50 protein-coding genes and 5 tRNA genes (2 of these 55 only partly in view) are annotated in these 57,671 nt (G+C 40.7%); 7 read left to right on the forward strand and 48 right to left on the reverse strand.

Annotated elements, in window-relative coordinates; translation table 11 throughout:
- From rplB to rpsU, 28 genes are all read right to left on the reverse strand, one after another.
- On the reverse strand, nt 1-542 hold the 5' portion of the coding sequence (gene rplB / locus HMPREF1534_RS06455) for a 50S ribosomal protein L2 (RefSeq protein WP_005941879.1). Its footprint begins 280 nt before the window's first position; only the first 542 of its 822 coding nucleotides appear in the window; the start codon lies at nt 540-542; its stop codon lies off the left edge, out of view.
- A 5-nt stretch (nt 543-547) separates the two neighbouring features.
- Entirely contained in the window at nt 548-838 is a 291-nt protein-coding gene (gene rplW / locus HMPREF1534_RS06450; RefSeq protein WP_005941881.1) for a 50S ribosomal protein L23, read from the reverse strand.
- A gap of 21 nt (nt 839-859) precedes the next feature.
- Entirely contained in the window at nt 860-1,486 is a 627-nt protein-coding gene (gene rplD / locus HMPREF1534_RS06445; protein WP_005941883.1) for a 50S ribosomal protein L4, read from the reverse strand.
- Nucleotides 1,486-2,103 (reverse strand): 50S ribosomal protein L3, encoded by a 618-nt coding sequence (rplC, locus tag HMPREF1534_RS06440; RefSeq protein WP_005941885.1) that lies wholly within the window; start codon nt 2,101-2,103, stop codon nt 1,486-1,488. The genes rplD and rplC overlap by 1 nt, the downstream gene beginning before the upstream one ends.
- 20 nt (nt 2,104-2,123) lie before the next feature.
- Entirely contained in the window at nt 2,124-2,429 is a 306-nt protein-coding gene (rpsJ, locus tag HMPREF1534_RS06435; RefSeq protein WP_005941888.1) for a 30S ribosomal protein S10, read from the reverse strand.
- 92 nt (nt 2,430-2,521) lie between these two features.
- Nucleotides 2,522-4,639 (reverse strand): elongation factor G, encoded by a 2,118-nt coding sequence (gene fusA / locus HMPREF1534_RS06430; RefSeq protein ID WP_005941891.1) that lies wholly within the window; start codon nt 4,637-4,639, stop codon nt 2,522-2,524.
- Between the two features lie 32 nt (nt 4,640-4,671).
- Complete coding sequence (gene rpsG / locus HMPREF1534_RS06425) at nt 4,672-5,148, reverse strand: 30S ribosomal protein S7 (protein WP_005941893.1); 477 nt, start codon at nt 5,146-5,148, stop codon at nt 4,672-4,674.
- A gap of 161 nt (nt 5,149-5,309) precedes the next feature.
- Nucleotides 5,310-5,723: a 30S ribosomal protein S12 gene (rpsL, locus tag HMPREF1534_RS06420; protein ID WP_005844840.1), complete on the reverse strand. Its 414-nt coding sequence runs from the start codon at nt 5,721-5,723 to the stop codon at nt 5,310-5,312.
- Between the two features lie 191 nt (nt 5,724-5,914).
- The gene (locus HMPREF1534_RS06415) at nt 5,915-6,256 is read right to left on the reverse strand and encodes a DUF3467 domain-containing protein (protein WP_005941895.1); all 342 of its coding nucleotides are present in this window, start codon (nt 6,254-6,256) and stop codon (nt 5,915-5,917) included.
- Nucleotides 6,257-6,355: 99 nt separating this feature from the next.
- Entirely contained in the window at nt 6,356-7,138 is a 783-nt protein-coding gene (locus HMPREF1534_RS06410) for a sensor histidine kinase (RefSeq protein ID WP_229032022.1), read from the reverse strand.
- A 1,411-nt stretch (nt 7,139-8,549) separates the two neighbouring features.
- Nucleotides 8,550-8,690, reverse strand: coding sequence for a hypothetical protein (locus tag HMPREF1534_RS20410; protein ID WP_018451964.1), 141 nt, complete (start codon nt 8,688-8,690; stop codon nt 8,550-8,552).
- A gap of 164 nt (nt 8,691-8,854) precedes the next feature.
- Nucleotides 8,855-13,144: a DNA-directed RNA polymerase subunit beta' gene (rpoC, locus tag HMPREF1534_RS06405; protein WP_005941903.1), complete on the reverse strand. Its 4,290-nt coding sequence runs from the start codon at nt 13,142-13,144 to the stop codon at nt 8,855-8,857.
- A 36-nt stretch (nt 13,145-13,180) separates the two neighbouring features.
- Nucleotides 13,181-16,993 carry a DNA-directed RNA polymerase subunit beta gene (gene rpoB, locus HMPREF1534_RS06400; RefSeq protein ID WP_005941906.1) on the reverse strand — a complete coding sequence of 1,271 codons (3,813 nt, stop codon included), beginning with the start codon at nt 16,991-16,993 and terminating at the stop codon, nt 13,181-13,183.
- Between the two features lie 104 nt (nt 16,994-17,097).
- Nucleotides 17,098-17,475, reverse strand: a complete 378-nt coding sequence (rplL, locus tag HMPREF1534_RS06395) for a 50S ribosomal protein L7/L12 (RefSeq protein ID WP_005941908.1) — start codon at nt 17,473-17,475, stop codon at nt 17,098-17,100.
- Between the two features lie 46 nt (nt 17,476-17,521).
- Complete coding sequence (rplJ, locus tag HMPREF1534_RS06390) at nt 17,522-18,040, reverse strand: 50S ribosomal protein L10 (protein ID WP_005941910.1); 519 nt, start codon at nt 18,038-18,040, stop codon at nt 17,522-17,524.
- Between the two features lie 15 nt (nt 18,041-18,055).
- A complete protein-coding gene (gene rplA / locus HMPREF1534_RS06385) occupies nt 18,056-18,754 on the reverse strand; it encodes a 50S ribosomal protein L1 (RefSeq protein WP_005941912.1) in 699 nt (232 codons plus the stop codon).
- 15 nt (nt 18,755-18,769) lie between these two features.
- Complete coding sequence (gene rplK / locus HMPREF1534_RS06380) at nt 18,770-19,213, reverse strand: 50S ribosomal protein L11 (RefSeq protein ID WP_005941913.1); 444 nt, start codon at nt 19,211-19,213, stop codon at nt 18,770-18,772.
- A 59-nt stretch (nt 19,214-19,272) separates the two neighbouring features.
- The gene (gene nusG / locus HMPREF1534_RS06375) at nt 19,273-19,815 is read right to left on the reverse strand and encodes a transcription termination/antitermination protein NusG (protein WP_005941915.1); all 543 of its coding nucleotides are present in this window, start codon (nt 19,813-19,815) and stop codon (nt 19,273-19,275) included.
- 15 nt (nt 19,816-19,830) lie between these two features.
- Entirely contained in the window at nt 19,831-20,025 is a 195-nt protein-coding gene (gene secE, locus HMPREF1534_RS19890; protein ID WP_005941917.1) for a preprotein translocase subunit SecE, read from the reverse strand.
- A 16-nt stretch (nt 20,026-20,041) separates the two neighbouring features.
- Nucleotides 20,042-20,114 (reverse strand) — tRNA-Trp (locus HMPREF1534_RS06370).
- A 59-nt stretch (nt 20,115-20,173) separates the two neighbouring features.
- Entirely contained in the window at nt 20,174-21,358 is a 1,185-nt protein-coding gene (gene tuf / locus HMPREF1534_RS06365; RefSeq protein WP_005941919.1) for an elongation factor Tu, read from the reverse strand.
- 51 nt (nt 21,359-21,409) lie between these two features.
- Nucleotides 21,410-21,481 (reverse strand) — tRNA-Thr (locus tag HMPREF1534_RS06360).
- Nucleotides 21,482-21,489: 8 nt separating this feature from the next.
- Nucleotides 21,490-21,562 (reverse strand) — tRNA-Gly (locus HMPREF1534_RS06355).
- Between the two features lie 31 nt (nt 21,563-21,593).
- Nucleotides 21,594-21,676, reverse strand: a tRNA-Tyr gene (locus HMPREF1534_RS06350).
- Nucleotides 21,677-21,722: 46 nt separating this feature from the next.
- Nucleotides 21,723-21,796: transfer RNA gene (locus tag HMPREF1534_RS06345), tRNA-Thr, on the reverse strand.
- A 96-nt stretch (nt 21,797-21,892) separates the two neighbouring features.
- On the reverse strand, nt 21,893-22,192 hold the full coding sequence (gene hpf / locus HMPREF1534_RS06340; RefSeq protein ID WP_005941921.1) for a ribosome hibernation-promoting factor, HPF/YfiA family: 300 nt from the start codon (nt 22,190-22,192) through the stop codon (nt 21,893-21,895).
- A gap of 14 nt (nt 22,193-22,206) precedes the next feature.
- Nucleotides 22,207-23,088, reverse strand: a complete 882-nt coding sequence (locus HMPREF1534_RS06335; protein WP_005941922.1) for a tyrosine-type recombinase/integrase — start codon at nt 23,086-23,088, stop codon at nt 22,207-22,209.
- A gap of 77 nt (nt 23,089-23,165) precedes the next feature.
- Nucleotides 23,166-23,357 (reverse strand): 30S ribosomal protein S21, encoded by a 192-nt coding sequence (rpsU, locus tag HMPREF1534_RS06330; protein WP_005941924.1) that lies wholly within the window; start codon nt 23,355-23,357, stop codon nt 23,166-23,168.
- A gap of 169 nt (nt 23,358-23,526) precedes the next feature.
- Between rpsU and HMPREF1534_RS06325 the strand changes: the two genes are divergently transcribed.
- The 3 genes from HMPREF1534_RS06325 to HMPREF1534_RS06315 are packed head-to-tail and all read left to right on the forward strand — an operon-like array spanning nt 23,527 to nt 26,416.
- Nucleotides 23,527-25,332, forward strand: coding sequence for an aminopeptidase P family protein (locus tag HMPREF1534_RS06325; protein WP_005941926.1), 1,806 nt, complete (start codon nt 23,527-23,529; stop codon nt 25,330-25,332).
- Nucleotides 25,333-25,341: 9 nt separating this feature from the next.
- The gene (locus HMPREF1534_RS06320) at nt 25,342-25,881 is read left to right on the forward strand and encodes a gamma carbonic anhydrase family protein (protein ID WP_005941929.1); all 540 of its coding nucleotides are present in this window, start codon (nt 25,342-25,344) and stop codon (nt 25,879-25,881) included.
- Nucleotides 25,882-25,924: 43 nt separating this feature from the next.
- Nucleotides 25,925-26,416, forward strand: a complete 492-nt coding sequence (locus tag HMPREF1534_RS06315) for a porin family protein (protein WP_005941932.1) — start codon at nt 25,925-25,927, stop codon at nt 26,414-26,416.
- Nucleotides 26,417-26,472: 56 nt separating this feature from the next.
- On the opposite strand, the gene HMPREF1534_RS06310 is transcribed toward HMPREF1534_RS06315, so the two are convergent.
- Both HMPREF1534_RS06310 and HMPREF1534_RS06305 read right to left on the reverse strand, forming a co-directional pair.
- Nucleotides 26,473-27,177, reverse strand: a complete 705-nt coding sequence (locus HMPREF1534_RS06310) for a response regulator transcription factor (RefSeq protein WP_005941934.1) — start codon at nt 27,175-27,177, stop codon at nt 26,473-26,475.
- A 43-nt stretch (nt 27,178-27,220) separates the two neighbouring features.
- Nucleotides 27,221-28,624 (reverse strand): sensor histidine kinase, encoded by a 1,404-nt coding sequence (locus HMPREF1534_RS06305; RefSeq protein WP_018451966.1) that lies wholly within the window; start codon nt 28,622-28,624, stop codon nt 27,221-27,223.
- 120 nt (nt 28,625-28,744) lie between these two features.
- On the opposite strand from HMPREF1534_RS06305, the gene HMPREF1534_RS06300 reads away from it, so the two are divergent.
- The gene (locus HMPREF1534_RS06300; protein WP_005941938.1) at nt 28,745-31,042 is read left to right on the forward strand and encodes an outer membrane beta-barrel family protein; all 2,298 of its coding nucleotides are present in this window, start codon (nt 28,745-28,747) and stop codon (nt 31,040-31,042) included.
- 241 nt (nt 31,043-31,283) lie between these two features.
- Here HMPREF1534_RS06300 and HMPREF1534_RS06295 read toward each other — a convergent pair whose 3' ends face one another.
- From HMPREF1534_RS06295 to gltX, 9 genes are all read right to left on the reverse strand, one after another.
- A complete protein-coding gene (locus HMPREF1534_RS06295; RefSeq protein ID WP_005941940.1) occupies nt 31,284-33,389 on the reverse strand; it encodes a glycoside hydrolase family 2 protein in 2,106 nt (701 codons plus the stop codon).
- A 37-nt stretch (nt 33,390-33,426) separates the two neighbouring features.
- Entirely contained in the window at nt 33,427-34,536 is a 1,110-nt protein-coding gene (locus tag HMPREF1534_RS06290; RefSeq protein ID WP_005941942.1) for a glycoside hydrolase family 88/105 protein, read from the reverse strand.
- 17 nt (nt 34,537-34,553) lie between these two features.
- Nucleotides 34,554-35,996, reverse strand: coding sequence for an alpha-L-fucosidase (locus HMPREF1534_RS06285; RefSeq protein WP_005941944.1), 1,443 nt, complete (start codon nt 35,994-35,996; stop codon nt 34,554-34,556).
- Between the two features lie 191 nt (nt 35,997-36,187).
- Nucleotides 36,188-38,122 carry a RagB/SusD family nutrient uptake outer membrane protein gene (locus HMPREF1534_RS06280; protein WP_005941946.1) on the reverse strand — a complete coding sequence of 645 codons (1,935 nt, stop codon included), beginning with the start codon at nt 38,120-38,122 and terminating at the stop codon, nt 36,188-36,190.
- A gap of 18 nt (nt 38,123-38,140) precedes the next feature.
- Nucleotides 38,141-41,590, reverse strand: coding sequence for a TonB-dependent receptor (locus HMPREF1534_RS06275; RefSeq protein ID WP_005941948.1), 3,450 nt, complete (start codon nt 41,588-41,590; stop codon nt 38,141-38,143).
- A 173-nt stretch (nt 41,591-41,763) separates the two neighbouring features.
- The gene (locus tag HMPREF1534_RS06270; RefSeq protein WP_005941951.1) at nt 41,764-42,777 is read right to left on the reverse strand and encodes a FecR family protein; all 1,014 of its coding nucleotides are present in this window, start codon (nt 42,775-42,777) and stop codon (nt 41,764-41,766) included.
- 77 nt (nt 42,778-42,854) lie between these two features.
- Nucleotides 42,855-43,400, reverse strand: coding sequence for an RNA polymerase sigma-70 factor (locus tag HMPREF1534_RS06265; RefSeq protein ID WP_005941954.1), 546 nt, complete (start codon nt 43,398-43,400; stop codon nt 42,855-42,857).
- A 103-nt stretch (nt 43,401-43,503) separates the two neighbouring features.
- A complete protein-coding gene (locus HMPREF1534_RS06260) occupies nt 43,504-44,724 on the reverse strand; it encodes a 3-deoxy-D-manno-octulosonic acid transferase (protein WP_005941957.1) in 1,221 nt (406 codons plus the stop codon).
- 11 nt (nt 44,725-44,735) lie between these two features.
- A complete protein-coding gene (gltX, locus tag HMPREF1534_RS06255; protein ID WP_005941959.1) occupies nt 44,736-46,253 on the reverse strand; it encodes a glutamate--tRNA ligase in 1,518 nt (505 codons plus the stop codon).
- An 81-nt stretch (nt 46,254-46,334) separates the two neighbouring features.
- On the opposite strand from gltX, the gene HMPREF1534_RS06250 reads away from it, so the two are divergent.
- Nucleotides 46,335-48,392: an HD family phosphohydrolase gene (locus tag HMPREF1534_RS06250; protein WP_005941961.1), complete on the forward strand. Its 2,058-nt coding sequence runs from the start codon at nt 46,335-46,337 to the stop codon at nt 48,390-48,392.
- Here the strand turns inward: HMPREF1534_RS06250 and HMPREF1534_RS06245 are convergent.
- From HMPREF1534_RS06245 to HMPREF1534_RS21400, 5 genes are all read right to left on the reverse strand, one after another.
- On the reverse strand, nt 48,367-48,852 hold the full coding sequence (locus tag HMPREF1534_RS06245) for a low molecular weight protein-tyrosine-phosphatase (RefSeq protein ID WP_005941963.1): 486 nt from the start codon (nt 48,850-48,852) through the stop codon (nt 48,367-48,369). The two genes, HMPREF1534_RS06250 and HMPREF1534_RS06245, sit on opposite strands and share 26 nt — an antisense overlap.
- Nucleotides 48,853-48,858: 6 nt before the next feature.
- Nucleotides 48,859-49,569, reverse strand: coding sequence for a phosphatase (locus HMPREF1534_RS06240; RefSeq protein WP_005941964.1), 711 nt, complete (start codon nt 49,567-49,569; stop codon nt 48,859-48,861).
- A 2-nt stretch (nt 49,570-49,571) separates the two neighbouring features.
- Entirely contained in the window at nt 49,572-52,034 is a 2,463-nt protein-coding gene (priA, locus tag HMPREF1534_RS06235; RefSeq protein WP_005941966.1) for a replication restart helicase PriA, read from the reverse strand.
- Nucleotides 52,035-52,106: 72 nt separating this feature from the next.
- A complete protein-coding gene (locus tag HMPREF1534_RS06230) occupies nt 52,107-52,688 on the reverse strand; it encodes a porin family protein (RefSeq protein WP_005941968.1) in 582 nt (193 codons plus the stop codon).
- Nucleotides 52,689-53,191: 503 nt separating this feature from the next.
- Complete coding sequence (locus tag HMPREF1534_RS21400) at nt 53,192-53,335, reverse strand: SPASM domain-containing protein (protein WP_128081318.1); 144 nt, start codon at nt 53,333-53,335, stop codon at nt 53,192-53,194.
- Between the two features lie 526 nt (nt 53,336-53,861).
- Here HMPREF1534_RS21400 and HMPREF1534_RS06225 point away from each other — a divergent pair.
- Nucleotides 53,862-54,074 carry a helix-turn-helix domain-containing protein gene (locus HMPREF1534_RS06225; protein WP_005941972.1) on the forward strand — a complete coding sequence of 71 codons (213 nt, stop codon included), beginning with the start codon at nt 53,862-53,864 and terminating at the stop codon, nt 54,072-54,074.
- Nucleotide 54,075: 1 nt separating this feature from the next.
- Nucleotides 54,076-54,609 (forward strand): hypothetical protein, encoded by a 534-nt coding sequence (locus HMPREF1534_RS06220; protein ID WP_005941974.1) that lies wholly within the window; start codon nt 54,076-54,078, stop codon nt 54,607-54,609.
- Between the two features lie 39 nt (nt 54,610-54,648).
- On the opposite strand, the gene HMPREF1534_RS06215 is transcribed toward HMPREF1534_RS06220, so the two are convergent.
- The 4 genes from HMPREF1534_RS06215 to HMPREF1534_RS06200 all read right to left on the reverse strand — a co-directional run.
- Nucleotides 54,649-55,530 carry a DNA-methyltransferase gene (locus HMPREF1534_RS06215; protein ID WP_005941976.1) on the reverse strand — a complete coding sequence of 294 codons (882 nt, stop codon included), beginning with the start codon at nt 55,528-55,530 and terminating at the stop codon, nt 54,649-54,651.
- The gene (locus tag HMPREF1534_RS06210) at nt 55,531-56,388 is read right to left on the reverse strand and encodes a type II restriction endonuclease (protein WP_005941977.1); all 858 of its coding nucleotides are present in this window, start codon (nt 56,386-56,388) and stop codon (nt 55,531-55,533) included.
- Between the two features lies 1 nt (nt 56,389).
- Nucleotides 56,390-57,301, reverse strand: a complete 912-nt coding sequence (locus HMPREF1534_RS06205; RefSeq protein WP_018451970.1) for a DNA adenine methylase — start codon at nt 57,299-57,301, stop codon at nt 56,390-56,392.
- 368 nt (nt 57,302-57,669) lie between these two features.
- A protein-coding gene (locus HMPREF1534_RS06200; RefSeq protein ID WP_002558131.1) for a DUF2795 domain-containing protein crosses the window boundary here: on the reverse strand, nt 57,670-57,671 show a 2-nt sliver of it. It continues 220 nt past the right edge of the window; just 2 of its 222 coding nucleotides fall inside the window; its start codon lies beyond the right edge, outside the window; only part of the stop codon is in view: it crosses the right edge, with 2 bases visible at nt 57,670-57,671.

Raw genomic sequence — 57,671 nt, forward strand, 5'->3', positions numbered from 1 at the left:
ACTTCACCTGAAGGCAATTTGATTACACAATACTTACCTTCTCTTGAAGTCAACTGAGCAAAATTACCAGCCGATCTTACCAAAGCTGCACCTTGCCCCGGACGCAATTCAATATTATGAATTACAGTACCGACAGGGATGTTTTCGAGTGGAAGTGCGTTACCAATCTCAGGCGCTGCATCAACTCCAGACATCAAAGTGCTACCAACTTGCAATCCATTAGGAGCAATAATATATCTTTTTTCACCATCAGCATAAAACAACAAAGCAATACGAGCCGAACGATTCGGATCGTATTCAATAGTTTTAACCACTGCTGGAACGCCGTCTTTATTTCTCTTGAAATCAATAAAACGGTATTTTTGCTTATGACCACCGCCGATATAGCGAACCGTCATTTTACCGACATTATTACGACCTCCTGATACGCGTTTTCCGCTTACAAGAGACTTTTCTGGTACTGACGCAGTAATTTCTTCAAAAGTACCAATAATCTTATGTCTTTGCCCCGGTGTTGTGGGCTTAAATTTACGTACTGCCATCTTTATTAAATATTGCTATAAAAATCAATAGTATCACCTTCCTTCAATGTAACAATTGCTTTTTTATAAGCATTTGTACGTCCACTGATAAGTCCAGTTTTAGTATAGCGGCTCTTATTCTTACCAGAATATCTTACCGTATTCACATCTACTACTGTAACATTATACAAAGCCTCAATCTCACTCTTAATTTCCAACTTGTTAGCCTCAGGACGTACAATAAAGCCGAAACGATTTAACTTTTCGGTAATCGCAGTCATTTTCTCTGTAACCAACGGTTTAATAATAATTCCCATTATCTAAGCCTCCTTTTTAAATTAAGATAAGATATTCTCGATAGCTTTGAGCGAACTTTCTGTAACAACAAGTGTTTCAGCATCCAATACTTTGTAAGTATTTAATGCAGAAGCTATTGCTACGTTAGCACGTTCGATGTTACGAGCTGACAAATATACGTTTTTATTAGCTTCCGGCAAAACCAAAAGCAACTTCTTGTCAGCAATTTTAAGATTATTTACCATTGCAACGAAATCTTTTGTCTTAGGAGCTTCAAAAGTGAAGTCTTCAACAATAACGATTGCATTTGCTTGTGCTTTATAAGACAAAGCTGACTTACGAGCCAATGTCTTAACTTTTTTATTCAATTTAAACCAGTAGTCACGAGGTTTAGGACCAAATACACGAGCACCACCTACCAACACCGGAGAGTTGATATCACCGCGACGTGCACCGCCACCACCTTTTTGACGACCTAATTTACGAGTAGAACCGCTGATTTCGCTTCTTTCCTTAGATTTGTGAGTTCCCTGACGTTGATTAGCCATAAACTGTTTAACATCCAGATAGATAGCGTGATCATTGGGTTCAATTCCGAAGATTGATTCGCTTAACGTAACCTTTCTTCCGGTGTCTTCACCTTTAATATTTAATACGTTAACTTCCATTATTTTTCAATTATTACGATTGAACCTTTGCAACCCGGTACAGAACCCTTAATCAACAGCAAGTTATGTTCCGGAATCACCTTTAATACCTGTAAGTTGTGTGTAGTCACGCGGTCACCACCCATCTGGCCACCCATACGCATTCCTTTGAATACTTTTGCAGGGTATGAACAAGCACCGATAGAACCCGGTTTACGAGCGCGATTGTGCTGACCGTGAGTAGTCTGACCTACACCACCAAATCCATGTCTTTTTACAACACCTTGGAAACCTTTACCCTTAGAAGTACCAACAACATCAACATAAGCAGTGTCATTGAACAATTCTACAGTAATTGCGTCTCCTAAATTCAATTCTGTTTCAAAATCTTTGAACTCGGCCAAGTGTCTCTTTGGAGTTACACCAGCTTTTTTAAAGTGTCCCATCAAAGGTTTGGTAGTATGTTTTTCCTTTTTGTCCTGGAAACCTACCTGAACAGCTGCATAGCCATCTTTTTCGACACTCTTAATCTGAGTAACTACACAAGGACCAGCTTCGATAACAGTGCATGGTACATTTTTACCATCAGCACTGAAAACGGATGTCATTCCGATTTTCTTTCCTAATAATCCTGGCATTTCAGTTAATTTTTAATGGATTAAACTTTAATTTCTACTTCTACACCACTCGGTAACTCCAACTTCATCAGAGCATCTACTGTCTTAGCTGTTGAGCTATAGATATCGATTAATCTCTTATAAGAAGAAAGTTCAAACTGTTCACGTGACTTCTTGTTAACGAAAGTCGAACGGTTTACAGTGAAAATACGTTTGTGAGTAGGCAATGGAATAGGACCGCTAACAATAGCGCCTGTAGCCTTCACTGTTTTCACGATCTTTTCAGCAGACTTATCCACCAAGTTGTGATCGTATGATTTCAGTTTAATTCTAATTTTTTGACTCATTAGATTGTTATTTATAAAATGATTAAAAAAACATATAAAGTGGGGCCGGATTAAGAGTCATTCGCTAACCCGTTGCCCCAAATTATTCTTTATTATACTAAGTCTACACGACCCTTCACTTCTTCAAGTACTGCCTTAGCAATTGAGCTAGACACCTGAGCATGATGGTCATAAGTCATAGATGAAGTTGCACGACCAGAAGTAATAGTACGCAAAGCCGTTACATAACCAAACATTTCAGCCAAAGGCACTTTTGCTTTAACAATACGAGCACCCGAACGGCTTGATTCCATACCTTCTACCTGACCGCGACGTTTGTTCAAGTCACCGATAACATCACCCATGTTTTCTTCGGGAGTTACAACTTCCAATTTCATGATAGGCTCAGTCAATACAGGACCCGCTTTAGCACAAGCGTTTTTGTAAGCCTGAATAGCACAGATTTCAAATGACAACTGGTCAGAGTCAACCGGGTGGAATGAACCATCTTTCAAGACTACCTTCAGTGAATCAAGCGGATAACCTGCCAATACACCATTCTTCATTGCAGTTTGGAAACCTTTCTGAACTGACGGGATAAATTCCTTAGGAATATTACCACCCTTCACTTCATCGATAAATTGCAATCCACCTTGAGTAAAGTCTTCATCAACCGGACCAATTGCTACGATAATATCAGCGAATTTACCGCGACCACCGGACTGTTTCTTATAAACTTCACGCAATTCAACAGTCTTTGTAATAGCTTCCTTGTAGTTAACCTGAGGTTTACCCTGATTACATTCTACTTTAAATTCACGTTTCAAGCGGTCGATAATAATATCCAAGTGGAGCTCACCCATACCAGAGATGATAGTCTGACCTGACTGCTCATCAGTTTTAACTGTAAATGTCGGGTCTTCTTCAGCCAACTTAGCCAAACCGTTAGACAGCTTATCCAAGTCTTTCTGTGTTTTGGGCTCAACTGCAATACCAATAACCGGATCAGGGAATTCCATAGATTCCAATACAATGGGTGCTTCTTCGTCACACAAAGTATCACCAGTACGAATATCCTTGAAACCAACACCTGCACCAATATCACCAGCACTAATTAGTTCAACAGGATTCTGTTTATTTGAGTGCATCTGGAACAGACGTGACACACGTTCTTTTTTACCGGAGCGAGTGTTATAAATATAAGAGCCGGCTTCTACTTTACCTGAGTAAACACGGAAGAAAGTCAAACGACCTACATAGGGGTCAGTTGCAATCTTAAATGCCAAAGCTGAAGTTTTTTCATCTTCACTGGGTTTACGATCTTCTTCCGCACCTGTGCTCGGGTTAGTACCCACGATAGCAGGAGTATCCAACGGAGAAGGCAAGAATGCACAAACATAATCAAGCAATGTCTGAACACCTTTATTCTTGAACGAAGAACCGCAGAACATAGGAACGATGTCCATCTTCAAAGTACCTGCACGCAATGCACGCAAGATTTCTTCTTCAGTGATAGTAGAAGGATCATCAAAGAATTTCTCCATCAAAGTATCATCGAAATCTGCTACTTTTTCAAGCAGTTTTTCTCTCCATTCATTAGCTTCGTCAACCAAGTTTGCCGGGATTTCTTCTACACTGTAGTCTGCTCCCATAGTCTCATCATGCCATAAGATGGCTTTCATCTTAATCAGGTCAACAACACCTTTGAAGCTTTCTTCCGCACCGATAGGAATTACAACAGGACAAGGATTTGCACCGAGCACAGTTTTCATCTGACGAACAACTTCAAAAAAGTCAGCACCAGAACGGTCCATTTTGTTAACATAACCGATACGAGGCACATTGTATTTATCAGCCTGACGCCACACTGTTTCCGACTGAGGTTCTACACCACCGACAGCACAATAAGCAGCAACAGCTCCATCCAAAACGCGTAATGAACGCTCTACTTCAGCAGTAAAGTCAACGTGTCCCGGAGTATCAATCAAGTTAATCTTATAAGTATTGCCTGCATATTTCCAACGAGTTGTTGTCGCTGCAGAGGTAATAGTAATACCACGTTCCTGCTCCTGAGCCATCCAGTCCATTGTAGCTGCACCATCATGAACCTCACCAATTTTGTGGGTCAGACCGGTGTAGAACAAAATGCGTTCCGAAGTGGTTGTCTTACCGGCATCGATATGAGCCATAATACCGATATTGCGGGTCAAATGCAAATCATTTTTAGCCATTTTCGTCCTTTACTTATTTAATTATTACTTGATTAGAATCTGAAGTGAGCGAATGCACGGTTAGCTTCTGCCATACGATGCATATCTTCTTTACGCTTGAAGGCACCACCCTGTTCGTTGAATGCGTCGATGATTTCAGCAGCCAATTTATCTGCCATTGACTTACCACCACGTTTACGAGCGAAAAGGATCAAGTTTTTCATTGAGATTGATTCCTTGCGTTCAGGACGGATTTCAGTAGGAACCTGGAATGTAGCGCCACCCACACGGCGAGACTTAACTTCCAGCTGAGGAGTTACGTTATCCAAAGCCTTCTTCCAAATTTCCAAAGCTGACTTTTCTTCGTTAGGAAGTTTTGTTTTTACTGTTTCCAATGCAGCATAGAAGATTTCGTAAGAGGTATTCTTCTTTCCATCATACATCAGATGGTTTACGAATTTAGAAACCTTCTGGTCATTAAATACCGGATCCGGAAGGATCACACGTTTTTTTGGTTTTGCTTTTCTCATTTTTCTTAAAAAAAATAATGTTTTTTGTTTGGGGCTGCGACTCTTGTTTACTTCAACGCTTCCACCGAAGCATTTACTCAACCTTTATAGCTTATTCCAACAAACCAAAAACTTAAATTAAAATACTTTTTTTCTTTTCGGAATTTCAGCTAGGCTTCAAATTACTTTTTACCTTTACCTTTTGCAGGAGCTGCTGCTTGTCCGGCTTTCGGGCGTTTAGCACCGTATTTAGAACGTCTTTGTGTACGACCAGCCACACCCGCTGTATCCAAAGTACCACGAACAATGTGATAACGTACACCCGGAAGGTCTTTCACACGACCACCACGAACCAATACGATTGAGTGTTCCTGCAAGTTGTGTCCTTCTCCCGGAATATAAGAGTTCACTTCCTTAGAGTTTGTCAGACGTACACGAGCAACCTTACGCATTGCTGAATTCGGTTTTTTCGGAGTAGTAGTATACACACGAACACAAACACCACGTCTTTGAGGACATGAATCCAGTGCCGGAGACTTACTTTTCTCAACCAAAACCTCTCTTCCTTTTCTTACTAGCTGTTGAATAGTAGGCATTTTGTTTGATTTTTAATTGTTATATATTGTTTATTAATTTACTATTTTAATCCAAAACTATACATTTTGGGCTGCAAAGTTACGAATAACATTTTAATAAACAATACTTTTAAGCAATAAAAATAGCCTGTCTCCAAAAAAAATCTTTTGAAAAACAGGCTAATATGCCATTTCCACGACAAAGCTATAACTTATGCCTCTCCTTTAAAGCCACTCATAGGAGGAATAAAAGTCTTGCCATCAGGACCGCCATTGGCACCATTCATTTCTTCAGGCATACGGATCGGTCCAAAGTTGCGCTCATACTTTGCCACATTTTCTTGTAAAGCATACATCAGACGCTTAGCGTGTTCAGGAGTCAATACAATACGAGATTGAACTCCTGCTTTCGGCAACCCAGGCATTACACGTACAAAATCTACTATGAATTCTGAACTAGAATGGGTAATTATGGCAAGATTGGCATATGTGCCTTGTGCTACTTCTTCTTTCAACTCTATTTGAAGCTGATTGTTGTTTTTTTCGTTTTCCATGATTATTTTCTTCTATAATTAAAGGTAAATATTATCTGCTTATTATTAGCAGGCGAACAAAAATAAGGAAAAGGAACCAATCAAGCAACAATAGACGCACTAAATATCATTTTTTTCTATACAGAGAGGAATATAAGGAATGGTAAACCAAAAGCAAGATCCTTTTCCTTCTTCTGATTCTACCCCGATACATCCCCCCATTTTTTCCACAATAGTACGACAAATTGCAAGCCCCAGCCCTGTTCCCGGTTTAGCTGAATCAAGTCTCACAAATCGTTCAAACACTTTCTGCTTTTGGGATTCAGGAAAACCACATCCGGTATCAGCCACATAAAAATAAAGCATTTTTCCATGAATTTCATAACCTAAACGAATACTGCCTTTGGTAGTAAACTTAATAGCATTTGTCAATAGATTAATAAGTACTTGAGAAAGCCGTTTTTTTTCCGCCACGACAAAACAAGGAGCAGAAAGTGTTACACAATTCAAAATAACCTCCTCGGCAACAATTCGTGTACGCATTGCGCTTGCCAATTCTTCCAATAATATATTCAGCTCCATTTCTTCCTCTGCAAAAGTCAATGTTCCCGACTCTATTTTTGACAGATCTAAAATATCATTAATAAGCTGAAGCAGCAAAGAACAATTATTTTCCAGAACTTCTGCATACATTCGCTTTTCTTCTTCGGTAGCAGCAGTAACAATCAAATTCGAAAACCCCATAATAACATTAAGCGGCGTTCGTATCTCGTGGCTCATATTGGCTAGAAACACTGATTTATTTTGATTAGCAGCTTCGGCTTGAGCCTGAGCGGCTCTAGCTTTCCTCAACTCGACTTGCAATTGATGGTTGAGTTCTTCCAATTCTTCTATTGTTTTCATAGCAGCCCAATGTACCCCTTCCCTGCTCCCTGAGGATGGCATAAATATATAAAAAAGCGTGGGAACTGTTTTAATGTCTTATCTGTGTTAGAGGTATCCCCATACCCACGGAACAAATAAAAACAACAGTCCCACGCCGTTATGCATATTTCCTTTTAGAAGGAAGTATAAACACACGACGTGAGCGTTCTGTTGTATCCACTTTGTTCCGCTTCGAAAATTGGGGATTTTCTAACACAAAGTAATATCAAAAACGCTCTATTTACATTAATATATCAAACACGAACTCTCTTTGTCGCTTTGAATGACTACAAATATAGATATATTATTCTGAAAAAGGGACTATTATTATCAAACTTTTAGAAAAACAATGATAGCCTGTTGAGAAATGGCTGAAATCTTTTTATCACAAAATATGATTTACGAATGATTCGGAATATCATTTCTATTTAGTGAAGACCGGCTTGCCAATGCCGTATGATTTCGCTTGACTTCCTTTGTGCAGTTGACTTATTGCTACTATCGCATAGAAGGCTTGTTGGTGTTAACTTACCATTAAGGAAAATTACGCAAACATATAAATGTGGAAAAGAAATCAGCTACAAAAGTCCGTGGCTAGTATCGGAGCAATGCCGGCTCTCGACTTTTCCTATACGTGGTTTGTCATACAATGACAAATCCACAAAACCAACTGTATTTTTCATCCACAAGCGGAAATATGTTTCCTCCTTTCATTAACTGCCAAAACGTCCTGTTAATGGGAGTTCCGGTGGTGAATGAACATGCCGTGTTGTCTTTTCAGCCTCCTTTCATTTTAAAACATCTTTCGGTGAAAAAAATGCTGAAGGCAGATTTGAAAACGGCTTGGGAAGTGTGACTGAAATGGGAGTGAAGGGATACCCTTTCATTATTAGCCGGCGGTTGTCCGCACGTTTTGATTAAAATGTAAGGATGAACGGAAAAAAAAGAATGACCAATTTGATGAAAGGTAATCTCATCTGCCCTTACATAAAAAACATACCGGGCTTTTTTTAAAAGGTGGTGAAGTTTGTAAGAAACTTCCCGATCTTTTTAAAAGACATCAAGGTCTTTTTGACACATACAGTGGCACAAGCCTGTACCTATATATGTGTAAGCCCACACGTATATATGCATCGGGCTACACGGACGTACGCATAAGCCTACACATATATATGTCATTGTGTCAGATTCCGTCATATCCTGTACCGGAATTTGATTTGTTTGCCTCCTCTTCTAGACAAACGCTTTTTTATGTTGTATATTTGTAATTCGCCCAATCTCAAAAAGTGCCTCATGAATGTATTCATCACTCTCAAAACAATCTTCCCCGGAAGCATATTGAAAGAAAGCCGGGAAGATATCTTCGAAAAACATTGAAGAGACAGTAGAATCAGAATCCTCGAAAGATGCTGTCAAGAAGACGACGCCATGCTCCCTGATACAGGAAGTAACCGCTTTTCTCACCTCCCGCTGCCGCTTCCGGCTCAATGTGCTGACCGAGGTAGCGAGTGTGAATACTGGTTCCTTTCATCCTGATTGAGACAAGAGCATACTTGCGTCACTCCATTTTTCCGCTATGTAATGGTAGGGAAAAGTGATGAAGTCAGGAGGGTATACCCATGCCGGGTGAACAATAAAAAGGTCGGTCTCCCATTAGGAAAACCGACCTTCTATTTAAAGTCTTAATGAATCGTATTATTCTACTTCACTATAGTCAAGTACATTTTTGCGATTTGCCAAGATGCGATCGTATTCTTCTTTCGAACCAACAACAATCTTTTCAAATTCACGCTGTCCGGTACCAGCAGGGATCAAGTGACCGCAAATCACATTTTCCTTCATACCTTCCAATCTATCTACTTTACCATTAATAGCAGCTTCATTCAGAACCTTGGTTGTTTCCTGGAATGATGCAGCAGACATGAAGCTTGAAGTTCCCAAAGCAGCGCGAGTAATACCTTGCAGAATCTGAGTAGATGTTGCAGGAATAGCATCACGCACTTCAACGGGTTTCAAGTCACGACGCTTCAACATACTGTTCTCATCACGCAACTTACGGGCTGTTACAATCTGACCCGGTTGCAAGTTCTGAGAATCTCCGGCATCAACAACCACCTTCTTACCCCAAATACGGTCATTTTCTTCCATGAAGTCTTGCTTATCTACCACTTGCTGTTCCAAGAAGCGGGTATCACCCGGTTCATCAATTTCAACTTTACGCATCATTTGACGAACAATAATCTCAAAGTGCTTATCATTAATCTTCACACCTTGCAGACGGTAAACATCCTGTACCTCGTTTACGATATATTCCTGTACAGCCGTAGGACCTTTAATGGCCAAGATGTCGGCAGGAGTAATCGCACCATCAGACAGCGGAGTTCCGGCGCGTACATAGTCGTTCTCCTGAACAAGAATCTGCTTAGAAAGATTAACCAAGTACTTCTTCACTTCACCAGTCTTAGATGTTACAATGATCTCACGGTTACCACGTTTAATCTTACCCATGGTAACTTCACCATCGATTTCAGAAACCACAGCAGGGTTGGACGGGTTACGTGCCTCAAACAATTCTGTAACACGAGGCAAACCACCGGTGATATCACCAGCTTTACCAACAGCGCGCGGAATCTTCACAAGGATGTCACCGGCCTTTACCGATTGATTGTTTTCAATAACAACGTGTCCACCCACAGGGAAGTTATAAGTACGTATCAAGTTACCATCTTCTGTCGTAATATGAGCAGAAGGAACTTTTGTCTTATCCTTAGATTCGATAATGATGATTTCACGCAAACCGGTAGCTTCATCCGATTCTACCTTATAAGTTACGTTCTCAACCATACTCTCGAACTCAATCTTACCGGTTGCTTCAGTAATAATAACAGCGTTGAACGGGTCCCATTTAGCAATCAGTTTACCCTTCTCAACCACATCACCGTCAGCAGCATACAATTTAGAACCGTAAGGAACATTATGAGTTGATAAAATGATACCGGTATTTACATCAATAAAGCGAACCTCGGCCAAACGACCTACTACCACTTTCACAGCTTCACCGGTAGTTTCATCTACTGTATCAACAGTACGAAGTTCCTCAAATTCCAGACGAGCATTGTTTTTGGCAACAATACTTGCATTGGCAGCCATGTTACCGGCAATACCACCGGCATGGAAAGTACGCAACGTCAACTGAGTACCCGGCTCACCGATAGACTGTGCAGCAATGACACCGACAGCTTCTCCCTTTTGAACCATACGGCTGGAAGCAAGGTTACGTCCGTAACACTTGGCACATACGCCTTTCTTCGATTCGCAAGTCAATACAGAACGGATTTCTACACTTTCAATCGGAGAATCTTCAATTTCCTGTGCGATATCCTCAGTAATTTCTTCACCTCCGGCAACAATCAACTTACCGGTGGTAGGATGAATAATATCATGTACTGAAACACGTCCGAGGATACGTTCATACAGAGTGGCAATAACTTCATCGTTATTTTTCAAAGCAGTACAAACCAAACCGCGCAGTGTTCCACAGTCTTCTTCATTAATAATCACATCATGCGATACGTCTACAAGACGACGAGTCAAGTATCCGGCATCGGCAGTCTTCAAAGCTGTATCCGCCAAACCTTTACGAGCACCGTGGGTAGAGATAAAGTACTCCAATACCGACAAACCTTCCTTAAAGTTTGAAAGAATCGGGTTTTCAATAATCTGAGCACCTTCAGCACCGGCCTTTTGCGGCTTAGCCATCAAACCACGCATACCTGACAACTGACGAATCTGTTCCTTAGAACCACGAGCACCGGAATCAAGCATCATAAATACTGAGTTGAAACCTTGGTCATCATTTTTAATAGTCTTATAAAGGATGTCAGACAAATCGCTGTTGACATGAGTCCATGTATCAATAACCTGGTTGTAACGTTCATTATCAGTGATGAAACCCATATTATAGTTCATCATGATTTGCTCAACTTCTTCGTTACCGCGTTTTACCAGTTCTTCTTTTTCCTTCGGAATAATAATATCACCCAAGTTGAATGACAAACCACCCTTGAACGCCATGTGGTAACCTAAGTTCTTAATACCGTCCAAGAATTCACAAGCACGAGCAACACCCACAGCCTTAATAACATCACTAATGATGTCGCGCAAAGACTTTTTAGAAATAATGGTATTCAGATAACCTACTTCAGCCGGAACGATTTCATTTACAATCACACGACCTACAGAAGTTTCTTTCATCATCACATCTACAATGTTGCCATCCTTATCCAGGTCTTTTACAACAACATTGATGATAGCATGAATATCTACCTTTCCTTCATTATAAGCAATCAAAGCTTCTTCCGGTCCATAGAATGTCAGTCCCTCACCCTTCGCACCTTTTCTCAGTTTTGTAATATAATACAAACCAAGTACCATATCCTGTGCGGGTACAGTAATAGGTGCGCCATTAGCCGGATTCAAAATATTATGTGCCTGAAGCATCAACATCTGAGCTTCCAATATAGCCTCATTACTCAAAGGCAAGTGAACAGCCATTTGGTCACCGTCAAAGTCGGCATTGAACGCAGTACATGCCAATGGGTGTAATTGGATAGCCTTACCTTCAATCATATGGGGTTGGAATGCCTGAATACCCAAACGGTGCAATGTCGGCGCACGGTTGAGTAATACCGGATGTCCTTTCATGACATGCTCCAAGATATCCCAAATAACAGGTTCTTTGCGGTCTACTATCTTCTTGGCAGACTTAACAGTCTTCACAATACCGCGTTCTATCAATTTACGGATAATAAACGGCTTGTAAAGTTCGGCAGCCATCAATTTAGGAATACCGCATTCTCCCATTTTCAATTCAGGACCAACGACAATTACCGAACGGGCTGAGTAGTCAACACGCTTACCCAACAGGTTCTGACGGAAACGTCCTTGCTTACCTTTCAAACTATCAGACAGTGATTTCAACGGACGGTTTGCATCTGTTTTTACAGCACTTGACTTACGTGAGTTATCGAACAATGAATCGACAGCTTCCTGCAACATACGTTTTTCGTTGCGTAAGATTACTTCAGGAGCCTTGATTTCAATCAGTCTCTTCAGACGGTTGTTACGAATAATCACACGACGATACAAATCATTCAAGTCAGAAGTTGCAAAACGACCACCATCCAACGGAACCAACGGACGAAGTTCGGGCGGAATCACCGGAACAATACGTACAATCATCCATTCAGGTTTATTGCGTCCGCGAGATGCACGGAACGATTCAACGACCTGCAAGCGTTTCAATGCTTCATTCTTGCGTTGTTGTGAAGAGTCGTTGCTTGCCTTGTGACGCAATTCATAAGAAAGTGCATCCAAGTCAAGTTTAGCCAACAAATCATAGATGGCTTCAGCTCCCATCTTAGCAATAAACTTGTTAGGGTCTGTATCTTCCAGATACTGATTTTCTCTCGGAAGTTTTTCCAGCAAATCCAGATATTCCTCTTCCGAAAGCAAATCATATTCATTTACGCCTTCTTCAGCGGCAGCACCCGGCTGAATTACGACATAACGTTCATAGTAAATAATAGAATCAAGTTTCTTGGTAGGCAATCCCAACAAGTAACCGATTTTGTTCGGCAATGAACGGAAATACCAAATGTGTGCCACAGGCACTACCAGCTGGATATGCCCCATACGTTCACGACGAACTTTCTTTTCTGTCACTTCAACACCGCAACGGTCACAAACGATTCCTTTATAACGAATACGTTTGTACTTACCGCAATGACATTCATAGTCTTTTACCGGACCGAAGATGCGTTCGCAGAACAAACCGTCACGTTCGGGTTTGTAGGTACGGTAGTTGATAGTTTCGGGCTTCAACACCTCACCACTCGAATTCTCAAGGATTTCTTCAGGTGAAGCCAAACCAATTGAGATTTTCGAGAAATTACTCTTTATCTTCGTTTCTTTTCTAAAAGCCATACTTTCTTGTTTATATTGTAAAGAGTTATATTTTTATTATTCAAGGTTGATACTCAATCCCAATCCTCTCAATTCATGTAACAATACATTCAGAGATTCAGGAATGCCCGGAGTAGGCATCGGTTCACCTTTTACAATAGCCTCGTAAGCCTTAGAACGTCCAACAACGTCATCAGACTTAATAGTCAGGATTTCCTGCAAGATATGCGCTGCGCCGAATGCTTCGAGCGCCCAAACTTCCATTTCTCCGAAACGCTGACCACCGAACTGAGCCTTACCACCAAGCGGTTGCTGAGTAATAAGAGAGTACGGACCGATAGAACGTGCGTGCATCTTGTCTTCAACCATGTGGCCTAACTTCAACATATAGGTCACACCTACCGTTGCCGGTTGGTCAAAGCGTTCACCGGTACCACCATCACAAAGATACGTCTTACAGTAACGAGGCAATCCGGCTTTATCCGTCCATTCATTTAAGTCATCCATAGATGCACCATCGAAAATAGGAGTAGCAAATTTCACGCCCAATTCTTTTCCGGCACGACCTAATACAGCTTCAAAAATCTGACCGATGTTCATACGAGAAGGCACACCCAACGGATTCAATACGATATCTACCGGAGTACCATCAGCCAAGAACGGCATATCCTCCTGACGGACAACACGAGATACAATACCCTTATTACCGTGACGACCTGCCATCTTATCACCCACACCAATCTTACGTTTCTTAGCAATATAAACTTTAGCCATCTGAATAATACCTGAAGGCAATTCATCACCTATTGTGATTGCAAACTTCTTACGTTTCAGTTCGGCGTCCAGTTCTTTATACTTCTTCAGGTAGTTCATTACCAAGTCACGAATCATATCGTTCTTGTGAGCATCCGCTGTCCACTTGCTCAACTGAATCACTGTATAATCCAATGACTCAAGGTCGCGTTTTGTAAACTTAGCGCCCTTAGCGATAACTTCGGTTCCCAAGTAATCTTTTACACCCTGAGAGACTTTACCATTAGTTAATACCAACAATTTATCAATTAAGATATCCTTCAGCTTAGCTGCCTTTTCTTCAAATTCATCATTCAGTTTCGGCAAAATAGCTTTGTCGGCATTCTTTTCACTTCTGGTTTTCACAACGCGAGAGAACAACTTCTTGTCAATAACGACACCACGCAATGAAGGAGAAGCTTTCAATGAAGCATCCTTTACATCACCGGCTTTGTCACCAAAGATAGCGCGAAGCAATTTTTCTTCAGGAGAAGGATCTGATTCACCTTTCGGAGTAATCTTACCAATCAAAATATCACCCGGTTCAATACGAGCACCGACACGTACAATACCGTTCTCATCCAAATCCTTAGTTGCTTCTTCACTCACGTTAGGAATATCAGAAGTCAATTCTTCCATACCGCGCTTCGTTTCGCGCACTTCCAATATATATTCATCCACGTGTACAGAAGTCAATAAGTCTTCACGTACAACGCGTTCATTCAATACAATAGCATCCTCATAGTTATATCCTTTCCAAGGCATATAAGCAACCAACAGGTTCTTACCCAATGCCAATTCACCACCTTGTGTTGAATAACCTTCCGTCAGAATATCACCTTTCTTTACACGCTGACCCTTATCACAAATAGGACGAAGGTCAATAGTCATGCTTTGGTTAGTCTTACGGAATTTAGGAATTCTATATTCTTTCAAAGCAGGTTCGAAGCTGACAAATTCCTCATCTTCCGTTCTGTCATACAAAATCCGGATAGTGGTTGCATCTACATATTCAATCACACCGTCACCTTCAGCAGCAATCTGAGTACGAGAATCTTCAACCAATTGCTTTTCGATACCTGTACCTACAATAGGAGCCTCTGTACGCAACAAAGGAACTGCCTGGCGCATCATGTTAGAACCCATCAATGCACGGTTAGCATCATCATGTTCCAAGAACGGAATCAAAGATGCCGCAATAGAAGCAATCTGTTGAGGAGATACATCCATCAACTCTACCTGATCAGGAGTAACAACCGGATAATCGGCATCGCGACGAGCCTTAACCTTGTCACGAACAAACTTACCTTCATCATCCAAAGGTGCATTACCCTGAGCAATAATCTTATCTTCTTCTTCTTCTGCAGTCAAGTATTCAATTCCTTCATCAGAAATATCCACCTTACTATCAGCTACCTTACGATAAGGAGTAGAAATGAAACCAAGTTCATTAATTTTAGCATAAACGCACAAAGAAGAAATCAAACCGATATTAGGACCTTCAGGGGTTTCAATCGGACACAAACGACCATAGTGAGTATAGTGTACGTCACGCACCTCGAAACCGGCACGTTCACGCGACAAACCACCGGGACCTAACGCAGACAAACGACGTTTGTGAGTAATTTCAGCCAACGGATTGGTTTGGTCCATGAATTGTGACAATGCATTTGTACCGAAGAATGAATTGATAACAGAAGAAATAGTCTTCGCATTAATCAAATCAATCGGAGTAAATACTTCATTGTCACGTACATTCATACGTTCACGAATAGTACGAGACATACGAGCCAATCCGATAGCAAACTGATTGGACAACTGTTCTCCCACTGTACGCACACGACGATTACTCAAGTGGTCAATATCATCAACATCAGCCTTAGAGTTAATCAGCTCAATCAGATACTTGATGATCTCGATAATATCTTGTTTTGTCAATACCTTCACATCCATATCCGTAGTCAGCCCCAACTTCTTGTTGATTCTGTAACGGCCTACTTCGCCAAGGTCATATCTTTTTTCAGAGAAGAACAGGTTATTGATAACCTCACGAGCACTGGCATCATCAGCAGGATCTGCATTACGCAACTGACGATAGATATAAAGCACAGCCTCTTTTTCTGAGTTACTCGGGTCTTTCTGAAGCGTATTAAATATAATAGAATAATCTGATGAATTAGCTTCTTCCTTATGAACAAGGATATTCTGAACGCCTGAGTCGATAATTTCATCTACATGCTCTGCTTCAAGCACAGTTTCACGGTCAATGATAACCTCATTACGTTCAATAGAAACAACTTCACCGGTGTCTTCATCTACAAAATCCTCTGTCCATGTCTTTAAGACACGCGCAGCAAGTTTTCTTCCTACAACCTTCTTTAAGTTGGCCTTATTGACTTTAACTTCTTCAGCCAAATTAAATATTTCGAGAATATCTTTATCATTTTCAAAGCCGACAGCTCTCAACAGAGTAGTAACAGGCAATTTTTTCTTACGGTCGATATAAGCATACATCACATTGTTAATGTCTGTAGCGAATTCAATCCATGAGCCCTTGAATGGGATAATACGTGCGGAATATAGTTTTGTACCGTTAGCATGTACACTCTGTCCAAAGAATACACCCGGAGAACGATGCAGCTGAGAAACAACAACACGTTCAGCACCGTTAATCACGAAGGTTCCCTTCGGCGTCATATAAGGAATAGGACCCAAATAAACATCTTGAATAACAGTATCAAAATCCTCATGATCGGGATCTGTACAATAAAGCTTCAATTTAGCTTTCAAAGGTACACTATAAGTGAGCCCACGCTCTAGACAATCATCTATTGTATAGTGAGGGGGATCAATGTAGTAGTCCAAAAACTCAAGGACAAAGTTGTTACGTGTATCAGCGATAGGGAAGTTTTCAGCAAATACTTTATACAGCCCGTCGTTCTTTCGTTTTTCGGGTGGGGTATCCAGTTGTAAAAAGTCTTGGAATGACTTCAATTGCACTTCCAGGAAATCCGGATACTTCATCGGATTCTTGATGGAAGCAAAATTTACTCTTTTGTTTTCTGTATTTGAAGACATCTGATAATTTATTTGTAGAACTTAATAATAATATAGACACAAAAAGGTTAAGAATCCTCGTCTAGAGGATTCCTAACCGAATTACCTGATAATCAGGCTTAATATTATTTAAGCTCAACTTCAGCTCCAGCTTCTTCCAAAGTTTTCTTCAGTGATTCAGCTTCGTCTTTAGCCAAGCCTTCTTTTACTGTGCTAGGAGCACCGTCTACCAAGTCTTTAGCTTCTTTCAAGCCAAGACCACATGCTTCTTTAACGGCTTTAACAACCTGCAATTTAGCAGCACCAGCGCTCTTCAAAACTACATCAAAAGATGTCTTTTCTTCAGCAGCAGCTGCACCACCTGCAGCAGGACCAGCAGCAACAGCTACAGCTGCAGCAGCAGGTTCAATACCGTATTCTTCTTTAAGGATAGTTGCAAGTTCATTAACTTCTTTTACTGTCAAGTTAACTAATTGTTCTGCAAAAGCTTTCAAATCTGCCATTTTTGTATGATTTTAATTGTTTGTTACTAATTGATTATAAAATTGATTATTCGGCACGTTCGCCCAGAGTTTTAAGAACTCCATGAATGGTGTTACCACCTGATTGAAGAGCAGAAATAACGTTCTTGGCCGGTGATTGCAGCAAAGCAACAATTTCAGCAATAACTTCATTTTTACTCTTAATATTAGCAAGAGCTTCAAGTTGATCAGCACCTACATATATTCCTTCTTCTGCATAAGCAGCTTTCAGTGTAGGAACTCCATCTTTGTATTCTTTCAGCAACTTAGCAGGAACGTTTGCAGTTTCGCAGAACATTACTGAAGTTGTACCTTTCAAAGAATCAAATAACGGAGAGAAATCAACTTCTTCGATACTCATCAAAGCTTTGTGAAGCAAAGAGTTCTTCACAACTACCAGCTTAACACCGGCTTTGAAACATTTTCTTCTCAACTCGCTTGTAGCAGCTGCATCCATAGCAGTTGTATCAACCAAGTAGAAATGTCCATATTCTTTTACGGTGTCAGCCAACTGACCAATAATAACGCCTTTATCTTCCTTTCTCATGATTCCTCCTTATTATTAGATTTCTTCTACAGTTTTGGGATCAATCTTGATACCCTTACTCATAGTACTTGAAAGATAAATACTCTTTATATAGGTACCTTTAGCTGAAGAAGGTTTCAATTTGATAATGGTAGCGATAAATTCTTTCGCATTATCACGGATTTGGTCAGCAGTAAAAGAAACCTTACCAATTGAAGTATGAACTATACCACTCTTATCAACCTTAAAGTCAATCTTACCTTGCTTAACTTCCTTAACAGCCTTAGCTACATCCATAGTTACAGTACCACTCTTTGGATTCGGCATCAATCCGCGAGGACCGAGAACACGACCGAGAGCACCGATCTTACCCATGATAGACGGCATTGTGATGATTACATCAATATCTGTCCATCCACCTTTGATCTTTTCAATATATTCATCAAGACCAACATAGTCAGCACCAGCTTCTTTTGCAGCAGCTTCAGCATCAGGTGTACACAAAACCAAAACACGTACTTGCTTACCAGTTCCATGAGGCAGTGAAACTACACCACGAACCATCTGATTAGCTTTACGAGGGTCTACACCTAAACGTACGTCAATATCTAATGAAGCATCAAATTTAGAAAAAGTGATATCTTTAACTAATTGTGCAGCTTCTTTCAGTGAGTATGCTTTCCCTGCTTCAATTTTTTCTGCAGCCAACTTTTGATTTTTTGTCAGTTTACCCATTATAATTGAAGTTTATTAGTTATTACCCGGGAATTCCCCTTTTACAGCGATACCCATACTTCTAGCTGTACCTGCCACCATAGTCATAGCAGACTCGATAGTAAAGCAGTTCAAGTCAACCATTTTGTCTTGAGCAATCGCACGTACTTGTTCCCAAGTAATTTCAGCAACTTTCTTGCGATTAGGCTCAGCAGAACCACTCTTAACCTTAGCCAACTCAAGCAATTGAATAGCTACGGGAGGAGTCTTAATAACAAAATCAAAAGACTTATCTGCGTAGTAGGTAATGATCACAGGTAAAATCTTACCTGCTTTGTCCTGGGTTCTGGCATTGAATTGCTTGCAAAACTCCATGATGTTAATACCCTTAGAACCCAAAGCAGGTCCAACGGGAGGTGATGGATTTGCAGCGCCTCCTTTAATCTGTAATTTGATTAGTCCAGCAACTTCTTTAGCCATTTTGTTTCTAATTTTTATATATTAATTATAACGAAAGACAATGCACGTAACAGAATGCATTATTCTTTCTCGACATCCATAAAGCCAAGTTCCAACGGAGTTTTACGTCCGAAGATCTTAACCATAACCTTTAGTTTCCGCTTTTCACTGTTCACTTCTTCAATGAGTCCACTGAATCCGCTGAACGGTCCAACGGTTACTTTCACTGTTTCTCCTACGGTATAAGGAACACTCAGTTCTTCACCACCTTCCTGGAGTTCATCCACCGTACCAAGTATACGATTCACTTCCGATTGTCTCAAAGGCACCGGATTTTCGGAACCTCCTAAAAAGCCAATCACATTGGGAGTATTTCTCAAATGATGAGCAACCTCACCGACGAGAGCGGCTTCGACCAAAACGTATCCGGGAAGATAACTTCTTTCCTTCACAATTTTTTTACCATTGCGAACCTGATACACTTTTTCGGTAGGAATCAATACCTGAGATACATACTCGCTAAGATCACTATTCCTGATGTCAGCATCAAGATATTCCTTAACCTTGCTTTCTTTTCCACTGACGGCACGTAATACGTACCATTTCTTTTCAATCTCAGACATTTTACTCACAATTAATTAGTGCGGATAGATAATATCTTCCATTACGAATTGGAAGACTGAATCCATAAGAAAAACAACTAGTGCAATGAATAGGGAAGCATATAAAACAACCACTGCACTATTTGAAAGTTCTTTACGAGTCGGCCATGATACTTTATGGACTAATTCGTCATAAGATTCTTTACAATAATTTGTTACTTTCTGAAACATATTCTTTCAAGTTTAGCACGGGAGGAGAGGCTCGAACTCCCGACACCCGGTTTTGGAGACCGGTGCTCTACCAACTGAGCTACTCCCGTAAAAATCAGTTCCCGACGTTTTACCACCGAGAACTGAATTTATTTATTATATCAATGTATTAGTCAAGAATTTCAGTAATCTGACCAGCACCTACTGTACGTCCACCTTCGCGGATAGCGAAACGCAAACCTACGTTCAATGCAACCGGATAAATCAATTCAACTGTAATAGTTACGTTATCACCCGGCATTACCATTTCTGTTCCTTCCGGCAAAGTGATTTCACCTGTACAGTCCATAGTACGCAAGTAGAACTGAGGACGGTATTTGTTATGGAACGGAGTGTGACGACCACCTTCTTCTTTCTTCAAGATATAAACCTCAGCTTTGAACTTAGAGTGAGCTTTAACCTGACCCGGCTTACACAAAATCATACCACGTTTGATTTCTGCTTTGTCGATACCACGAAGCAACAAACCTACGTTATCACCGGCTTCACCCTGATCCAACAGTTTGCGGAACATTTCAACACCAGTTACAACTGATTTCTTATCTTCACCCAAACCAAGGATTTCAACTTCATCACCTACATGAATAATACCTGATTCGATACGACCTGTAGCTACAGTACCACGACCTGTGATAGAGAACACGTCTTCAACCGGCATCAAGAAAGGTTTATCGATATCACGCGGAGGCAATGGAATCCAAGTATCAACAGCTTCCATCAATTCCATAATCTTATCTTCCCATTGAGCAACACCATTCAAAGCGCCAAGTGCAGAACCACGGATGATAGGAGTATTATCGCCATCGAAATCATAGAATGAAAGCAATTCACGCATTTCCATTTCTACCAATTCCAACATTTCTTCATCTTCAACCATATCACACTTGTTCAAGAAAACAACCAGTCTAGGTACGTTTACCTGACGAGCCAACAAGATGTGTTCACGAGTTTGAGGCATCGGACCGTCTGTTGCAGCACAAACGATAATAGCACCATCCATCTGAGCAGCACCAGTAACCATGTTCTTTACATAGTCGGCGTGACCCGGACAGTCAACGTGAGCATAGTGACGATTAGCTGTTTGATATTCTACGTGAGAAGTATTGATAGTAATACCTCTTTCTTTTTCTTCAGGAGCGTTGTCGATTGAATCGAAAGAACGCAATTCTGAAAGACCTTTTTTAGCCAACACAGTAGTGATAGCAGCAGTCAAAGTGGTTTTACCGTGGTCAACGTGACCGATAGTACCAATGTTAACGTGCGGTTTCGAACGTTCAAATTTCTCTTTAGCCATAGCTTTACTTGTTATTTATTTGATTAATAATCAGCAATTACGTTATCAAAGAGCTGTTAACGAGACTTGAACTCGTGACCTCTTCCTTACCAAGGAAGTGCTCTACCACTGAGCTATAACAGCAAAAAAAGAGCGGAAGACGGGGCTCAAACCCGCGACCCTCAGCTTGGAAGGCTAATGCTCTATCAACTGAGCTACTTCCGCAATTCCAAAGACTTTAGTCTTAACCAAAGCGTGGGCAAAGATGGATTCGAACCACCGAAGGCGTAAGCCAGCAGATTTACAGTCTGCCCCATTTGGCCACTCTGGTATTTGCCCAACATTTCTTCAAAGATCAACAGATGCTTTTATCATCTTTTTTTTGAGCCTCTTGTCGGATTCGAACCAACGACCCCGAGATTACAAATCACGTGCTCTGGCCAACTGAGCTAAAGAGGCTTATTTCTAAAACTTTGCAGCTCTTACCCTTCAAAGGGTTAAGCGGCTGCAAAGTTAGATATTTATTTTAATTCTCAAAAACTTTTAGCGATTTTTTTATTTACCGCGTAGTTTTTCTTTTGTTTTTGTCAATTGCTTAGACAGTGCATCCACACACACATCTATCGCTTCTTCGAATGTATCGCTCACCTTCTCCGCAAAAAATTCTCCATTCATGGCCAAAACTTTAATTCCAGCCTCTTTATTCATAGCGGTTTCCGGTTTTACTACTTTTAATGACACCTCCACTTTGTTTATATCGTCGCAATACTTTTCTAATTTAGCCGTCTTCTTCTGGATAAAGTCCTGAAGTTTTTCAGACGCATCGAAATGAATAGCTTGAATTCTTACTTCCATAATTACCTCCTTTTTTACGCTCTTGGATGAGCTTGTTCATACACTTTTTTAAGTTCTTCAAAAGTTGTATGCGTATAGATTTCCGTTGTTGTCAGGCTTTCATGTCCCAAAAGCTCTTTCACAGCCCCCAACTCCGCCTGATTATTCAGCATCGAAGTAGCGAAACTATGCCTCAACACATGCGGACTTCTTTTCTTAAGCGTTACAACTTTTGACAGGTTCCGTTTCACTAAATTATACACCTTCATAGGATACAGTCTCTTCCCGTCTTGCTTGACAAAAAAAGCTTTTTCCCTATCAGGTACAGTTTCATTCCTTACCTTAATATAATTAAGCAACGACAGCCTCAGTTCATCACCAAAAGGAATCAGTCTTTGCTTATTTCTCTTTCCTGTCACCTTAATGAGAGAAGCCGAGAAGTCAATATCCGCATCGTCCAATCCGATCAATTCCGAAAGTCTCATACCTGTAGCATAAAACATTTCGATTATCATTTTATCCAGGCAACCGGTAAACCCCTTTCCACAAGGAATTTCATCCAACAACCGATTCATATCTTCTTCCTTCACAAAGACCGGCAGAGGTTTCTTTTTCTTAGGTCCGACTACTTTAAATGTCGGATCCACCGCTACTATCTTCTTCCGCAAGAGATAACGATAAAATGAACGGAGAGAACTCAGTTTTCTATTTACCGAAGTAGAAGTATATCCACCATCCATCAGGCTTACCACCCACAAACGGATTACATCTGCATCCACCGTAGTAAAATCGATCTCCTCGTCAACACTCTTAAAGAACTCTTCAAATTTGGTCAAATCCGTTCCATAGCTAACAATCGTTTTCTCAGAACAGTTTTTCTCCAACCGAAGATAATCCAAAAAAGACTCTATTAACATAAGAAACGTCGCTTCATTAATTCAGCAACGAATATATGAAAAAGAATTCAATTATTCAAAGAAAGTGCAAGAATTAATTATTCTTCAACCTGCTGAAGCTTCTGCACGTATACAGCACGTTCTTTCTTAAGTCTGTTGATTACAGACGGTTTGTCAAACTGCTGTCTAGCTCTCAGTTCTTTTACAACACCTGTTTTTTCAAATTTTCTTTTGAATTTTTTCAGCGCTTTTTCAATGTTTTCGCCTTCTTTTACTGGTACTACAATCATTGTTTTTAATAATTAAATTATGTTGTTACTAAATTTTTCTATAGTCAAATTGCGGCGCAAAATTACACATACTTTCTTTATTTACAAAACTTTCCGCAAATATTTATCTTAAATAACATAGAAATTGTATCTTTGTCATTGAGTTTAAGTTATTATAAACCACAATACAATGAAATTGGAAATTAAACAAAGAGTAGCTGCTTTGCGTAAATTCATGCAAGGAAATGGTATACAAGCATTTATACTCCCCACCACCGATCCTCATAATAGTGAGTATGTTGCCTCGCATTGGGAAGCCCGCAAATGGCTGACCGGTTTCACCGGATCGGCAGGTACAGCGGTCATCACTATGAAAAAGGCAGGATTATGGACGGATTCCCGTTATTTTCTGCAAGCTGCCGAGCAACTGGAGGGTACAGACATAACTTTATTTAAAGAACGTATGCCAGAAACTCCTTCTATTGCCGAATGGCTTTTTAAAGAACTTAAAGAAGGAGACATCATCGGAATGGACGGATGGGTAAACGGAATCGATTTTAAAGAATCTCTTTATGAGGCTTGTTCTCCCAAAGGAATCCAAGTGAAAAGTGTTACCGACCCTTTTGACGAAATATGGGAGGATCGACCCGCGTTGCCATCCGAACCTGTATTCATATTAGAAGAAAAATATGCCGGACTTTCCTGTCGAAAGAAAATAGAACTCATCAGAGAGGAGATACACAAAAATAACTGCCAAAGTATCTTACTATCCGCCTTGGATGAGATTGCATGGACACTGAACCTGAGAGGAAGCGATGTGCATTGTAACCCCGTATTCATTAGTTATATGCATATAACTCAAAAGGAAGCTACCTTATATATAATAGAAGAAAAACTTTCTCCTGAAGTCAAAACCTATTTGGAAGAGAACGGAGTTACCATTAAATCCTATAATAAGATAGAGAGCGACATCAAAAATGTACGTCAGAACATTCAGGTATCTCCAACCCTCAATATGAAACTTTTTAATGCTGCCGGCTATCCGAGCAGCCACGGTATTGACACCGGACATAAGATAATGGAAATTCCTTCTCCCGTCAGCCTTCTGAAAGCCGTGAAAAACGAAACTGAAATAAACGGTTTTCGCCATGCCATGGAACGCGACGGCATAGCTATGGTTAAATTTCTGAAGTGGCTGAAAGAGGCAGTTCCTGCCGGAAATGAATCCGAGCTGAGTGTCGACCGGAAACTATATGAATTGCGTGCCGAACAAGCGAATTTTAAAGGAATCAGCTTTGATACGATTGCCGGATATAAAGAACATGCAGCTATCGTTCATTACGAAGCAACTCCCGAAACAGATATTCCTTTGAAACCCGAAGGTATGTTACTGCTGGACAGTGGCGCACAATATCCGGATGGAACAACCGATATTACGCGTACTATTGTGCTCGGTCCTCTCAGTGATGAAGAGAAAACAGATTATACATTGGTACTGAAAGGCTTCCTTCAATTGCAGAACGCTGTATTTCCTGAAGGAACCTGCGGAACACAGCTTGATGTTTTAGCGCGTCAAGCCATGTGGAAAGCGGGTATCAACTATTTTCACGGTACAGGGCATGGTGTCGGTCATTTCCTCTGTGTACACGAAGGGCCTCACCAAATCAGGATGAACCATATGCCCACTACTCTCCGTCCGGGTATGACGGTAACCAACGAACCGGGCATTTACAAAGCCGGCCGTCACGGTATCCGCACCGAAAACACGTTGCTGATAGTGCCTGCCATGGAGAGTGAATTCGGCTCTTTCATGAAATTCGAACCGCTTACTCTCTGTCCCATCGACAAAGAAGCCATTGTGACCGATATGTTGACCGACGAAGAAATCAACTGGTTCAATGAATACCATAAAATGGTATATAGCCGGCTAAGTCCTCTATTGAATAAAGAAGAGCAGGAGTGGTTAAAAGAAAAGACCTCACCTTTAAAACGTTAAGAAAGAATTATGGCACTTATAAAATCGGTAAGAGGATTTACACCTCAAATTGGAGAAAACTGCTATTTGGCCGATAACGCCACCATCATTGGCGATGTTATAATGGGACACGATTGCAGTATCTGGTTTAATGCTGTACTGCGTGGCGATGTTAATGCCATCCGTATCGGTAACCGTGTTAATATCCAAGACGGAAGCGTACTACATACTCTTTATCAGAAATCGGTAGTCGAAATCGGCAACAATGTATCTGTGGGACATAACGTTACCATTCACGGTGCAACCATCAAAGACGGTGCGCTGATAGGTATGGGAGCAACCGTACTTGACCACGCCATAGTAGGTGAAGGAGCTATTGTAGCTGCCGGAGCCCTAGTCTTGAGCAATACCATCATCGAACCGGGAAGTCTTTGGGCAGGTGTTCCCGCCAAGTTCATCAAAAAAATTCCGCCCGAACAAAGTCGGGAACTGAATGAAAAGATTGCAAACGGTTATCTGATGTATGCTTCTTGGTTTAAAGATGAAGAAATAAATGAGACAAATAAATAATAACCCAAAAACAAACTAATTATTAATTTCTAATTTATTGATTATGAAAAAATTATTTATTCTTGCCTGCATGCTGGTATTATTTGTATGCGGTGCTCATGCTCAACAAGGCAAACAAGCATTTGGCTTTCATTTAGGTTATGGGACTGAAATCGAAAGTGTAGGTATCGGCGTTAAATACCAATACAACATTCTTGATGCACTCAGGCTGGAACCTTCCGTAGATTATTTCTTCAAAAATGACGGGGTTGATATGTTCGACTTCAACGTTAATGCTCACTATCTCTTTCCTGTTGCAAGCGGTGCACGTCTTTACCCTCTCTTCGGATTGACCTACACTAATTGGCACTGGGATTTAGGTGAAATCGATGGAATGGACTTAAGTGGAAATAAAGGTAAGTTTGGAGCTAATTTAGGAGCCGGTGCAGAATTCGACCTTAACTCACAATGGATGATAAACTTCGAAATCAAATATCAAATTATCAGTGATTTTGACCAAGGCGTATTCAATATCGGGGTAGCCTACAAGTTCTAAAAATCCACCGATAATATTTTTATTCACCTATAGGGAGGGGGATTCCAATCCTCCCCCTACGGTAAACAAACCAAACTGATTCCTACTCCCTTTAAAGTCTTTATCTGCACTTTTTCATCTTCAATCAACAATTTACGAAGCCGTGTGACAAAAACATCCAAACTGCGTGATGCAAAATAATCATCCTCTTTCTCCCAAAAAGTAGAAAGAATAACCTCTCGCTTCACCACTTCTCCCATCTTGACGCAAAGCATTTTCAGCAGACCAGCTTCACGTTCTGTCAGCGTCTTCTCCACTCCCGAAACCAGATATCTCAATATCGCATGAGCAGCATCGAACACATAGCTCTCACCTATTCTATACGTTTCACTCTCATTTTTGGCACTTACCCCCTGTTTCAATTTCAGAAGTGCCCCGATATGCGCATCCAACTCTTCAGCCAGAAAAGGTTTCTTGATATAATTATTCACACCCAGTTCATAACCTTTTACCACATCTTTGGGTGAGACACGCCCCGAAGTAAATAAAATAGGTATATCCCCATCCAGTTCGCGAATACGTTTCACCATCTCATAACCGTCCATTACAGGCATTTCAATATCCGAAACAATCACATCAGGATGTTGCTCTTTCCATATTTTCAACCCCTCCTCCCCATCCGCAGCAGTCGTCACTTCATAACCTCCTATCATATCTTCCAGACCACCACGGATAATGTAGCAAAGATTAGCGTCATCCTCTACCAACAACAACTTTACCATAACTTCATCTCCTATTTTTTTCCTATTTGCTCCAAATCCATTATCACTTTTCTTCCACACTGTCCAAAAACTCTTTTTGAGGCAGAGAAAGAGAAAATTCGCTATACTCTCCTTCAATACTCTCTACTTCCACCGTTCCGCCATGAGCCTCGGCAACACGGAATACATAGTTCAATCCCAATCCGAAACCAGATGCTCCGCCTTTCCGACTGCGTTCTGTAGCCGATGCACGCTCATACTTTTCGAATATACGACTTTGATCTTTCAAAGGAATACCAAAACCATTATCTTTTACCTTGATGACAACCGCGCCATCCGGTTTACAGAAAGAAGAGATAGTAATAGCAACTGAAGCCCCCGAATACTTAATAGCATTATCAATCAGATTGCTGATTGCTTCCTTCAGAAACTCACCATCCGCCACAACCGTTTCCGCTTCAAGAGCTAAACTGAAATGTACCGGCTTGTCCGCCTTAGCAGAAAACTTTTCAATCAAGTCATCCAACATACTACGTAACGAAAGCATTTCGCGAAAAAGATTCAGTTGATGATTTTCCAATTTCGAAAGTGTCAAAACCTTCTCTGTCAACGCTAACAGATGTTCACTTTCATCTTTCAAAATATGAAAAAGCTTGGCACGCTTTTCAGGACGAGTATCCAACTTACCGGTCTCTAATATTTGAATCCCCATCAAAATACTGCTGATAGGTGTTTTCATATCGTGAATCAGCGCATAAGAAAAATCTTCGCGGATCTTAGCTATTTTATTTTGACGGGCAATGATACGAATCTGATAGACAATACAACCGATAATCAATATCATCATTATCACAGTGGCAATCAATAGCAAGGTCATTTTCTGAAAGATAACCCAATAAGGATTAACAATAAAAGCCTGCAGATTTTCCGTACGCTTGCAATTAGTGGGATATAACCGAGTCTTCAGCATATCATTCCCCCTCATCCATAACGCTCGGGAGCTCTTGAGAATATTTCCCGAAGAATCAGTAATACAACAAACCACCTCTGCATCAATACCTTCCATAAGCAGGTTCGCCCGATAGATAGAATCCAAATCTGCCAAAGAAACAGATACTTCATATTTCTTTACCACAGCTTCCTGGATAGAAACATACATATTAGACATCAGCCATTGATTGGCATTATCATTCAAAATCCCGCTTTCAGCAACATCATGATCATTATCCAGCTCCACTTTCACCCCTACAATGGTATCTTGAACTGCATATTTCTTTTTCAACTCCGCTTTCAGCTCCTCCATGCGATGGAAGAGTTCTTGCATAGAAGCATCTTTGAAAACTTCATTGCTCCTAAACTGAATACTTTCTTTCGCTAGCTTATAGGTATTGACAAGCCAAACATATTGCAAGCCGAAAATAGCCAGCAAACCAACAATTGCCATCCATCGTATATGCTTTATTTTCATATCATTACTTCCTTCAAATTCATATTAACCTAACATTAACCTACCATTAACCACGTATGAAAAAAAGTAGCTCTACTTTTGTTTCGTCAAAGTTAAAGAAAATATTAAAAACCAACGAATATGAAAAAGCAAATTATTATCGGCACATTATTATTTCTAATCTCTTTGGCAGGAACAGCCACAGCACAAACTATCAGCGGGAAAGTAACAGACGCCGAAGCACATCCCATTGATGGAGCCACGGTAATATTGCAGAGCATCGACTCCACTTTTGTAGATGCCCTCATCACAGACAGTACCGGATGCTTCCGGTTCAACCGGCAACCGGCACAATATCGGTTGATATTCCAACACATTCTATACACCACCCGCCAACAAGAAGGAACGGGTAGTGATACAGGCACGATTGTCCTGTCAGGCAAAGACTATACACTGGACGAAGTGGTGATAAAAGGAGAGCAACCGCTTGTGAAGGTAGAAGAAGGAAAACTCTCTTATGATTTGTCACGACTGATCGAACATAAGGTGGTGAACAATGCTTACGAAAGTCTGCAACAACTTCCCGGTGTGCAGGAAATCAACGGTAATCTTTCACTGGCAGGAACACCCGGACTCAGCATTATCCTAAACGGTAAACCAACTACGATGAGCTATGAACAACTGGTCAATCTGTTGAAAAACACACCGGCCTCGCGTGTGGAAAAAGCCGAAGTGATGTATAGCGCCCCTCCTCAATACCATGTCAGAGGAGCAGCCATCAATCTGATTCTGAAAGGATACCGTACCGGAGAAAGCGGACTGAAAGGGGAAGTAAAAGCCGGATACCTGCACGACTACAAGAATGGTGCACAGGGTGGTCTCAACCTGTTATATACCCATCCGAAATGGAATATAGACCTTCTGTATAACACTCAATACCGCCGGCACAGACAAAAGACGAACACCTATTCCCGCCATACCCTGAACAACAAGATATATGATATCCGCCAACAAGGAATCATTGACAATAAAGGAATGACGCACCATATTCGCGTAGGGGCCGAATATAAGACCAATAAAGAAAGTAACATCAGTCTGGCCTATACAAGTGCCTTTACTCCCGACCAAAGAGGTCATACAGTTTCTGATGGAAACTTTGCCACATCTGACAATCGCACCAAAGCTAACAAGCAAATGCATAATCTGGCACTAGACTATGCGTCGCCTGCCGGACTGAAAGCCGGAGTGAACTATACTTCTTACCGGTCGGAAAGCAATCAGGATTTTACTAATAAGAACAGAGAAGAAAACACCAGCCGTTTCCAAACCACGAGCGGCCAAAACATAGACCGCTGGAAAATATACATGGACCGGGAGCATGCCATAAACAATATGGGCACGCTGAGCTACGGAGCTTCATTGACCTATGCCAACGACCACAACACCCAGTTTTATCACCCTGCCAGCACTACCGGCATGGACCAACTAAATACGGACAGCCGTTACAAGGAATACACCTGTGACCTATACGCCGGATTCAGCAAAAGCATGGGAGAACGGTTTTCATTCAATGCTTCTGTAACCGGAGAGTATTATAAGATGAGCAATTATCATGCCTGGTCGATTTATCCAACAGCAGCAGTGACTTATGTGGTAGAGCCCGCACATATCCTGCAACTCTCGTTTACTTCGGACAAGACTTATCCCGATTACTGGGATTTAAGCGAAAGCACCGGATATATCAGTGGCTACGAAGAAGTTCAGGGTAATCCGATGCTGAAGCCATCAACAGATTATTCGCTCAACCTGAATTATATCCTGAAGAATAAATATATTTTCAGCATGGCCTACGACCATGAACTCCACAGGTTCGACCAACTGGCCTATCAAAGTACCGAACGGCTGGCCTTGATTTATAAAACATTGAATTGGGATTATCAGCAGAGCTTCTCAGCAACAGCTATCATCCCATTCAAAATAGGCAATCGAGCAGAGGGACGCGCTACTCTTCAAGCCGAATATCATCAAGCCAAATGTGACAATTTTTTTGATATTTCTTTTAACCACAGCAAATGGACCTACCTAGGGATACTGCAAAACAATGTCACTCTCTTTAATCATCCCGATATCCGTATGGAGTTGACCGGCCTCTATCTGAGTCCCTCCATTCAGGGAAGCTATACACTGAGTCATGTATGGGCTGTCAATGCCGGAATACGTTGGAACTCTGCCAATCAAAAAGCCGGTTTAGTGCTAAAAGCTGATGATATATTCAATTCGATGCAAGGAAATATAGATATCAAATTGAGAAACCGAGGACAGTATATGGATATGCACAATAATAGCTATTCCCGTCATATTATGCTGACTTTCAGCTATAAGTTCGGAAGTTACAAAGAAAAAAAACATGAAGCGGTAGATACTTCACGATTCAAGTAAAAAGTTCCCAAAAAGAAGGAAGTCTTTTTAAAAAACACTTCCTTCTTTTCCAAAAATTCCAAGGTCTTTTCGGAAAAGGTGAAAGTGTTTTTTTTGAAAGAAAGTTGTCACAAATCTCTGCCCGACTGAAGTTTGTGAAATCTGCTTTCACACATAAAACGCTCGTCTTTCACAATAAACAGCTGGCAGACAACACATTACATTCCAATTCGTGTGAAAGCAGTTTAAAACGACACTCACTCTACAGGCCGAAATGCTCGTTCTTGTTCTCGTAGGCTTCCGTACCTCTGTTCTTCTCGCCGGAATAGTTCCATTCTATTTCATCCGTATACTCTTTGCCATCGCGGGACACAACAGCCTTCAGCCTATTCTTTCCGTCACCCAGCGTTACATGGTCGAAAACATAGTGCACATCGGTATAGCCTTTACGGACGCCTTGCAGCTCCCGACCGTTCAGAAAGACCTTCGGCATGCCGATATTGGAGTAGACCGTTACCGAAGTTTCCTGCTTTTCACGATCCACATTGCGCCGTTGGGTCAGGTGCAGGACAGGTTCCTTACTCCAATTCGCCTTATACCAGAAGTAGGAATCCTTCCTCGTCTTACGGTCGAAAGTCATCAGCCCTTTCATGTTACGTCCGGGGATGCCCCCACGGTCAGCCATGGGCGTAGCAAAATCAAACATATTCCATAAATAGGAAGCAATGATATAAGGATGCCTGGCTATTACACTCCACTGATATTCGTGAGTCTTTGTTTGGAAAGTCTCAGGATAATAAGGCTTGGTCCAGTTAAGGGACTGTCCCAGATATTCAGTTTGATGATAAATATTGGCATCGGCGCCATATTCGCTCAGCATCAGTTTCTCGTACGGATATTTCTCTTCCAGGCCTTCCACCCATGCATCAATATCCTGAATTTTCTTTTCGTACCATCCGAAGTACCGGTTCATACCCTGAATATCGGCATTCAGGTTCACCGGATGTTCCATGTGCCCGTAACCATTCACCGAAACCGTATAACGGTCGGGATCTTCCGTCTTGGCAAGGTCATGAAGAGCGGCAGTCAACTGCGATGTATATTCGTGAGGATGATATACCTCATTGTGCAACCCCCATACATAGATGGAAGGATGATTGAAATTCTGACGGATCAATTCGCGAAGCTGACTTTGCGCATTCTCTGCCTCATAACCGGTGACACGGTTCACAAAAGGAATCTCGGCCCAGACAATCAGCCCCAGGGAGTCGCAACGGGAATACAAGTAATCCGACTGCTGATAATGGGCAAAACGGACGGTGGTGGCACCCACATCCATGATCTGTGCCAGGTCGAAGTCGTGGTTCTCATTCTTCAAGGCGCTTCCCAGGCCCCACCAGTCCTGGTGACGGCAAACTCCATACATCGGATATTTCTCTCCGTTCAGATAAAAACCTTTACCGGCTATAATCTCATACTTACGGACCCCCAAAGGCTGGACCACTTCGTCAATCACATGCCCATCCTGCATCAGGCGCGAAACCACCTTATAAAGATAAGGGTCTTCCCGCCCCTGCCACAAATGGGGATGGTTCAGCTTGAAGTTAGCCACACAAGCCTGTATGCCGTGGGGAGTCAGCTCGATATTCTGTTTTTGGGAAGCAACCTTCCTGCCTTCCTGAGTGTAAATCGTGTTTTCGAGAACCACGGGAACAGGATGCAACGCGGCGTTATCCAATTTGACTTTTACGGCAATGTCGGCCGAACGCTTCGATACATTCTTCTGAGTGATATAAACGCCGGAGGAAGCACAATCATTAACGGCGATGCTGCTCTTGCCGGTCACGACCAGCCACACCGGACGATAGATGCCTCCATAAACGCCAAACAGGACATGGTTCACCGGAATGACGTCGGGACGGGACTGGTTGTCAGCCTTCACCACAATTTCATTATCCGAGCCGGGTTTTAGCGAAGGGCCGATTTCAACCACAAAAGCTGAATAGCCGCCCTTGTGCGTCCCTGCCAACCTGCCGTTTACATACACTTCCGAACAGGCCCCTACCCCTTCAAAACGCAAAAACACACGCTTGTCTTTCAAGTCTCCGGGACAGAAAAAGTTTTTCTTGTAGTAGCCCACCCCTTCATAGAAATTATTATACCGAACCTGCATATCCCGGGCATTCCATGTATGCGGGATTTCCACTGTTTCCCATTTACCCTCCCATTGGGAAGCCGCCTTCATCGCATCGGCTGAAAAAGGACCTTTCTTGAATTGCCAGCCCGTGTTGAAAGAGGTGACATCGCGGGCGACGCCACTACCGCAAACAAACAGACCGGCAAGCAACAGACTTACTAATTTATTCATCTATACCAAAATATTCGTTTAAACTTTGAGAATTCAATCATTGTGCCATCTTATAAATCTGGTTCCCGGCCAGCAGGAAAGCGCCTACGCCGTACACCTCTGTCATCTCGCGGGTCACTTTGCGAGGGTCGGCCCCGATAGGCTGCACATAGCCCAGCTTACCTTCCGCAGAGACAGCATCAAGCATAGCCTGCCAGCCTTTCACCACAACGGGAGTAAACTTATCCTTATCCAACAAGCCCTCGTTTATGCCGTATGCCAGTGCATAAACAATGAAACCGGTCGCACTGGTTTCGGGAGAAGGATAAGATTCGGGGTCGAGCAGGCTGGCATGCCAGTAGCCGTCCTTACTCTGCAACTCGGCCACGCGCGCAGACAAAGTGACAAACAGGTCCTCATAGAAACGGCGGTGCTTGTCCTTTGCAGGCAAGGCCTGCAAGATTTCACTCAGTCCGCCCAATACCCAGCCATTGCCACGGCCCCAAAACACTTTCTTGCCGTTGGCTTCTTTTTTATTAAAATAGCGGGAATCGCGGTAGAAGAGATGCTCTTCCTTATCGAACAGGAAATCATATGTGGCCCGGTACTCACGATTTAGAAAATCAACATATTTCTTATCACCGGTCATCGCATAAAGCTTGGCATACACCGGAGGGGCCATGAACAGGGCGTCACACCATGACCAACGGTCCAGGCTCTCGATACGGCTATAGTCCAGCTCCAAATTCCCTTTTGCAGGATGCCCGATCACCCAATCGGTACGGGCCAGCGTGTGCCAGATCATTCTTTCCTGACCGTATTTATTATATAAATCGAGGTACACCTGCGCCACTGCGATAAAATCGGCATGATACATCCATGACCCAAGCTGATACTGGTTGCGGCTGCCTATACGAAGCAGCCAGCGGTAATAGAAATCATAACCGTCTTCCTTTTCACTCAGTTCGGCCCAGTCAGCCATTCCCGCATAAAGGACGGCGTGGGTCCATGACACGTCATCATGTTCATGGCCGGTATTGGGATGGGCTATCTGCCAATCCGCTACTTTACGCATCATATTCTTCGTTTCCACCTTAGTAAAAGGAATCTGGGAGGAAACGGAAACGGAGAACAGCACGGCAAGTGCTGTCCCAAACAACTTATACATATAATTCATCTTTTTCATCAGGTTAAAGCATCACGATATTTATCCACGACACCGGCTGCTTCTTTTATCTGCAGTTTGATGACAAACGGTTCGCCGGGTTCCTGTGCAGGCATATCCACATTATACTCATTCCGTGCCGTCTCAACCACCTTCACCGATTTTCTATTCAGCAATGCGGCTTTCACTACCTGGGTGCCCTTCGGTGTCTTCACCGTCAGATGCTTTGAATAAGGACAATTAAAAACAACCATGTAAACATCCGACCCCTTGCGGGTGTAATATCCCCAAGGCTGTTTCTCCCAACCGGCATAGTCGCAACCATAAATGCATTGGCCATTCTTCTTCATCCAAGCACCGATGGATTTAGCCAGTTCCTTTTCTTCCGAACGGAAATCCCCATCCGCCTGAGGACCGAAGTTGACAACCATATTGCCACCCATGGACACGGCATGAACGATACGTTCGAGCACCTCCACCGGAGTCTTGACATAACTGAGAGACCAGTCTTTATGGTATCCCCATTGGTTTTCGGGTACCGTCATACAGGCTTCCCAGTCCCAGCGGGTCACTTTCAAGTCCTTCACCGGGTCGGGCAAACGGCGTTCGTAACCGGATTCATAATCTCCCATCAAATGACCGTTGCTGTCAAAATGACGTTTCCCGTAGTCATCGGCACGCAAACGGCTGTTGATGGTCACGCCCGGAAGCATCTCCTTCAGCATACGCTCCACATGGGACGTCCACCAACCGTTCTTCTTGATGCTGGCATCCCAGGTGCCGTCAAACCAGAAGTCCTTTACCGTCGGATAAAGGGTTGCAAGCTCCTTCAGCTGATTATCCGTAAACGTCAGAAAACGGCTGAAAGCAGCGCTGTCCTCGGGTGTCTTCACATCATAACGCCAGTCCGGGTGGCTCCAGTCCATCACAGAGAAATAGAAATGTACGTCAATGCCCTCATCGTTATACGCCTTTACCATTTCCCCCAAAAGGTCTTTCTTGTATGGGGTATTGGCCACTGTGTTTTCTGTATACTTACTGGGCCAGAGGCAAAAGCCTTCATGGTGCTTGGTGGTGATCTTCACATAACGAACTCCCATCTCCTTGGCCATCTTTGCCCACTTCCTGGCATCAAACTTCGTCGGATTCCATTGTTTCATCAACTCCAGCCACTCGCCTGACGGAACTTTTGCCCATGACTTGAGCCATTCCGCAGCACCCGGATAGACTTTCCCGTTCCATTCACCACCGGGAATGGCATAAAGCCCCCAATGGATAAAAGCGCCCAAACGGTTGTCCCGAAATTTCTGCATATCCGCGTCATAACGTTTACCCAAACGATCGGCACCATAGTTCAAAGGAATTTCCTGTTCGGCAGGTAATAATTTATGGCTGTGCTGAGCAGATGCTCCTGCTGCCAATAATGAGAATAAGATGAAAGTCTTTAAGAATTTGTTTTTCATATTCAATAAATAAAGGAATTATAATTAAGATTGTCTATGAAGACTATGCAAAAGTAACAAAGGCAAACGAATATGACTTACTATTTTTGTTGCCATTACCTACACATATTGTCCTTAAAAAGAAAAATGATTAAAAAAGATGCCCTGTAAGAGGTACAAGGCATCTTTTTACGATAAAAAGTTTAATGAATTTATTTATCATTCTCTGCCTCTTCCCAACCCGGATTTTGCTCAAGCTGTGGATTCATGGTTATTTCTTCTCGAGGAATAGGCCATAAATAACGATAGTCTTCCCATGGCAGGGTTCCTTTTATTGTATATTTATAAGGACTCTTCGGATAACAGATAATAAATCCATCTTCATCTAAAAATATATCTTTATCTACAGTGGCTTTAGTTGCACTAAAACGTTCAGCTCCCGGCTTACTTGGATCCTTCTGCTCATATTTTCCACTATATAATTCCAGCATTTCATCAGTCATCCGCATACCACGCAAAGGCACGGTCAGAAGCTTACCTGCCTTCCAACGCATCAGGTCTTCATAACGATGATTTTCCATAGCCAATTCCACACGACGTTCACGACGGATTTCGCGAAGCAGCGGACTAACCGGATAGTCCAATTTCTCTGCATAGATTTTATCCAAACGTGGGTCTGCCGGTTCTTGTCCTACCACCAATTTTGAGGTTGGATATTTTACAAAATCAAACCCGGCTCGTTCACGTAAAGCATTAATTGTCATATCAACATCTGCTTGTGACAAAGTTCCTTCCAGTTCATATTTAGCCTCAGCATACATTAATAGCAACTCACCATAACGGAACTCAATAGCAGCCTGGATACCATTGGTAGTACGGTCTTGCTCTTCCATGTCACCCATCCAATGTTTAATAACACGATATCCAGTTACAGTAGAACCATTTGTGTTATAATTAATCTTCGGATAATTAATACCATTTTCGTCCAAAGAAACAATACCACCTTCATAAATAGTAACATGTTCTCCAGGACGACAAATAGTTTGCGTCAAACGAGGGTCACGATTTTCCAACTCTCTCCACATACCATAACCTTCAAAATTTGGATTTTCCTCATAATTACCTTCAGAACCACCTACATAAATAGGTCTTCCATCAATACACAAATATTCATCAATAAATCCTCTAGTTGCTCCCATTGATTGACGATTACTATTATTTTGATCATAATAACGCTGAAAAGCATGTCCAAATTCATTTTCAATATAAGTACGACCTAAAATAACTTCTTTATTATTTGAAAAATCATAGGCTGTAAACATCTTCCAATAAGATTCTCCTGAATTATCTGTATATAAAGAATATTTGCCCAGCAGTTCCTTACAAGCTGTCACACATTCCTGTAAGAACTTAGTTCCATCCAAATTCAGTTCTTTATGATATTTACGATAAGTACCTTCAAACAAACAAATACGAGCTTTCAAGAAATTAGCCATATCTTTATTTAAACGACCACTTTCTTCTTTCCCTTTTTGAGGCAAACCAGCAACAGACTTATTAATACACATTAACAAAGAATCCATAACCTCTGCACGTGAATTACGTGGAGCATACAATTCTTCTGAATCTACATTTAAGTCGCGTGTCAACCAAGGCACATCACCGAAAAATAATACTTTTTTATAATAATCAAGAGCTTTAAAAAAGTAAGCCTCACCTGCATATTGTTCCAATTTGTAGGCAGGAAGTTCACTACGTTGATAACGTTGTAAAAAGAAATTAATCGTTCGTAAATTTGTCCAACTCCATCCACCACTTCCTGCTCCTGTAGGAATTTTATTTAGTCCTGCCAATTCTTTTGGTTCACTACCTGTACGTACACAGTTATCTGAATAAAAATCACCATAAGCCAAGGGACTTCCTGTAACCGGAAGCGGAGTAATATATTTATCTTGTGACCATCCATCACCATGCCCTTTTATATAAGCAGGATAGAGTTTATTTAAATAAAGTTTCAAATCGCTTTCTGTCTTCCAGAAATTTTCATCTGTTACATTATCCAAAGGATAACGTTCCATAAAATCATCATTACATCCTATAAGCATGGAGACTAATCCCAACGCCAATATATATTTTTTCATTTTCATAATCTTTTATTTTTTAAATTAGAAATTAATCTGTGCACCCACTGATACAGAACGCATCATCGGGTAAGATGAAGAAATCGATTCCGGATCAAAGACATCAGGCACACCTGAAATCTCAAATAAATTATAACCAGAAAGATTCAAAGTAACACTATTCATTCCTACTTTAGTAACCCATGACTTAGGTAAGCTATAGCCCAAAGACAAAGTTTTTAAACGAATATATGCAGCATTGTACAAATTTCCTGTATGTGCAATGCTTGAATTCTGAGTTCTACCATACATATGATATTTCGCATTGGTACGGTCAGGACGCCATGAATTATTATAAGTGTCACGGTTTCCGGAAGTATTATTTCCTCCCCATAAAGCACGATCTGTTATACAAACATCACGCTTAGCAACTCCCTGAAAGAAAATACCAAGAGATATATTTTTCCATGAAACATTACCATTTAAGCCAAAACGGAAACGCGGAGTACTGTTACCAATAACTTTACGGTCACCTGGATTATAAATAGTATTCTGTCCTGTAGAAACTTTACCATCTGCACCTACACTACTTCTGTGTTCATCATCACCTTCTTTTCCACCATAATCTTCAAAACGAAGATCTCCCGGATACCATGTAGAACCTAGATCTGACTGTGAAGCACCTTGTAATATTTGTTTTCCATTTTCATCTGTTATAAAATCATCTTCTTGCAAAATACCTAAACTGTTATATCCCCAAATCTCACCCATTGTTTTACCTGCATATAAAGAAGAAAGTAATTTATTAGGATTACCATCAAAGCGAACTACCTTTGTTATATAGTCAGACAATACAAAACTTACATCATAATTTATCCCATTAGCCAAACGGTCCTTCCATTTCAGGCTCAATTCCCATCCATTCGTACGCAATATACCTGAATTCTTTTTAGGTGCCGATGCTCCTAAGACACTAGGATATTTATCACCTGCCATTAAAATATCTTTGGTTCGACGAGAATACCAATCAAAAGTAAAATCTAAACGATTCCCCAATAAAGCCACATCAATACCGAAGTCAATAGTAGTCGCTGTTTCCCAAGTCAAATTTGGAGAAATCAGTCCCGAAGGAGAAATTCCCATTGGACGGCTTCCCCCCATATCCCAATTTACAAAACCTACACTACCATACTCGGGAATATATGCATAATTAGAAACATTCTGATTACCCAAAGATCCCCATGAAGCTCTTAACTTCAAATTATCCAGCCAAGTAAGATTATTTTTTATAAATGATTCTTCAGAAACTCTCCAACCTGCGGAGAAGGAAGGGAAAAATTTAAAACGGTCTTCTTTGCGGAAACGTGAGGTACCATCATAACGACCATTGAACTCAAACAGATAACGATCATTAAAAATATAGTTAACACGGGCAAAAGCTCCACGAATAGCCCAATGTTCTGCACTATCATAAGCATATTGATTGCCAGTAGTAGCATTTATCACTGGGATATTAGGAGTCAAAATACCCTGAGCTTTCGCTCCTGTGTAACGATAAGTATACCACTCCTGATTAAAACCTGCTACAGCACCCACATAATGTTTTCCAAATGTTTTATCAAAATTAGCATAAGCATTGATAGTATAATAATCAGAATGGGTTACTTGTTCTAAAATACTAGAAGGATCGGTATGAGTCTTCACTGTAGATGTCCAATTATCTACTACATACTCACGAGTTGGAACCACTTCTTTGTAATAGTATTCATTCGGACGATAAGAGAACTCACCCTTCAAGCTCAAACCATCCATCAAAGTTATAGTAGGATTGATGCTGAACACCGCATTAGTACGTTTGGTTTCTTTCGTAGCTCCATAAGCTAACCAACCTATAATATTATCAGTCCACATCTCTCCTAGCGGGTCTGTTGCGGCAGTTTTTACCGGTGCACACACATTACGTTCCGGTTCTCCCATCATAGCAGACCATAAGGACCCTTTTTGTGGGTTTATGTATGGTTCATCCAAATTAGAGACATTATAACTAATCTTGGCATTGACTTTAAACCACTTGGTGATTTCTGAATCAATACTCATCAATCCATTAAAACGATTTTGCTTATCTGTATTTATTTTATACATTCCCTCTTGATGCTGATATCCCAAAGACAAATAATAGCGGCTTTTTGCTGTTCCGCCACTAATGCTAGCTGTATGTTTTTGCAATGGTGTCCAGTCTCTTACAACTTCTTCAAACGGATTCATGCTTGAGACCCATGAGAATTTTGATGTACTTCCCTGCTGATAAATCCAAGCATTTTCTGCTGTAGGATTTTCCATCCATTTTTTCTTGGCTTCCAACAGCTGCATACTCCAATCCGAGACAGAGTTACCAGTCCATTCTGTACGTTCATTCTCGGCCAATTGCAATGTATAAGCATCCATAATATCAGGACGATGTGATGGAGTATTCCACTGCATACTAAAATTATAAGTAACTGTAGGTCTTTGTTCTTTTTGACCTGACTTAGTGGTAACCAACATTACACCATATGTAGCGCGAGCACCATAAATGGCAGCTGAAGCTGCATCCTTCAATAAAGAAATGCTCTCAATATCATTAGGATTCAACATGTTAAGATAAGTAGCATCCATTTGTATACCATCAACCAAAATCAAAGGGCTACCTTCATCAACCTGCCATTTGCCATTTGAATCCTGGCTCATTGAAGTACCCCCACGAACATTAAAAGAAGGAACAGCCCCAGGGGAAGCGCTTGTTGCTGAAACGTTCAAATTAGGAAGTACGCCTTGCAAAGCCTGACCAATATTTGCAACTGGTTTATTTGCAAGAGCTTCACTGGAAACAGAAGCTACAGCACCAGTTAAATTTACCTTTTTCTGAGTACCAAAACCAACTACAACTACTTCATCCAGCGTTTTAGAATCTTCCACCAAACAAACTTCAGTTTTAGTTCCTGCCTTTATAGTCTGTGGAACATAGCCAATATAAGAGACTAAAATACTTGCACCTTTAGAAACACTCAATTGATAATTACCATCAATATCTGTAATTACACCATTAACTGTACCTTTTTCTACAACATTTGCTCCAATTATCGGCTCACCTGTAGCATCGACAACTTTTCCTTTAACTGTCACCTTACTACCTTGTGTTTCTGTATTCTTCTTATTGTTAGGAAACAATACGATTTGAGAATTTGTTATCTCAAAACCAATTCCAACCGGATTCAACATTTTATCCATAGCCTTACGAACAGTTTCATTCTGTACGGAAAGGCTAACTTTAACCTTAATATTGACTTCAGTGGGATTATAAAAAAATGTATAGCCACTGGCTTTCTCTACTTTCGGCATAGCCTCTGATAGAGGAATATTTGAGAAAGAAAGGGAAAAACGCTTTTCTGTTTGAGCCATTAGAAAGGTTGTACAAAAAAGCATTAAAATAAATGCAGAATATTTCTTTAAATTCATATTTTTGTAGATTATAAAGTTAACTAGTGGGGAATAAATGCCCAGAACGACCAAATTCTTTATTCATTCCTCCGGTTAATAATTAATTTAACTCACGTAGAAGAGAGGCTGTCTCAAAATGATTTTTGAGATGGCCTTTTTTATATCATCAATGTTTCATAGGCATTATATTTTTAAGGGTTAGTACTAGATATTTCTTTTATGGTTAACACATTATGTTCATCGAAATTGTATTCTAACGGATTCAAGCGTGCCATAATACGTACAATTTCCTCTAATGTTTCATGACGTAAAGTAAAACTATAAATATATTTATCAGACAAAGATGGAGACAGATTAATCTTCACACTATACCACTTAGAAAGAAACCGACAAATGTATCCTAAAGGTTTTCCTTTGAATATAATCTTATCATTAGCCCACGAACTCATAAAGTGAACATCTCCTCTTTCAATTGACAGAGCATTGTTCAGCTTATTAAATGTTGCCATTTCACCCGGTTGCATAAGACGATGCTCTTTAGATGTCTCCAATGATACAGAGCCTTCCACGAGCCCCACATATGTATTAGCAGAGTCAGGATGCGAAGTTACATTAAACTTTGTTCCATGTACAACCACTTTCATACCTTCAGTCTCCACTACGAAAGGATGATCTTTATCATGCTTAATATCAAAATATGCTTCACCCAAGAGATTGACCAAACGTGAATTATCATTAAAGTCAGTATTTAAGGAAAGAGAAGTATTGGTATGCAAACACACTTGAGTACCATCTGACAAATAAACTTTTGACTTACCACTCAAGTTGGTATAAACCTGAGTGCCCGATTCCGGGCGACCCAAATTTATACCTATATATAATGTACAAGAGAGAGCTATAAGCAAAAAAACAGAAGCAACAGCAGCATAGCGTTTGAAAGATACAGAACGAGTCTTATGAACAGAAGGTTCAGCTTTTACCTCTGTAGTCTTCATTCGTTTCGATAATTCTTTCCAATAATAATTTGTATCGGGAGTGTAATTAATAGCATTTTCCTGTACCTTTTGCCACAAAGTTTGTAACTCCTCAAAAATTACCCTATGGTTATCCTCAGCCAACCACACGGTCAAGTCGTGTTCTTCTTCAGCTGTAATATCGTGTTTCAGCTTTTGAATAATTAGATTCCAGGGTATTTCTTTTTTCATTTCGTATGTCTTTTTAGCTTTTTACAACCGTATGACACATCAAAATGAAATAACCCTTATTCAAAAAAGAGTTTTTTTTAAAAAAGATAGATATATTTTTCGTCCAAGAAGTTCTTTATTAATTTTAAAGCTTTAGTTATCTGAGCTTCTACCGTTTTTATTGAGATTTGCATTTTTTCTGCTATTTCTCTATTTGAGAGGTTTTCATGCCGACTATATTGAAAAACCTCCCGACATTTATCGGGTAATGCACAAATAGCCTCCATAATAAGATGTTGCAATTCCTCCATTTCAAGAGCCGAGATATCTTCATCTCTTATTTCCTCTTCCACTTCTTCAAGACGAAGCATTGAACGATTGTCACGCAGATAATTTAAGCACCGGTTGCGGGCTGCCTGAAAAAGGTATGCTTTAAACGAAAGAGTAATATTTATTTCATTTCTATGTTCCCAAATATGAACGAAAAGCTCTAATATAAGCTCTTCAGCATCTTGGGTATCTGATACATAGACATGCGCAAAACGACATAACGATGCAAAATAAGTATCAAATAAATACTTAAACGCTTGCTCATTACCGCTTTGAATGAGTTTCAATAACAATATATCGTCATTAATGCTCATAAAATAATTATTGAACGCAAAGATAGGAATTAAATAAGAGAAAGCCGCCTGAAAGATAATACTTATCTCACAAACGGCTCTTATTATTATACTTTAAACTAGATTACAACCGAATTGCTCTCATAATCTTCTCCAAGGCTCCGGAATTATTCTTCACATAATCTCCGGCTGCATTTCCCGCCTGCTGCAAATAGCTGTTATCAGTCAGGAATCTATCCATCAAACGTTTAAATTCCTCATAATCATTGATTTCAAACCCACCCTTCTTTTCTAAAAGATGTTGAGCCTCACGGAATTTCTTATTGTTCGGACCAAAAATAACCGGAATGCCGTACACAGCTGCCTCAAGCACATTATGAATACCAACTCCAAATCCTCCACCGATATACGAAATTTCCCCATAACGGTAAATGGATGAAAGCAACCCATAACAATCAATAATCAGGCAATCGGCTTTCGATACATTTTCTGCTGTTGCCTCTGTATAACGGACACAAGGACGCTTTACCTTCTCCATGATTTCTTTCAAATGGCTGTCACTCACCACATGAGGGGCTATGACCAACTTCATTTCGGGGTGTTCATTAAAGTACCTGATAAAAATATCTTCATCAGGTCCCCACGAACTACCGGCAACAAAAGTCTTCGAATTTCCTTTAAATGCTTTTACCAAAGGGAGATCCTTGGCAACAGTGCAAATATCCAATACCCGATCAAAACGAGTATCACCTACAATCGTTACATCAGTAACACCGATACTTGCCAACAGTTTTTCAGAGACTTCATTCTGCACAAATAAATGTGAAAAAGTCTTCAGCACTTTACGGTAATCCTTACCATACCAACGGAAAAAAATCTGATTCGGGCGGAATATAGACGAAACACTATAAACCGGAATACCTTTCTTATAAAGTGTATTCAAATAATTCTGCCAAAATTCATACTTTATAAAGAATACCATACAGGGATTCACCATCTCGATAAAACGCCTCACATTACGAGGTGTATCAAAGGGCAGATAACACACAATATCAGCCCCTTGATAGTTTTTTCTCACTTCATACCCTGAAGGAGAAAAAAAAGTCTGCAATATTCTATACTCAGGGTGCTCCTTACGAATACGCTCAATTAATGGACGTCCTTGTTCAAACTCGCCCAAAGATGCTGCATGAAACCAGATATAACGGGCATTCCGGTCAATCTTGTCACGCAGGATATCAAATACCTCCCGATGACCTTTCACCATCTTGGCAGGCTTGGAGCTGAACAATGCAGCCAGCTTAACCCCGAATAGATAAATATAGATGACTAGATTATAAATCATGATTCACGGTATTACTTGAGCACTTCCACAGCCCGGCGAATGCGTCTCAATGTTTCTTCTTTTCCTAAAACAGCAGAAATATCAAACATGTGCGGCCCTTTGCCCTCGCCTACCAATGTCAAACGGAAGGCATTCATGATATTGCCCAAATGATAACCTTTATCTTCTATCCATTTCATTACTACCTTTTCCTGATTCTCCAATGAGAAATCATCCAATGCTTCCAATACATCGGCAAGCTCCAACATACGCTCGGGAGAGTCTTCTTTCCAGCGTTTCTTGGTAGTCTTCTCATCGTACTCCATCGGAGCGACAAAGAAGAACTTGCAGGTTCCCCACAAATCTTTAATGAAACTAACGCGGTCTTTCATCAATCCCACCACTGTTATCACTTTATCCATAGGAGCCTCTATGCCGTTTTCTTTCAGGACAGGCATAAACAAAGCTGCTATTTCAGCATTGTCTTTCTTCAATATATATTCGTGATTAAACCACTTCCCTTTTTCAAAATCAAATTTTGCACCGGCCTTACTGCAATGGCTTAAGTTAAACAATTGCACCAATTCATCCAATGACATGATTTCTTGGTCATTACCCGGATTCCATCCCAACAAAGCAAGGAAATTGATAACAGCTTCAGGCAAATATCCCGACTCGCGATATCCGGATGATACTTCTCCGGTTTTAGGATCATGCCATTCCAATGGGAATACGGGGAAACCAAGACGGTCACCGTCACGCTTACTCAGCTTTCCATTTCCATCCGGCTTCAACAATAACGGCAGGTGAGCGAATTCAGGCATCGTATCTTCCCAACCGAAAGCACGGTATAACAATACATGTAAAGGAGCAGAAGGCAACCATTCCTCTCCACGAATAACATGAGAGACTTCCATTAAATGATCATCCACGATATTTGCCAAATGATAAGTAGGCAACTCGTCTGCAGATTTATATAATACTTTATCATCAAGAATGGACGAATTTATCACCACTTCACCACGAATAATATCATGTACATGAACATCTTCATTAGGTTCTATCTTAAAACGTACCACATACTGTTTTCCTTCTGCTACCAATGCATCAACTTCTTCTTTCGACATTGTCAAAGAGTTGCGCATGGTCATACGGGTTGAAGCATCATACTGAAAGTTAGGAATCTCCTTACGTTTCGCATCCAACTCTTCAGGAGTATCAAAAGCAATATAAGCTTTGTCGTTATCCAACAAGACTTGCACATATTTTTTATAAATATCGCGACGTTCAGACTGACGATACGGACCGAAATTACCACCAAAACTTACGCCTTCATCAAACGTAATCCCCAACCACTTGAACGATTCGATAATGTATTCTTCCGCTCCCGGAACAAAACGATTTGAATCGGTATCTTCTATACGGAAAATTAAATCTCCACCGTGCTGACGAGCAAACAGGTAGTTATACAAAGCAGTGCGCACACCACCAATATGCAACGCTCCCGTTGGACTCGGAGCAAAACGAACTCTTACTTTTCTTTCTGACATTGTTGTTTTATATAAAATACGCCGCAAAATTAATCTAAATTTCCCGATTTTTTCGTATTTTGCGCGCAAAAATATACGATTATGAAAAGTTTAAAGACCGGTAAACGGTTTTCATATAAAGATTTGCTGTATAAAAGCCTCATTTTCATTGCCACAGTGTCAGTTATAGTTTATTTTTTGCCCAATGAAGGCAAATTTAACTATCAATTTGACATCAACAAACCATGGAAGTATGGACTATTACAAGCATCGTTCGATTTCCCCATTTATAAAAATGACATGCAGGTGCAAAAAGAACAGGATAGTATTCTTGCTACTTACCAGCCCTATTTCCATATAGAAAAGAATGTGGAAAAAGAGATGATTGAGAGACTGAGAGAAGACTATAACAAAACACTTCGCCATTCCTTGCCCGGCACAGATTATATAAGATATATAGAGCGCATGCTGAAAGAGATGTATAGAAATGGAATTATTGCCGGTAATGACCTCACCCGAATGGAAGAGGACAGCATCACTGCCATACGAACGGTAGAACAGAATACGGCCACAAGTCGGCCGGTCGGTCAGTTATATACTGTAAAAGATGCTTATGAATACCTGCTGAACGCCGATACCACCCATTACAAGAAGAAGGTTTTGCAGCAGTGCAACTTAAATAATTATATTACTCCAAATCTTATTTATGACGAAGCCAAATCTGAAGCAGCACAGAAAGACCTGCTATCCAATATTTCCTATGCAAACGGTTTTGTCTTAAACGGTCAAAAAATTATAGACCGCGGAGAAATTGTAAACGAACAGACCTACAATATATTAGAGTCTTTACGAAAAGAATGGGAAAAGCGCAGTGATTCTTTACAAGAGAAACGGCTGACACTGGCCGGACAAATACTTTATGTCGGCATCTTCCTGTTTTGCTTCATGGTCTATTTGGATTTGTTCCGTGCCGATTATTATGAGCGCAAAGGCAGTTTAAGTTTGCTTTTCGCACTGATAGTGCTATTTCCGGTTATCGCCTCCGTCATGGTATCGCAAAGTCTATCCAGTATTTATATCGTTCCTTTTGCGATGATACCGATTATAGTGCGTATCTTTCTTGACTCGCGAACGGCATTCATGGCTCACGTCACCATCATCCTGCTCTGTTCCATCACATTGCGTTTCCCTCATGAGTTTATTCTCTTGCAGGTGGTGGCAGGCATGGTATCTATCTATAGCTTACGCGAATTATCACAACGCTCGCAACTTCTGCGCACGGCTTTGGTAGTTTTTGCCAGTTATGCATTGTTGTATTTTGCTTTTGAGCTGATTCACGAAGATGATTTGACCAAGCTGAATACACGTATGTATATCTACTTTATGATAAATGGCATTCTACTGCTGTTTGCTTATCCGCTGCTGTTTATTTTGGAAAAGACTTTCGGCTTTACTTCCAATGTTACGCTGGTAGAGCTTTCCAATATCAACAACAGCTTGCTACGCGAGATGTCGGAGATAGCTCCGGGCACTTTCCAACACTCCCTTCAGATGGCTAATCTGGCAGCAGAAGCAGCCAATAAAATCGGTGCAAAAAGCCAGTTGGTTCGTACAGGAGCGCTTTACCATGATATAGGTAAAATGGTAAACCCCGCCTTCTTCACCGAGAACCAGTCGGGAGTAAATCCGCATAAAAGCCTCAACTATGAACAAAGTGCGCAAGTTATCATCAGCCATATCACAGATGGCTTAAAGCTTGCCGAGAAACATAATCTGCCTAAAGTCATTAAAGACTTTATCAGCACGCATCATGGAAGAGGACTGACTAAGTACTTCTACATTTCCTATAAAAATGAGCACCCTGACGAAGAAGTGGATGCCGAAAAATTCCGTTATCCGGGTCCCAACCCATTCACCAAGGAGCAAGCCATCCTAATGATGGCCGACTCCGTAGAAGCAGCTTCACGAAGCCTGCCCGAATATACAGAAGAAAGTATAGGAACTTTAGTAGACAAAATCATCGACGCGCAAGTTGCAGAAGGATTTTTCAAAGAATGTCCTATCACTTTCAAAGATATCGCCTTAGTGAAAGCGCTGTTTAAGGAAAAACTGAAAACGATGTATCACACTCGAATCAGTTATCCTGAGTTGAAGAAATAGCACGAATACTTTCAAGCAGTCCGGCGCAAGCGTCTTCCAGAATATCCAATACATTCTCGAAACCTTGCGCCCCTCCATAATAAGGATCGGGTACATAATCCACCATCTTCACCCGACAATAGTCTGTCATCCGGCGGATTTTCTTCTCTGTTTCCAAATCAGGCGCCCGTTCTATCAAATCCTCTATATTGCGGTCGTCCATACCGATAATCATATCAAAGTGATAAAAATCATCTGTACAGACAGGGCGGGAACGATGAGTCAGATTGTATCCCCGACGAGAAGCATGCATACGCATACGGCTATCAGGCAGTTCTCCTTGATGATAACTCAAGATACCGGCAGAATCAACTTCTATTTCTCTCTCCAGACCTTCTTTTCTAATTAAAGTACGCATAACTTCTTCTGCGGAAGAGGAACGGCAAATATTGCCGAGGCAAACAAAAAGTATTTTCTTCATACAGTTCTACAAACAAAGATATTCTTTAAACGATTTCACATCACGGTTCATAATCAGTGACTCCGGGAACTCGGTAAGTTGCAACAAGTCATACAAATAATCATATCGGGCAATATCAAATGAAATATGTGCATCGCTTCCCAGAATCACCGGCACCTCATATCGTTTACACAGCCGCAGGATAGAAAGGTTGTTCTCCCGGGCATTCGGCTTATTGCGTGTTGGTTTTAAAGAACTGTTATTTATCTCCAACAGGGTATGATGTTCTTTTGCCGCCAATACAATAGGCTCGAAATTTAATTCGGCCGTACCATCTCCGGGGTGACTGATAATATGAATAAAAGGATTACTGACTGCCTTCACCATCCCATGCGTATTTTCGTCTACCGTGCCATAACTATAGCATAAAGAATGAATACCGGCAATACGAATATCCAACATTCTCATACAGTTCTCATCCATATCAAGATTTCCCTCCCCGTCAAGAATGTTAATCTCTGCCCCCAATAACAATTCGATGCCGTACATCTGTCGGGGAACAACATGCAGATTTCTAAAATAAATGGGATTACAGCTTCCCGGAACACCGGGAGAATGCTCCGTTATTCCCAACAATTTCAAACCCTTGCCGGCAGCAGCCTGTGCCATCTCCTGTAAAATACTGAATGCATGCCCGCTGGCAATGGTATGGGTATGCACATCTAATTCTATTTTCATAATTACTGTGGATCTACATCATAATATACTAATAGGGAACGAAAACGCTCGTCTTCAATAATTGCACGTTGCACGGCAAGCAAATAATCGCGCACTTTCGCTATCGAAGCGGTCTGTTCCACTTTAACCATAATCTTTTTAATAAATAAGGTTTGAATACGGGCTACCGGTGGTTTATCCGGTCCCAACACACGACTTCCCAAACCGGAACGAAGTTGTGCAGCCATTGCATCCGCCGCCATATCAAGCACATCTTCTTTCCGATGTTTCAGATAAACATAAATGAGACGGTAATAAGGCGGATACTTGAATATCTGCCGTTCTGCCGACTGGTCATAATAAAGTTGTTCATAATCATTCGATATCACCTGGCGAATCACCGGCAAGTCAGGAGACTTTGTCTGCAAAATCACCAACCCTTGCCTGTTCTTTCTTCCGGCACGTCCCGCCACCTGTGCCATCAGCTGGAAAGCACGCTCATGGCTGCGGAAGTCCGGGTAGTTCAACATCGTATCGGCATTCAGTATACCTACCACGCTGACATGGTCAAAGTCCAATCCCTTTGAAACCATCTGCGTACCAATCAATATATCTGTCTTACCCTGTTCAAAATCAGCGATTATCTTCTCGTATGCCGTTCGGGTTCGAGTAGTATCCAAATCCATCCGGGCAACTCTCGCTTCGGGAAAAATCAGTTTAATATCATCTTCAATACGTTCCGTTCCGAACCCCCGATTCATCAGTTCCACACTACCACAGGCAGGGCACGAACGGGGTACCTGATACGTATATCCGCAATAATGACAGGTCAGTTGGTTTAATCCCTTATGATAAGTAAGGCTCACATCACAATTCTTACACTTCGGAACCCAGCCGCAAGTATGACATTCTATCATCGGAGCAAAGCCACGACGATTTTGAAACAAAATCACCTGCTCTTTACGTTCCAATGCCTCTTTAATTTCTTTGACCAAGCGAGGAGAAAAAGGTCCCTGCATCCTTTTTTGATGAGCAAGTTCTTTAATATCCACCAATTCGATATGAGGAAGCTGAATATCTTGATAGCGTTCCTTCAATTCTACAAATCCGTATTTACCCGATATCGCATTGAAATAACTCTCCACACAGGGAGTGGCTGTACCTAAAAGAACTTTAGCACCAAACATCGATGCCAGCATAATAGACGAATTGCGGGCATGATAACGGGGAGCCGGGTCTTGTTGCTTATATGTATTTTCATGCTCTTCATCTACGATTACCAATCCCAAGTTCTTGAAAGGAAGAAAAATGGAAGAACGAACCCCCAATATCACATCATATTCTTCGTCTCCCAACTGCTTCTGCCAGATTTCCACACGTTCGGCATCCGGAAACTTAGAATGGTAAATGCCGAGACGATGGCCGAATACCCGCTTCAGGCGTTCGGTTATCTGAGTAGTCAAAGCAATCTCCGGCAATAGATAGAGCACTTGTTTGCCCGCTTTCAGCACCTCTTGAATAAGATGAATATATATTTCGGTCTTGCCGCTGGAAGTTACTCCGTGCAGCAGACAGACATTCTTTTCTCTGAAACATTGGAGAACAGACTGATAGGCCTGTTGCTGTGCCGGGTTCAGCAGATTGATATCCGTTGTCTTCAGCATACCTTTATCCAGACGCCCTATTTCCTGATAATAGATTTCAAACACTCCTTTTTCTACCAGCCCGTTAAGAACGGCGGCAGAACCACCGGCCTTCTCCAATAAAGTTTTCTTAGTGACTTCCTTTAAGGTAGTTTCACGCGATACCCAACCGGAAAGCTCTATATATTTCATCAACAGTGCCAATTGTTTGGGAGCACGTCCCAAATCATTGAAAAGTTGCTGTAACCGGGCTTCATCCATACCGGAGTCTGCCAATTTTACACGCGCTTCCGTACGGGGTTTATAATTACGCTTTAATTCCTCCTTCACGTAAATAGCTTCCTTGTCAAGCAATGACTTAATGACCGGAAGAATATTTTTCATCCCGCTTGCCTTTTCCAGTTGGGTGACACATTGTTCTGTGTCATTACTCAACAAGTCTAATATTTTCTGTTCCTTTTCGGGAAGCGAAGCCGATGCTTCAAAGTCCGGGTTATACACCACCAAAGTCTCACTTTCCAACTTCATGCCGGACGGAATGGCAGCCTTATAAACATCTCCCAATGTACAGAGATAATAAGAAGCCAGCCACTCCCAAAATTCAAACTGTTTAGGCAGCAATACAGGAGTTGAGTCAAGCACCTCTTCTATATCCTTTGTCTCATAACCTTCGGGAGCTGCATAATGCACATTGGTGACAATAGCCGTATAGAATTTCTTCCGTCCAAACGGTACTACAACCCTACACCCTATCTGTACTTTCTCTTCCATTTCTGCCGGAAGCGAATAAGTGTACTGACCGGCAATAGGCAACGGCACTATGACATCTACATATTTTTTCATACCGCAAAATTACAAAAAAGGAGACACTCAGTAAAGAATGCCTCCTTTTTATCTTTTATTAAATGAACTTGCTTAGAACAGATATGCAAGTGATACTTGCCAGGTATTGTTCTTAATCTTAATGACTTCTTCATTCGTGGTCTCGATAGTAGCCGTATGGCTTAAAGCAAAGTTATAATTTACGCCTATCTGTATATGACGAATCAACTTCACACCCGCACCTACATTGAAAGTTGTATTATTCTTCTTCAACTCATAATCCATAAAGCCTTTTTTATTACCGATATTAAAGCCAAACTGCGGGCCGGCAGCAATATAAGCCCCAAACATACTTCCCAATCCAAATGACCATTTCAAATTCACAGGAATTTCAAACGTTTTCAGTTTAGCATCTGTATCATATCCTTTGGCAGCCAAATCTGTTTGTGAATACAAAGCAGCGATGTCAGCTCCCACCCCGATAATAGGCAATGTGAACTCAGCCATAGGACCAATAAACCAACCGGTCTGGTTATCACCTTTCAAGGCATCCTTTGAAAAGCTTGCTTTTGACAGGTTCAAACCACCCTTCACACCGAAGTGTAACTGAGCTTGAACAGGAGCAGCCATCATCAAACATACAGCTACCATAAATACACTAATAATCTTTTTCATGTTCGTCTATTTTTAGTTTACATTGCAAAGATAAGGATAAAAAATGAGAATCAGTAATCAGGATAGAAACAAAGTAAATAAGCACAGGGCAGAAACATAGAAAGGTTAAGCTGTTCCTTACCGACAGCTAAGGCATTTTAATCCGTGGATTATTACGTTCTACCGCAATGGGACATACGTCCTGCCACAGTGGGACGTACGTCCTGCTGTAATGGGACGTATGTTCTGCTGTAATGGGACGTAATAACCGACCTTATAAAATGGCTTAGTCCAAAGAAAGGAAAACCTTAACCCGACCGGGAAAATGACTTAAGAGTTCCCGCCGTTCTACAGATATCATGGAGAGCCGATGTAGGATAAACAATAACAAAAGGGGCCATCCACTTTTTGGACAGCCCCTTCATCACACCACCCCGGTAGTGCTTATCCTTTTTATTTTTTCCATATCACAAAATACTGACTTAACTCAAATGGATTACCAGAAGAATTTTCATTAGAGTTCCTTACCATACAAATGGTGCAAAATCTTTTGAACTACAATTTCTACAATTGGTAAAGTCAATAAACTTAATTGTTCTCAGCTGTTTTACTGCTTCTGACTTCATCCATACATCTTGAAGACTCTGAGATTTAATATTACCTAGAATTTTACTTGACTATCCAACGCAAGGAAAGACATCCCATTCGGTCCAATACAAATAGAAGAATTACATACACTACAAATACAATCATTGTTCGTTTTCTTTCTTCTTCCAGTTATTTCCTTTTCGAACTCTTCACGAACAAAAGAATCACTACTAAATTGTTCTGAAATTACGTACTGTAGATCTTCTGTTGATAATCGACAATTTATATTGTTCTTATTATGATTATATTGCGCTATAATAGAGTAATCAACACCAATGGATATATTCTGTTTTGTAGCCATTACTTAACTTCTTGATATGAGTTAACATTATTTTTTAAGTATTGGGCGACTTATTTGAACAGGAACATGATTCTCTATCAGTTTAATAACCGAGGCGATAGTTTTATTTAAGCTACCTTTCTGATGAGTTACACCATTATGGATACAATAAACACTATTTGCTAATTATAGTATGTTGATGACTTTAGTTAGCATCGATAACTTTGCAATAAATTAATAGAGTACAAAACAATAGCTATTTATCAATGAGTAAAGAACCGATTCTGCTCCTATTTGGCAAGAATGTACAGAAATATCGAATAAGCCAAGACTTATCTCAAGAAAAACTGGCGGAACTAGCTGGAGTACACCGAACATATATTGGCATGATAGAACGTGCTGAAAAGAATATCACACTCTGCAATATTGAGAAAATTGCTAAAGCACTGAACATTCAGATACAAGAACTTTTACAATAATATGGCTACGAACATCACACTTAATATTGTTGCTACAGATAAGGCTTCTTATCGCAAACAACTTATTGAAGAATTTTTAAAAGAACAACCTGGTACGACCAAGTCGGTTACGGAATATTATTATTTTGTAGAAACTCTGCAAAATAATAAACGCATTTATCTAAAACGACCTACAGCGCTAAACAAAGGGGTTGACTTTGAGGTAAGGATTGAGGATACTCAATTTCGATATGGAAAGCACGACAACATTATTTCAACAGGTAACCGTCCAAGCCATGATGATATAAAGAATGATCTAGCCAGGAAGAAACTTGAGAACACTATTGAATTCGATCGTCTAAAAACACTTTTGGATAAAACATACAACTGTCAACCAATTAACGATTTAGAATATAAAGATTACTCATTCACTACAGGGCATTCAGTTGAAATCATTTTCAAATCCCTAAAGTGGCTATTTATTGAACAAGATGTAACTTATTGGAATAGAAGCGGACGTGCAATGCTATATGAAGGATTATCTCAACTTTGGTAAAACCTATTACATACCTGAGTCTGCTCCCAATCGTCAATATTAGAAAGGCAAATCCTGACCGTATTCTATAAGAGGTTCATTGAGGACAGAGATTTCCTTGTCCTCAAATAGTTGTACTTGCTTTTGAAGTTTTTCCAAATACAACGTACATTTTGAAGTGTCGTTAATTTCCTCTCGGCGGGCTTTACTCAGTTCCAAGAATTCTTCATTTTGATCTATACCAAGAAAACGACGTCCCAAAAGATTCGAAGCAATACCTGTTGTACTACTGCCAGTAAATGGATCTAAAACCCATGCGCCAGGAAGCGTGGATGCCTGAATGATTCGCGACAGAACGCAGAGTGGCTTTTGTGTAGGGTGCTTCCCACACGATTTTTCCCACGGAGCGATTGCTGGCAGTCTCCAAACATCACGCATCTGAGTGCCGCCATTGATCTTTTTCATTAACTCATAATTGAAAAAATGGGGGACTTTGGACTCTTTACGAGCCCAAAGAATATACTCCGCAGAATAAGTAAAATATTTACATGAGAGATTTGGTGGTGGATTTGTTTTCTCCCAAGTGATGCAATTCAATATTTTGAAACCCAATTCCGTAAGGCATCGGGCAACTGAAAAGATATTGTGATAAGTACCACTTATCCAAATTGTACCATTGCTTTTTAATTTATCCCGACAGGCTGCAATCCAAGATTTATCAAACTGATAATCCTCTTCATATCCGTTGGACTTGTCCCAATCGCCTTTATTGACAGAAACCATTTTTCCACTCTGAACGCTTATGCCTCCATTTGAAAGATGGTAAGGAGGATCTGCAAAAATCATATCAAACTTAAAATCAAACGAATTTAAAAGTTCGATACAATCTCCTTTCAAAAGAGTAAAATCCTTGTTATCTGATCTATAGTAAGCAATTGGCATTTAGATAAGAGCTTTTGATATTATTCCGTTTTCAAGGTCTGCAATATTGTACAGATGTTCCAGAACATCAAAGGTTTCTTTCAGATTATTCTTTGCACTGCGCCAACCGCAGCCATCGGTAAACCAGACAAATTTGAAATATCCCAAGTCTTTGGTCTCCATGGTGATGGTTTTATAACTGCGTGCTGTTTCATTCAATTTGGAACCACTGCTTGTATAAAAGTTTGTCTCTAATCCGTAAATGGTATTCTCTCCTTTTACGACAAAATCAAATCGTTTCTCCGCACCACCATTATTGGAAATTGATGACAAGTCAATTCCCCATTTAGCTTCAATTTCACGGATATACATTTCCTTGAAATAGCCAACGCCTTTGACGAGACCGGCTTTGCAAAGAAAGTTCTCTACAAGATTTTCCATTAAATGACCTCCTCGATTCTTGCGTCCGTTTGAGTCAAGGCCGGTTTCTATACCTGTTACGTAATCCACAAGATTATTGACAATATGATTCTCCATCAAATCAAAAAGGCCGGTCTTTCGCATAAATTTTACGTAATCTTCATTTGTACAATTTGGCTTGTCAAAATGAAAATCAATCTGTTCCTCTTCATCCATAGCCATAATATCAAGCTCACGCTTAGCTAAAAGAATAGGAATACACCTCAATGTCTCAGGATATTGTATCAAGATGTTTTTAAAGTCATCTTCAATATTCTTCGAGCCAATAAGAGAGTTCAATATGTTAAGTGGAATTTTAATAGCTTCCACATTATTAAATACTTTATCGAAATCAACATAATATTTATAGTCGGCAATGGAAGGTCTGAGCTCCGCAAGCCAAGTATCAAAGTTTCTCATATCAGTAAGCATTAGCAACATTTGAAATCATTATTTCAGAAATAGCGCCACGCCCATTTCCCCTCGAATTTATCATCCTTGAAGCAGAAACGCGTCTAATGGAAAACATCTTATAAAGCCGATCGAAAAAATCATCTCCATTATCCGCATTTAGTGGATCGGAATTACTTGCCACAAACAAAGACTGATGTTTTGCAATTTTAGAGCAGAAATCACGAAGACGCATCTGTTCAGTATCATCAAAACCATCTTTTGAATAAGAGGTAAATGCAGACGTTTTTGTTATAGGACGATATGGTGGGTCGAAATAATACAAAACATTATCACCGGCATATTTATCTGTTTGTGCAAAATCGCCGCACAGAATTTCAACTCGCTGGAGGACTGCAGAATCAGCTCTTAATGTTTCCTCGTCACAGATTTTCGGATTTGAATATCTCCCGTGTGGAACATTAAACTTACCTTTAGAATTTACACGATATAGTCCATTAAAACAAGTGCGATTCAAGAATATGAATAATGCAGCCGTTTCAATATCCGTTTTATCATTTTCATTAAAATGTTCACGTTGAGCAAGAAAATACTTTTTCCTCGCAATTTCATCAAGCTGAAGATATTCAGCTTGTAGTCGAGTCAATTCTATGATTAGATTTTCGACATCGTATTTTACTACTCGATATGTACAGATTAGCTTTGCATTTATATCATTAATTATGGCTCGTGTAATGTTTGGGTATTCTTGTAAAATCCAAAACAACACAGCACCACCGCCAACAAATGGTTCGACATAAGTCATTCCAGCCCTCTGTGATAAATCACGAGGAAGAGAATTTTTAATATCATCAAGAAGTTGAGTTTTCCCTCCAACCCACTTGATAAATGGCCTTGCCGGATATGTATCTAATCTTTTCATTTAATTCCAAATATCACTGCTAAGGAAATTCTCGCAGCATTATGCAAAAATAGTGATAACACTTCACTTCCCCAACAAAATGAGGAAAGAAAACAAGAATACTCTTAAGTATTTACATCCGATTATCTCCTATATTTTTCCTAGTACAAGTATTTACGACCTTAAAAGCATGTATCAGACACCTTCTACGATACGCTTCTTCCTTTTCATCAGGTCTGTAACCATCCCAAGACAAATCGGATGTTGTCACAAAACCGCAATTTAGCCAAACAAGCTATACTATATAAGGCCATAAAACACCAGCGCGATAAACAAATTTTCATTGTTCATCGCGCTGATATTTAATTGTTTAGTCTATTCGAGACCGACT

It is taken from the genome of Phocaeicola massiliensis B84634 = Timone 84634 = DSM 17679 = JCM 13223 (assembly GCF_000382445.1).
Classification (GTDB): domain Bacteria; phylum Bacteroidota; class Bacteroidia; order Bacteroidales; family Bacteroidaceae; genus Phocaeicola; species Phocaeicola massiliensis.

Coding starts and splice junctions, on each gene's coding strand:
- HMPREF1534_RS06315 (WP_005941932.1), top strand. CDS start 25,925: ATGAAAAAATTATTTATTCTTGCCTGCATGCTGGTATTATTTGTATGC.
- HMPREF1534_RS06280 (WP_005941946.1), bottom strand. CDS start 38,122: ATGAAAATGAAAAAATATATATTGGCGTTGGGATTAGTCTCCATGCTT.
- HMPREF1534_RS06205 (WP_018451970.1), bottom strand. CDS start 57,301: ATGAAAAGATTAGATACATATCCGGCAAGGCCATTTATCAAGTGGGTT.
- HMPREF1534_RS06415 (WP_005941895.1), bottom strand. CDS start 6,256: ATGGAAAACGAAAAAAACAACAATCAGCTTCAAATAGAGTTGAAAGAA.
- rpoB (WP_005941906.1), bottom strand. CDS start 16,993: ATGTCTTCAAATACAGAAAACAAAAGAGTAAATTTTGCTTCCATCAAG.
- HMPREF1534_RS06305 (WP_018451966.1), bottom strand. CDS start 28,624: ATGAAAATAAAGCATATACGATGGATGGCAATTGTTGGTTTGCTGGCT.
- rplJ (WP_005941910.1), bottom strand. CDS start 18,040: ATGAGAAAGGAAGATAAAGGCGTTATTATTGGTCAGTTGGCTGACACC.
- HMPREF1534_RS06275 (WP_005941948.1), bottom strand. CDS start 41,590: ATGAATTTAAAGAAATATTCTGCATTTATTTTAATGCTTTTTTGTACA.
- fusA (WP_005941891.1), bottom strand. CDS start 4,639: ATGGCTAAAAATGATTTGCATTTGACCCGCAATATCGGTATTATGGCT.
- HMPREF1534_RS06325 (WP_005941926.1), top strand. CDS start 23,527: ATGAAATTGGAAATTAAACAAAGAGTAGCTGCTTTGCGTAAATTCATG.
- rpsG (WP_005941893.1), bottom strand. CDS start 5,148: ATGAGAAAAGCAAAACCAAAAAAACGTGTGATCCTTCCGGATCCGGTA.
- HMPREF1534_RS06290 (WP_005941942.1), bottom strand. CDS start 34,536: ATGTATAAGTTGTTTGGGACAGCACTTGCCGTGCTGTTCTCCGTTTCC.
- HMPREF1534_RS06410 (WP_229032022.1), bottom strand. CDS start 7,138: ATGAAAACAATAGAAGAATTGGAAGAACTCAACCATCAATTGCAAGTC.
- HMPREF1534_RS06285 (WP_005941944.1), bottom strand. CDS start 35,996: ATGAAAAACAAATTCTTAAAGACTTTCATCTTATTCTCATTATTGGCA.
- rpsL (WP_005844840.1), bottom strand. CDS start 5,723: ATGCCTACTATTCAACAGCTAGTAAGAAAAGGAAGAGAGGTTTTGGTT.
- HMPREF1534_RS06295 (WP_005941940.1), bottom strand. CDS start 33,389: ATGAATAAATTAGTAAGTCTGTTGCTTGCCGGTCTGTTTGTTTGCGGT.
- rplA (WP_005941912.1), bottom strand. CDS start 18,754: ATGGGTAAACTGACAAAAAATCAAAAGTTGGCTGCAGAAAAAATTGAA.
- HMPREF1534_RS06215 (WP_005941976.1), bottom strand. CDS start 55,530: ATGCCAATTGCTTACTATAGATCAGATAACAAGGATTTTACTCTTTTG.
- HMPREF1534_RS06260 (WP_005941957.1), bottom strand. CDS start 44,724: ATGATTTATAATCTAGTCATCTATATTTATCTATTCGGGGTTAAGCTG.
- HMPREF1534_RS06300 (WP_005941938.1), top strand. CDS start 28,745: ATGAAAAAGCAAATTATTATCGGCACATTATTATTTCTAATCTCTTTG.
- gltX (WP_005941959.1), bottom strand. CDS start 46,253: ATGTCAGAAAGAAAAGTAAGAGTTCGTTTTGCTCCGAGTCCAACGGGA.
- HMPREF1534_RS06250 (WP_005941961.1), top strand. CDS start 46,335: ATGAAAAGTTTAAAGACCGGTAAACGGTTTTCATATAAAGATTTGCTG.
- HMPREF1534_RS06230 (WP_005941968.1), bottom strand. CDS start 52,688: ATGAAAAAGATTATTAGTGTATTTATGGTAGCTGTATGTTTGATGATG.
- HMPREF1534_RS06335 (WP_005941922.1), bottom strand. CDS start 23,088: ATGTTAATAGAGTCTTTTTTGGATTATCTTCGGTTGGAGAAAAACTGT.
- rplC (WP_005941885.1), bottom strand. CDS start 2,103: ATGCCAGGATTATTAGGAAAGAAAATCGGAATGACATCCGTTTTCAGT.
- rplL (WP_005941908.1), bottom strand. CDS start 17,475: ATGGCAGATTTGAAAGCTTTTGCAGAACAATTAGTTAACTTGACAGTA.
- priA (WP_005941966.1), bottom strand. CDS start 52,034: ATGAAAAAATATGTAGATGTCATAGTGCCGTTGCCTATTGCCGGTCAG.
- HMPREF1534_RS06210 (WP_005941977.1), bottom strand. CDS start 56,388: ATGAGAAACTTTGATACTTGGCTTGCGGAGCTCAGACCTTCCATTGCC.
- HMPREF1534_RS06320 (WP_005941929.1), top strand. CDS start 25,342: ATGGCACTTATAAAATCGGTAAGAGGATTTACACCTCAAATTGGAGAA.
- HMPREF1534_RS06265 (WP_005941954.1), bottom strand. CDS start 43,400: ATGAGCATTAATGACGATATATTGTTATTGAAACTCATTCAAAGCGGT.
- hpf (WP_005941921.1), bottom strand. CDS start 22,192: ATGGAAGTAAGAATTCAAGCTATTCATTTCGATGCGTCTGAAAAACTT.
- secE (WP_005941917.1), bottom strand. CDS start 20,025: ATGTTTCAGAAAGTAACAAATTATTGTAAAGAATCTTATGACGAATTA.
- rplK (WP_005941913.1), bottom strand. CDS start 19,213: ATGGCTAAAGAAGTTGCTGGACTAATCAAATTACAGATTAAAGGAGGC.
- rpoC (WP_005941903.1), bottom strand. CDS start 13,144: ATGGCTTTTAGAAAAGAAACGAAGATAAAGAGTAATTTCTCGAAAATC.
- HMPREF1534_RS06310 (WP_005941934.1), bottom strand. CDS start 27,177: ATGGTAAAGTTGTTGTTGGTAGAGGATGACGCTAATCTTTGCTACATT.
- tuf (WP_005941919.1), bottom strand. CDS start 21,358: ATGGCTAAAGAGAAATTTGAACGTTCGAAACCGCACGTTAACATTGGT.
- HMPREF1534_RS06270 (WP_005941951.1), bottom strand. CDS start 42,777: ATGAAAAAAGAAATACCCTGGAATCTAATTATTCAAAAGCTGAAACAC.
- rpsJ (WP_005941888.1), bottom strand. CDS start 2,429: ATGAGTCAAAAAATTAGAATTAAACTGAAATCATACGATCACAACTTG.
- HMPREF1534_RS06225 (WP_005941972.1), top strand. CDS start 53,862: ATGAGTAAAGAACCGATTCTGCTCCTATTTGGCAAGAATGTACAGAAA.
- HMPREF1534_RS06240 (WP_005941964.1), bottom strand. CDS start 49,569: ATGAAAATAGAATTAGATGTGCATACCCATACCATTGCCAGCGGGCAT.
- rpsU (WP_005941924.1), bottom strand. CDS start 23,357: ATGATTGTAGTACCAGTAAAAGAAGGCGAAAACATTGAAAAAGCGCTG.
- HMPREF1534_RS06220 (WP_005941974.1), top strand. CDS start 54,076: ATGGCTACGAACATCACACTTAATATTGTTGCTACAGATAAGGCTTCT.
- rplW (WP_005941881.1), bottom strand. CDS start 838: ATGGGAATTATTATTAAACCGTTGGTTACAGAGAAAATGACTGCGATT.
- rplD (WP_005941883.1), bottom strand. CDS start 1,486: ATGGAAGTTAACGTATTAAATATTAAAGGTGAAGACACCGGAAGAAAG.
- nusG (WP_005941915.1), bottom strand. CDS start 19,815: ATGTCTGAGATTGAAAAGAAATGGTACGTATTACGTGCCGTCAGTGGA.
- HMPREF1534_RS20410 (WP_018451964.1), bottom strand. CDS start 8,690: ATGAAAGGAACCAGTATTCACACTCGCTACCTCGGTCAGCACATTGAG.
- HMPREF1534_RS06245 (WP_005941963.1), bottom strand. CDS start 48,852: ATGAAGAAAATACTTTTTGTTTGCCTCGGCAATATTTGCCGTTCCTCT.